Source organism: Marinobacter salexigens, from assembly GCF_018860765.1.
GTDB lineage: Bacteria > Pseudomonadota > Gammaproteobacteria > Pseudomonadales > Oleiphilaceae > Marinobacter > Marinobacter salexigens_A.
This window is the reverse complement of record NZ_JAHKPV010000017.1, coordinates 115,343-173,013: the sequence shown is the minus strand read 5'-3', so window position 1 is coordinate 173,013 and position 57,671 is coordinate 115,343. Positions and strand designations below refer to the sequence as shown.

Sequence of the window (57,671 nt, the reverse complement as noted above, 5' to 3'; positions counted from 1 at the left end):
AGCCGGGTGGCGGAAGGAGACGTTACCCTCAACGTACTATCCCTTAAGGAAACAGGACACCTGAACCTGCCGCAACTCTGGCAGGATCTGAATCTGAGTGGGGACTGGCAGCAGGGTAGTTCCCAGAGCCTTTTTGAAAGAGAACAGGCTGACTTGAGCAGTGCTAATGCCGATGAACGTTACCAACTTCTGCATCGCACTCTGGAGCGGTTTGAAGAAGCCAAAACCTTCGGCTCACTGATCGAAGTGCCGGAGGAAGATGCAGCACCTTTGAAAACACTGGTTGATGAACTGGAGCAGTTGGCTCGCACGGGTGACGTGATGCAGAAACCAGCGGCGGAAATATTACTGCCGTATATTCAACAGGCATGGATCCTGGCCCAGCGGTATGATGCAGTTATTGCGAACCCACCCTACATGGGCGGCAAAGGCATGAATGCGCCGCTGAAAAAGTTCGCAAAAGATGCCTACCCGAACAGCAAGTCAGATCTCTTCGCGATCTTTATGGAGCGAGCATTTTCACTGCTCAAGCCCAACGGATACAACGCGCAGATCAACATGCAGTCCTGGATGTTCCTGTCCAGCTACGAAAAGCTCCGGGAATGGCTACTTCACAACGCCACCATCATTACCATGGCGCACATGGGGAGTCGCGCATTCGACAGTATCAGCGGCGAAGTGGTCTCCACAACGGCGTTCGTGGTCGAAAACGCAGCCTTTCCCAATTATTCGGGCGCGTACATTCGTTTGGTGGATGCCAAATCTGAGGCGGAGAAGCGAAGGCTGTTACTGGAGGCAATTCAGTGAAAGTTGAATTAACAGACCTCAGCATCGCCTTCCGCAAAGCTAAGGTAGACCTCTACTACTCCACCAACCCTTCGTTGTTCGCAATTTCCGACTATGAGGCAAACCTGGAGGAAAATCTTCAGCGCCTGCGAGAGAAGATTAATGACAGGTCTACAACCTGGGTGAAAGAATCTGACTTTCTTGGTACCTGGACGCTCGCGCCAAAATCCATCAAATTTTCAGAAGAAAAAGATGCTGGTTTGATCCATGGCTCGCCAGAGGATGAGTGGGTGGGTATCTGCAAAGCCGGAGAAAAGGCCACGGCTGAATTTCGGCTCATGGCCAAATGCAGCATGGATTTCCATGTCCTGTCAGCGCTCTGGGTGCTGAAGGTCGGCCATCTCTTCGATGAGCGGCTCAGCACGAACGTTTATGGCAGCCGGCTCCGCCGAACAAATGAGAACAAGATTAACGAGCTTTCGCTGGGTTCTTTCAAACAGTATCTGAAGCCGTTTCGTGATTGGCGGGACGGTGCCATAAAGACCATGCGCACAGCACTGGATGAGAAGAAAAAGGTTCTGGCACTCACAGCGGATGTCAGCAGCTTTTACCATCGGCTCGCCCCTGGCTTTATGCTTAGCGAGGACTTTCATGAGGTCGCAGGGGTTGAGTTGGATGAGGCTCAACGAAAGCTGAACAAGCTCTTCATCAACGCACTGATTGCCTGGGCAAAGGAATCGCCTTTGAAAACGGGCTTGCCCGCCTCAGCGGTGGTCGCCAATGCCGCGTTAATCGGTCTTGATCAGTTCATCGAGCAACAGGTGGTGCCGCTTTATTACGGCCGTTACGTAGACGACATCCTGCTGGTTATGGAAAACACCAGTGACATCAAAACCACTGACCAATTCTGGGAATGGATATTCAGCCGAGACGGTGGTGCTGACATTCTGGGCTGGGACAAAGAAAAGAATCCAGAAGACAAGAGCATTCTTTTCAAACCGGACTACCTTACGAACAGCCATGTGGCCTTCGAAAACAGCAAGAACAAACTGTTTGTCTTGTCCGGTGGTCCCGGAAAAGCATTGGTCAACGCCATCACCGAACAGGTCAACCAGCGTGCCAGTGAGTGGCGATCACTCCCAAATCTTTCAGAAAACCCCGACACAATTGCAACGGATCTGCTAAAAGCGACAAACCATGCCGGTGAGCAAGCGGATAACCTGCGTAAGACTGACGCGCTGACGTTGCACAGAGCCGGCTTTGCTCTCAACCTGCGGGATTACGAGGCATACGAGCGTGACCTTCCTCCAAGTGCATGGCAGGCACAGCGTCATGCTTTCTTTTCGGCCGTTATCGACCACCTGATTACTCCGGTCACCTTCTTCGAGCTGGCGCAATACCTACCGCGTATCATCCGAATGGCCGTGGCATGTAAGGACTTCAAGATACTCGGCGATATCCTGCATAGCCTAAGAAAGTTGATGGATACGGTAGCAAAAGACTGCGAACCGAAAATCAAAGCAATGAGCGAGGATGTTGAGCTGGATGCCAAAGAAATCCTGGATCGTTGGCGATCGGCCTTGAATGACTCTATTGCCGAAAACATCGTTGCGGCGTTGCCTCCGAGATTAGCAGCGTCAAAAGTTCGGGAATGGGAACAGCACGTCATTTCACATTGGCGCAGAATCACCGAGGCCTTATGGGAGGCAGGAGGTGGACTGAGCATGTTCCCTGAAACCATTGAAGAGCTTGAGGGCTACCATCTTCAGCTCTTTAGTCATGATCTCGCTCATGTCCCGCTGCGTTTTATCGGTCTACCCAAGGAGATGGTCAGCCGTCGAGGGATTCCCGCGCGTACTAAATTAATTGAGGCTTTTGTAGATGATGTTCTGCCTGTTGATGTGAGATCCGGGGTCAAAGTTCTCTGTAGATGGGTTCGCCTGACAAATAACACACCGGGCGGCCTCTACTTCGCCACGCGCCCATTCAGTCTTCAAGAGCTTTATCTGGTGGCCGAGGAGCCATTCAAACAAAAGAGTCAGCGAGCACTTAACCAGGTTGTTCTCGCACTGCGAGGCTTTTCAACAAAAGAGCAGAAGATGCCGACATGGGGCAAGAATGGTCGTGTGCTGCGAGTTCCAGATGGGCAACCAGCCCCGAAGCAGACCGTTGCGGTCGCAAGCTGGAAAACGAGCGACAAAAGCTTCATTGCGGCAGTTATGGCTAAGCCAGATCCGGATAGCCGACGCCGGTATCAACGCCTCAATCGCCTGATTAACGAACTGATATCCCGCCCAGATGGTGCAGGCTACCTGGTATTTCCTGAGCTAGCTCTACCGACGCGGTGGTTCATGCGCATTGCCGAAAAGCTCAAAGGCCGAGGCATCTCATTAATCACTGGGGTAGAGTATCTCCACGCAAGAAAGAAAAAAGTCAGAAACCAGGTTTGGGCCTCTCTGACTCACGACGGTCTAGGTTTTCCGTCTCTCATGATTTACCAGCAGGACAAGCAGGTTCCGGCACCACACGAACGCGTTGAATTGGACAAGCTTGGCGGTTTCGAAATGATTCCCGATGTCTCGTGGGAGAGACCGCCAATCATCAAGCACGGTAATTTCCGATTTGCGCTGATGATATGCAGTGAGTTGACCAACATCCGGTACCGGGGAGATCTGAGAGGAAAGGTGGATGCACTGTTCGTTCCCGAGTGGAACCCGGACACTGATACTTTTAGCTCACTTATAGAGTCCTCGGCATTGGATATCCACGCTTACATTATTCAAAGCAACAACCGCACATACGGGGACAGCCGGATTCGTGCGCCCTATAAAGACCGCTGGAAACGTGATCTGCTGCGCGTAAAAGGCGGCAACCATGATTACTGCATCACCGGCGAAATCGACGTTCTGGCCCTGCGCCAATTCCAGTCCTGCCATCGGTCTCCAAGTGAAGGCTTCAAGCCAGTACCGGATGGCTTTGCAGCTGACATGTCGAAAGATCGGAAAGTATTACCCAAAGGGGGAGCGTAATGAGCCAGCAAGAAACACAGAACATGGCGAAGCATTTTTACCGGGCCTCTGCGGCGGATTTTATGAAGATTCCGGGGAGTCCGGTGGCGTATTGGATAAGCGCTGAGACTAAGCGTGCGTTTTCAGACAACCCGTCCCTCAATAGTGTAGGAAAGGCGTGTGCGGGGCATCAGACAGGTGATAATGATTTACTGCTAAAGCAATGGTTTGAGGTTTCTTTTGCAGACATTGGATTTGATATTGAGAGCAGAGATCAAGCAAAAAACTCCGGCTATAAATGGTTCCCACATCGTAAAGGGGGTAGTTTTCGTCGATGGTATGGGAATTATGACTATGTCATCAATTGGTTAAATGATGGAGATGCGGTAAGAAGACACCCGAGTTCTGCTCTTCGTAACCCTGACTTTATGTTTAAGCCGGGAGTTACATGGTCCCATACCAGCAGTGGTTCTTTTAGTGCCCGCCTGTCACAAACTGGTGATACATTTAATGTCGAGGGGCCAACATTTTTCTCTGAGGACACGGAGTTATCGCTGGGATATTTCTGTTCAAACGTCGCCTTACATTTCATGCAAATCATGAATCCAACTTTGCACTTTTTAGTTGGAAGTGTTTCTCAGTTGCCGTTTAAAAGTATCGACCGAGTGTTACTAGATGGCATCCGGACGGATGTCCGAGAACTTGTAGAGATTGGAAAATACGATTGGGATTCTTCTGAGATATCTTTTGACTTCAGAAAGCCACACTTACTAGACGGGGATTTTTTCTCATCCGAGTTGCGGGCTTCCTATAGTGCGATCTCTTCTAGGTGGTTGGAAATCACAACTCGAATGCAGAGTCTCGAAAAGGACAACAATCGGCTTTTTATTGAAGCCTACGGTCTCAACGGTGAGCTAAGTCCTGATGCTCCGCTGCATCAGGTTACGTTGAATTGCAATCCCTACTATCGTTATGGCGCGAATCGCAGCGATGAAGAGCTTGAGACCCTGTTGCAATGTGACACCCTACGCGAGTTGGTGTCCTATGCCATCGGCTGCATGATGGGCCGTTACTCGCTGGACAAGCAGGGTCTGATTCTCGCCAGCCAGGGTGAAACCCTTCAGGACTACCTCAATCAGGTTCCGGATCCGCGTTTTGCCCCAGACGATGACGCCATCCTGCCGCTGACCGATCAAGAATGGTTCCCCGACGATGCCACAAATCGTTTCTGCGAGTTTCTCCGCGTAGTTTGGGGGGGGAAGCCCTTACAGAAAAACCTGGATTTTGTAGCCGAAAGCCTCTGCCTGCACGCTATCAAACCCAAGCGTGGCGAATCTGCCCTCGACACGATCCGCCGCTATCTGAGTACCCAGTTCTTCAAGGATCATCTGCGCACCTACAAAAAGCGCCCGATTTACTGGCTGTTCAGCTCTGGCAAACACAAGGCGTTCGAGTGCCTTGTCTACCTGCAACGCTACAACGATGGCACACTGGCACGGATGCGTACCGAATACGTCATCCCCCTCAGCGCCAAGCTCAACGCCTACGCTGAAAAGCTCGAACAAGATAAAGATGCCAGCGCCTCAGCCGCTGAAACCAAGCGCCTGGAAAAAGAAATCGCCACTTTGCATAAACAGCAAACAGAACTCGCCGATTTTGACGAAAAACTCCGCCACTACGCCGACCAGCGCATCAGCCTGGACTTGGATGATGGGGTGAAGGTGAATTATGGAAAGTTTGGGGATTTGTTGGCTGAGGTGAAGGCGGTGACGGGGCAGAAGTGATGGAAACTGCATTGATTGTGTTCAATACCGTTCTTGTGGCTTTGCTTCCGGTGATTGTGTTCATAGCAAAGAGAGGGGTTCAGACTGGTTTTGACGTAAAGCTAGAGTCCGTGAGATCTGACCTCCAACGGAAGATCAGTGATAGGCAAAACCTGAACGCAATTTCGCGACCAACGTTTGAGCGCATATTCTCGAAGAAAGTTGAGGTCTACACCGAGCTATCGAAAATCAGCAACGAGTTTACCCATTACAAAAATGAAAGCCATGAAGTGGAGCATGGAGAATTGTTCGAGGAGGTTACGGAACGATTCTCTGGATTTTTTGCGCGATGTAGAGAGGTTATCGAAGCGAACAAGCTGTACATCTCAAGCGAATTGGCGGAAAGGTACGACACTTGGTACGGCGTGGCTCATCCGTTTTATAAGAAGTCTGTCCTTGACGGTTACAAGGCGCACCAAAACTCGTATGACGACGAGGAAGGTAGGATGAAAGTCTATTACTCGGAGCTGGGCGCAATATCGGAAATGGTTAACGAAACGATGCCTCAGATGGAAGCAATCTTCGCTCAAATTGATACTGACATTTCGCGAATTCGGGACTACGTAGAGTTGGCGGTTAGCATCAAGCCAGTCCCATAGACCACGGCAACCATTAGGGACCATGTTCAGTCCCGAAACATGGAACACGACTTGATAGAACCAAGCGAACACGCATTGGTAAGAGTCGAATGAAGAAAAAAGATAAAAACAGGGGTAATTATGTATCAAGCGGGCGGTACCATCGCTTCATTGATGGATCAGGTTAAGAAGCACGACCTGATTCTCCCAGCGATTCAGAGAGAGTTTGTATGGAAGCCCGACCAGATCTGCAACCTGTTCGATAGCCTTCTCCAGGGCTATCCATTTGGCACGTTCCTGTTCTGGCGAATACAACCCGAGAATCGTGGTAAGTATCAGTTTTATGACTTTGTTACGGACTATCATCAGCGAGATAATCCTCACTGCCCGCCGCTGAAAGATCTCCCCGAGCGCGAGTTGGTTGCTGTGCTTGATGGTCAGCAGCGAATTACGGCCCTAAATATTGGCTTGCATGGATCCTATAGCCAGAAGATTCATGGCAAGTGGTGGTCGAGTTCTGATGCCTTCCCTCTCAAGCGACTCTACATCAACCTCCTTGGGCAGCCAGAGGAAGAGACAGGAAGCAACTATCAGTTTGAATTTCTGACAGATAAGCAAGCCGGTGCGAGGGGCGATGGTGCGTACTGGTTCCGTATTGGACGTATTCTGGAAGAGGATCGGGACGAGTTAGTCGATGAACTAGATGAACTTAATGATGGAAGCGAGGATAGCAAAGCGACCCTAAAAGCTGCCCGCAACAATTTGAGACATCTGATAACCACAATTTTCGACAAAGATAAGATCGCTTACTACGAGGAAAAAGAGCAGGATCTTGAGCGTGTCCTGAATATTTTTATCCGCATGAACAGTGGCGGGACCATCCTTTCCTATTCGGATCTTCTCCTCTCTATAGCCGTTGCGCAGTGGGATAACCTGGATGCGCGAGAGGAAATCCATGCGCTCGTTGATGAAATGAACGAGACGGGAGATGGCTTTTCCTACAGCAAGGACCTGGTCTTGAAGGCGGGGCTGATGTTGTCAGACATTGGGAGCGTTGGCTTTAAGGTCGAAAACTTCAATAAGGCGAATATGGCGATCCTGGAGGAGAACTGGTCGGATATCCGAACGGCTCTTCTGTTAGCGACGGAACTGCTTGCCACGTTTGGCTTCAACTCTCAAAACCTCCGCGCTGACAGCGCGATCTTGCCAATTGCTTACTACCTCTATACCCGAAAGCTTGATGATGGCTATTTGTCTCGGTCAGAGTATGCAAAAGATCGGGAAGCTCTGCGCCAGTGGTTGATTAAGTCATTGCTCAAAGCTTCCGGCATTTGGGGGAGTGGCCTTGATACCTTGCTGACAAGCCTGCGCCGAGTGCTCAAGGAAGAGAGCGAAAAAGGTTTTCCGGCTGAAACCTTGAGTTCGGTGATGGCGTCTCGGGGTAAATCACTCCACTTTGTTGACGAGGAAACCGAAGAGTTAGCCGAGCTGGAATACGGTGGCAAAAGAACGTTTGCCCTTCTGTCCTTGTTGTTCCCTGGATTCGATTTCTCCCGACACTTTCATGTCGATCACATCTATCCGAAAGGGCTGTTCACCGCTAGCAAGCTGAGGAAAGCCGGCGTGCCAGAGGATCGGATAGAGATCTTCAAGGCATGGTCGAACCGATTGCCTAACCTGCAATTACTCGAAGGAACGATCAACAACGAGAAGCGGCAGAAGATGCCTTCGGAATGGTACGCGGCTTTTTGGCCAGACCCTGAGGCCCGTTTGCGTCATCTCCAATCACAGGGGATTGATGAGCTACCTGAGGATATTGTGCGTTTTGACGACTTTTATGAGCAACGGAGGTCGTTGTTGATGAGCAGGATTCAGCAAGTGGTGAACGATTAGGGGATAAGCTCTTCAGTGAACGCTTCGTCCCACATATCGTCGAAGATGGGACGTTACTGAAGCGCAGAAATAGCATGCAGGAGGCATGAGAATGATCACTGTAACGGTAGCGGGAATTGAGCAGGATCTTGCCGGGCTCTCTGATAGTTGGCTGCACGAACAAATCAGGCGGCGTCAGAATAGCGGAGAATCCGTATGCGTGCAGGTAAAGGTAAGAACCTCGGAAATGCATGTTGGTGTTTCTACGGGCTCATGTCCGGTTGGTGTGGCGAGTTCGAGACAGCCCAATGCCAACGAGCGCAAAATACTCGAGCTATGGAAGCACTTTGAGTTGGGTGGAAGCGATGTTAACAGCGGAAAGCTAGTCGCATTTCTCCAGCGTTTGAGAGCTTTCGTTTAGATCCAGAACTTTCAAGGAAGTACTATGGCTAAGTTGGTGTTCTCGTATTCTCATGTGGATGAAGCATTGAGAAATGAGCTGGAAAAGCATTTGAAGCCTTTGCAGAGGCTCGGTCTAATTTCCACTTGGCATGATCGCCGAATTCTGCCCGGTAGCGAATTGACTGGCGAGATAACTCAGAACTTCGAGGATGCTGATGTAATTCTCTTGCTGGTTAGTCCAGACTTCATCAATTCGGACTATTGCTATGACATCGAATTAAGTCATGCCTTGGAACGACACGCAAAAGGAGAGGCTCGAGTTGTTCCCGTCATTTTGAGAACGTGTGACTGGCATGATCTACCATTCGGAAGCCTAATGGCGGTACCTGAAGATGGATACCCCATCACAAAGTTTACCCACGTGGAGGACGGTTTCTATCAAGTCGCTAAGGCTATTAAGAAAATTTTGGGAGATCTCGGCGCTACCGCGCAAACCTCACCGCCTGTTAAACCAGTATCTTCGGTGAATACAGCATCAAGTCAAGGTTCAGTCGTTTCAGGCCCCCGCAGCAGCAATCTCGCGATCCGAAAGGAATTCAGTGATCGGGACAAAGATATCGCCCGCAGCGAAGGTTTTCAGTTCGTGTCACTTTTTTTCGAGAATTCCTTGAATGAGATATGTGCTCGAAACCCGGAGCTAGAACAGAACCTTCATCATAAAGACGCTGATAGTTTTGAGGCCTCCCTCTATCTGAACGGGCAAAGAGTCTGCCACTGTGGAATTTGGCGATCCGGCCGAGATATGTCGTTTGGGGATATTTGTTATAGCCAATCCGGGATTTCATCTAACAGTTGCAACGACTCAATGACGCTCGAGGATGATGGTGCGGTGCTAGGCTTTCGTTCGATGATGGGTAGTATGTATGGACCAGGTCGAGATGCATTACTGTCTAATGAGGGCATGGCCGAGTATTTTTGGGATTCGTTCATTGCTCCATTGAAGTAGGAAAATGTTAGCTATTCCGAAGCGGCCTGTCTGATGAATTAATGGCTTATGTGTGAGAAATTTTTTCTCTCACTGACCAAGCCTCAAATAGCGTGATTCGCTGCTCCCTTCAGATATTGTTTCCAGCTACACGAGAGGGCGCGATGAATAATGAAACCGGGACAAAGTAAATGGATTCAAAACAGCTCACTCAGGGGCTCCAACAGGCTTTCTTCTCAGAGAATAACCGTCTGGTTTTCTGGTACGATCCTGAGCAAAGCTTTGGCGATGAGCTAGCCAATCTCGACTTGCCTGACGTCCAGGTAATGGACATGTCCGCTAAGTCCTCTCTGGCTGTGAAGTTGAAACTTGAGCTGGAAGACCAGAACGGCAAGTATCTGCTTTATTTCCCCCACGCCGAGCCAGAGCCCGAAAATGACTGGCTGCTGGACATGAAGCTGTATTCCCGCGCCTTCCATGCGGACCGTATCTCCATCATCTTCAGTGAATTGGGCCTTCAGCAGCAGAGCCTTCGGGCACATCTTGCCCGGCGGGAGCGGTTTCTAAGTAAGGCCCGTTTGGCGGGCCTTAAGCGTTTTATCCAGCCAGACTTCGATGAGGTGGCGCTGGATCTGGCTATGATTGCTGTCGTTACTCGGGCCGAAGCGCCGGATATCGCTAATATTCTGTTCACGCTGGGCGATGAGTTGGTGAGGACTGACGATGGCTTGGAACAGGTGCCTGAGTCCATCACGGAACTGGAAAAATATGGCCTCGTTCCGTCACTGATTCGGGCGTTCCAAGAGGAGGTGGGTTATCCAGCCTCCGAAGAAGAGCTGCGCGGTGAGGCACATTTTAGCTTCGGCCATTTTCTGATTAGGCTGTTGGCAACAGGATTCTGCGAAAGTATTTCAGAAGTTCCAGACTGGGCCCGTTCGGTGGCCATTTCTTCGGCCAATGCCAGGGCCACCTCGCGGGCGCTTTTGTCCCGATGGCGAGACAGCTCCCGCTATTACCCGGCTTATGATGTGATCGCCGACTGGGTTTCTTCAGCCCTCAACATCAAGTCCCGCATTGAGAACTACTCAATCGAATCCCTGGCCAATGTGGCTACGTTCCGGGAGGCTGAAAACCGGATTATCGTGGATCTGGTCAACGCTATTCCGGAAGCCCGGACTGCGGATCTTAATCTATTCTCGCGTGTAATTTCGGATCGGCTGGATGGTTATTGGGCGTCTCGGCACAAGGATGATGACGCTCGTCGGAAGTTCCGGACCATCTATTCGGCGCTTTCTGCGGCGATCGACCTCTTTGCACTGCGCCAGGCTCATCCGGAAGGTTTTCATTTCGCGAGTGCTGAGGCGCTGTATAAGGCCTACGAAACTGATCTGTACCGATTTGACACAGAGTACCGCCATTACTGCGCAGCCTCCCGTCAGGCTCACGTGGAGATTCTGAAGGCGCTGGATGATGCTGTAGAGCAGTGTTACGCCTACTGGTATTTGGACCAGCTAGCCCGCAACTGGGGTGACTTGGTGGAAGGCGAGAAGCTACTGGAACATTGGGCCATTCGCGGTGTCCCCAATCAACACCATTTCTACGACACCCAGGTGAAGCCGAGGCTGGACTCGGCCCGCAACAAACGGCTGGTGGTGATTATCAGCGATGCCTTCCGCTATGAGGCGGCGGTGGAATTGCAAGACCGTATCAATGTAAAGCGCTACAGCGAGGCGAAGCTCGCCAGCCAGTTGGGCGTTTTGCCCAGCTACACCACTCTGGGTATGGCTTCTCTAATGCCCCATCAATCCCTGGAATACCGGGAAGGGGTGAGTGATGACGTGTTCGTAGACGGAAAGTCCACCAAGGGCAGCGATAACCGAAACCGGGTGTTGGCGAACTATAACGGCATGGCTGTGCAAGCTGAAACCGTAAAAGCCTGGAGCCGGGGGGAGGGGCGTGAAGCTCTGAGAGATCAGCACCTGGTGTATGTATACCACAACGTGGTGGATGCCAGGGGTGATAGCGCTTCAACGGAATCCGAAACTTTTAACGCTGTAGAGCATGCCATTGAAGAGCTGACGGAGCTGACCCGAAAGATCATGATGCATTTCAACACCAGTACGGTGTTGGTGACCGCAGACCATGGTTTTCTGTTCCAGCACAGCAAGCTGGAAGCCGCAGACAGAACCTCGCTCGCAGACAAGCCAAGCAATGCGCTCAAGAGTAAAAAGCGTTACGTCATTGGCCACGATTTACCGGATGCCAAAGATGCCTGGTGCGGTTCCACGCGGGATACCGCCGGTAGCGCTTCGGATACCCGATTCTGGATTCCCAAAGGGGCCAACCGGTTCCACTTCGTGGGTGGCGCACGTTTTGTACACGGCGGTGCCATGCCACAGGAAATCGTTGTGCCGGTGCTGACGGTGAAACAGCTTCGTGGCGAGAAGGCAGAAAGTCGCTCCAAGCGTAAGGTTGAGGTCATCTCGCCCAAGCCGACTCTGAAGATGGTTAATAGCATTCAGCGGTTTGATCTGATGCAGACCGAGGCGGTGAGCGATCAGGTGCTCCCAGTCACTCTGGCGGTCGCTATTTACGAAGGGCCTGAGAAGGTATCCAGCGAAGAGGTTGTGAGCTTTGATAGCGCTTCGGACTCCATGACGGAGCGGGTTAAGCAGGTACGATTGTCCCTGTCTGGCAAGGATTTTGATCGCAAACGGGATTATTTCCTGATACTCAAAGACAAAGACTTGAATACCGAAATTGAGCGCTATCGGGTGGTTATTGACCTAGCGTTTACCGATGACTTTTTCTAAGGCAGGGGACATGCAGGAAGATAAGGATCTCGACCAGTTACTGAACGAGCATTTTGCGGGCCGGGTGGTTCGAAAGGATCTGACCAAGCAGATCAAAGAAGGCGCGAACGTGCCTGTATACGTGCTCGAGTACCTTTTGGGCATGTATTGCGCATCGGATGACGCTGAGGTGATCGAGACTGGCCTGCGTAACGTCAAGACGGTGCTGTCTGAGAACTACGTGCGTCCGGATGAAGCCGAGAAAGTAAAGTCTCTGGTTCGGGAGCGCGGAAGCTTCAAGGTGATTGATCGGGTAACTGTGCGCCTTAACGAGAAGAAGGACTGCTACGAGGCCGCGTTCTCGAATCTGGGCATTAAGGATGCCGAAATTGGTGCCGGGATCGTTAAAGAGAACGAGAAGCTGTTGGTGGGCGGCATTTGGGTTATCGCAACTCTCAGCTATTACCACGAAGAAGGCCAGAAAGGGTCGCCGTTTGGCGTGAGCACTCTCAAGCCGATTCAGATGCCCAATATGAATATGGCCGAACTGTTCGCTGGGCGGGCCGCGTTGACGGTAGACCAGTGGCGGGAGACGCTGATTCGTTCCATCGGCATGGAGCCCGCCGAGCTGAACGAAACCGTGCAATGGCATTTGTTGGCGCGGATGATTCCCTTTGTTGAGAACAACTACAACGTGTGTGAGCTGGGCCCGAGGGGTACCGGTAAAAGCCATATCTACAAAGAGTGCTCGCCCAACAGCATATTGGTGTCGGGTGGTCAGACGACGGTGGCGAACCTTTTCTACAACATGAGCAGCCGCAAAATCGGTCTCGTGGGCATGTGGGACTTAGTGGCGTTTGACGAGGTTGCTGGCATCAACTTCAAGGAGAAGGATGGCGTCCAGATCATGAAGGACTACATGGCCTCCGGCTCCTTCGCCCGTGGTCGTGAGCAGATGGAAGCCAATGCCTCCATGGTGTTTGTCGGCAACATCAACCAGTCGGTTGAGTCGCTCGTCAAAACCAGCCACTTGCTAGCTCCGTTCCCGGAACAGATGATCGATTCCGCTTTCTTTGACCGTTTCCATGCCTATATCCCTGGCTGGGAAATTCCCAAGATGCGGCCTGAGTTCTTCACCAATCGATACGGGCTGATTGTGGACTATCTGGCTGAGTTCTACCGGGAGATGCGCAAGCGCAGCTTTGCAGACGCTCTGGATAAGTATTTCAAATTGGGCGGGGACCTGAATCAGCGAGATACCATCGCTGTGCGAAAGACGGTTTCCGGCCTGCTGAAGTTGCTGTACCCCCACGGCGAGTTTGACAAGGAGGCGGTACGCCAGTGCCTGGAATACGCCCTGGAAGTGCGTCGCAGGGTAAAGGAGCAGCTGAAGAAGATCGGTGGCATGGAGTTCTACGATGTGCATTTCAGCTATATCGACAACGAGGATCTGGAAGAGCACTTTGTCACAGTGAAAGAGCAGGGCGGTGGCAAGCTGATCCCTGAGGGGCCTTCAAAGCCGGGCGTAGTTCATACTATCGGCATCAGTGCCAAGGGCGTCCCAACCCTTTATAGAATCGAGCTTCAGGTCACCAAAGGTTCCGGCAAACTGGCCACATCTGGCCAAGTCACTAACCCTGTGGCTAAAGAGCAGGTGAAGATGGCCTTTGACTATTTTAAGGCCAATATCTCGCGTATTTCCGGCGCAACCAAAGTGATGGACCATGACTTCCATCTGCACGTTGTGGATTTGCAAAACGGTGGACCCATTCAGTCACTCTCCATTCCCGGCCTTGTCGCATTCGCATCTGGCATTATGGGACGCGCCACTCAGTCACAATCAGTGGTGCTTGGGGATATGAGTCTAGGAGGGAGCGTAAACGCAGTCCAAAGCCTTGCGGAGTGCCTGCAAGTGGCATTTGATGGGGGAGGAAAACGCGTGGCGCTGCCGATTACCAGTGCGGCGGATATCTCGACTGTGCCCGGTGAGCTGTTTACGAAGTTCCAAACGAGTTTCTATGCGGATCCTGTAGATGCTGTCTTTAAGGCATTAGGGGTGGACTGAGCCGTTCTATAGAAGGTGTCGTCAAACACCAGGTTTGGCGACACGCTACGCTGCCAGCAAACAGGAATTCACCGGACATCGCTCATTGGATAAAAACGTGAAACTGAGTTCTTTCTGCGTCAAAACAGAAAGATAGGGCGATTTCCTCTAAATTGAATCATTTCACCTCAAACTGTAATTACCATTTCACATGGTTCTTCATATAGGGATTTGGGAATTTAACATAATATACATTATGCGCAGTACAAGATAATCTCACGCCTCAACCCCGGCTTGATTTGGACGAGCCAGTCTTGTTGGCCAAAACATCGAAACTTCTAATCGGGAATTCGTACGATCAATTCCATTTCGACTTGAAGCTCGGGCGCTGCCAGGGCCTGAACTCCAATACCCGTCACACACGGCTGTGCGCCATCAAATGTTTCTAGAAATGCAGGCATAAGCTCCTCTAACCTTTCGCTTGTAAGATGAGTAACATAAACGCGCGCCAAGACCACATGCTCAGGTTTAGCATGGACGGCATTTAAGGCCGAGCGAGCATTTATCGAAACTAATTTCATTTGTTCCACCAGATCATCGGGAACAGGCTCGCCACTCGGTTGCCAAGCTACTTGACCGGAGATGAAAGCCATGCGGCCGGGCTCGACTATGGAAATTTGGGAGTAGCCCATCTCTCCGGCAATTGGCAATGTTGAGGGATTAAGGCGAACGATTGCGTCTGACATGATCTTTCCTCTTTCTTCAGTATTGATAATTTTCCGAAGCTCTTCGGGAAACTCCACGACTCACTCTTGAGTACTCGTATTCGACAACAGACAATGTACAGACAATTCTGTCGAAGCGGATTCGCCAATGAGACGACTGTCAATCGCTACACCCTGTAGTCCCAACTCAAACCTTGACTTGGGCACGCTTCGGATTTTCGTCGCAATCGTCGAGACAGGGAGTTTTGTTTCTGGGGGGAAAGCTCTGGGTTTGACGCGCTCCGCAGCGGGCAAAGCGATGGCAAGGCTTGAGGCTCACCTTGGTACCCGCCTGCTCCACAGAACCACAAGAATGGTGTCAATGACCGTGGATGGCGAGCGCTTTTTTCAACGGTGTGTTCAAATTTTACAAGACCTGGAAGAAGCTGAAGCCGACATTCGTCAGGATCTGCCTCAGCCTAAAGGCACTCTGCGCATATCAGTCACCGAGGCTTACGGTCGGATAGTGGTTCTGCCATTTCTCAAGAGCTTTCTGGAGACTTGGTCAGAGCTCGACGTGGAGGTAAACCTCAGTGACAGAGTCGTCGATCTGGTCGAGGAAGGGTTTGACTTGAGCATTCGCATCGGGGACATCCCGGCAGACTCCCAACTGATCGCACGTACCGTTGAACACGCCCAACCTTACTTATATGCGTCGGCATCGTACCTGAAACGTTTTGGGGAGCCGGCAGAACCGTCGGATCTGACCAATCACCAAAGGCTCGTTTACGGGCTGGGCGTTCATTCCACAGGTTGGAATCTGGTCACCTCGTCCGGATCAGAGGTCTGTATAGATGGAGGTAGAAAATTGCGCTTCGATAGCGGCGAGGCAATTCGAGAGAGTGCTCTTCACGGCATGGGGGTGGCTTATCTTCCTTCTTTTCTGGTCGACGATGATGTTGAATCAGGACGTCTAGTCAGACTTTTGCCGAATTACGGAGGTAAACGACTGCCCATCCAGATGGTCTATGCGAGTCGTAATCGTCTGGCACAAAAAGTGCGTTTATTCATTGATGGCCTCGTTAAGCACCGTCGAGAAAACTGACCCTCATTCTCATTGTTTCATTTCGAGCCGACCATGAGCATGACGACCCGCCCCTCGATACTCCCTTCTGTATGAATTAAACGTCGACGATCACGGAAAAACCACCGTATATCAATCTCTTGCCGTCAAACGGCATAGGGTTTACGTCGAACTGCAGTCGTGGGTCCTCCATGATTTTGGGCATCGCATTGTTCCGAACCTCGCGGGACGGCCAGATCAGCCAAGAGAACACGACGGTTTCATCCGGTTTGCATTGAACGGCCATGGGAAAAGACGTCAGGCTCCCCTCCGGCACGTCGTCACCCCAGCATTCCACCATGTTAAGCACGCCGTGCTCTTTAAACACTGTGGCCGCAGCAGTCGCATGCTTGATGTATTGCTCCTTATTTGCGGTTGGTACTGCGGCAACAAATCCATCGACATAACTCATAACAGCGCTCCTGTTAACTTTTGGGAGGTAATTCACGGGCCGGGCGAACTTCGATACTGCCAAAGCGCGCGGGTGGAATACGGCTGGCCAGCTGTAAAGCTTCATTAAGATCTCGGGCTTCTAGCAGGTAGAACCCGGCCAATTGTTCTTTGGTTTCGGCAAAAGGTCCGTCGGTAACCAGTACGTCATCGTCCCGGACTCGCACAGTTGTTGCCGTTTCGACGGACTCAAGCGGTAGGCCTGTCAGAAAATTGCCCCGCTCGGTTAGCTTCTCGACACCGGCGACGCACTCCTGATTGAGGTCATGCCACTCCTGCTCGCTCATGGCGTTGATGATGCTCTCCTGATAGTAAACCAGAGCCACATATTTCATTGGACGTCCTCCTTTGTTCTCGTTGTCTTCAGTGATAAGTCGGGCAGCCCGGTTCAGGATCGACAACGGGCGTGTTTGAATCAGGCATTTTCGTTCAGCGACTTCAATCGGCGCTCTAAAAACCGGCGTTGTGGCCCCTGTGTCACGAGCGCTAGCGCGCGCTGATATGCCTGCCTCGCATCCGCCAGATTACCCGCACGTCGATGCAAATCGGCCCGGGCAGCGTGATACAAGTAATAATTCACGAAATCTCGCTGATTGACGAGCGCCTCCAGTAATTGCAGTCCTTCCCTAGGACCGTTGCTCATGGCCACCGCCACCGCACGGTTCAGGGCAATGACCGGCGAGGGCTGTTGGCGATACAAGGCGTCATACAGCCGTACGATGCGTGCCCAGTCGGTTGCCTCGGCACTGGCTGCTTGGGCATGGACAGCGGCGATGGATGCCTGAAGTGTGTAGGGCCCGGCAGGTGTGCGAGCCAGAGCAGCTTCCAGCCACTGAAGGCCTACCTGAATCATGGCATCGTCCCATCGGTCGCGATCCTGATCTTCCAGAGTGATCAGTTCTCCGGCCTCATCTTCGCGGGCATATCGCCGGGAATGATGAAGAAGCATCAATGCCAAAAGACCGAATACTTCGCCCTCGGGCATCAGGTTCGCCAACCCTTCCGCCAAACGAATTGCTTCTGCCGACAGGCTGACATCCACTACCCGGTCGCCTTCACTGCAGGAGTAACCCTCGTTGAACACTAGGTAGATCACCCGCAGGACACCGGGCAGCCGCTCGGGCAAGTCTCCGGCTTCGGGCACCTCGTAGGGTATGCGCGCGTCGCGAATTTTCTTTTTCGCCCTGACAATTCGCTGAGCCAGAGTGGCCGGCTTTAGAAACAGGGCACTGGCCACTTGCTCTGAGGTCAAACCGCACATTTCACGAAGCGTCAGGGCTACGCGTGCACTCAGCGGCAAGGCAGGATGGCAGCAGGTGAATAAGAGGCGGAGCTGATCGTCTTCGATGTCCTGTTTGTCTGCCTCTTCGACGGCCGCGTCCAGCGGTACCAGAAGGTGAGAATACTTGTGCGCGGTCTGTTTGCGGCGAATCTGATCGATGCCTTTGCGGTGCCCGGCGCGAATCAACCAAGCTGTCGGGTTGTCTGGCACACCCTCAACCGGCCACTGCCGCACGGCACTGGCGAAAGCCTCCTGCATCGCTTCTTCACCGAGCGTAAAATCGCTAAGCAGACGGATCAATGTCGACAATACGCGGCGGGATTCCTGTCGGTAAAGCTCGCCAATCCATTGGTCATCGATCATTGCAACTGTAATCCTCCTTGCGAGTCCGGCGCATGCTTAAGGGGCGAAACGGGCAGCATTGATGGTGGCAATATCAATTTTGCCCATCTGCATCATGGCCTGAAAGGCTCGCCCGGCTGCTTCGCGGTCAGGATCGTTGATGGCCTCGGTCAGTGCCACTGGTGTGATCTGCCAGGACAGCCCCCATTTGTCCCTGCACCAGCCGCAGGCGCTCTCCTCACCGCCATGATCAATAATCGCATTCCAGTAGCGGTCTGTTTCCTCCTGGCTCCAGGTCGCCACCTGAAAGGAAAAAGCTTCGCTGTGTTTGAACGCCGGACCACCGTTTAGCCGTAGGCAGGGAACTCCCAGAACTGTGAACTCCACTGTGAGCACATCTCCCTGCGAACCGGAGGGATAATCCCCCGGTGCCCGCATTACGTTGCCCACAGACGAATCCGGAAAGGTCTTTGCGTAAAAACGTGCAGCCTCTTCGGCGTCGCCGTTGTACCAAAGGCATATCCTGTTCTTTGAATGTGCCATCATTCTGCTCCTCTCGGTTAAAGCTCACGGGCAATGCGCGATCCGGCTGCTGATCATCCACTGGATGCCAAAGCGGTCTGTCGTCATTCCGAAACGGTGCGCGTAAAAGGTCTCCGCAAAAGGCATAATCTCCGCCCCACCCTCGGACAATGCACGAAATACCCGTTCGGCCTGCTCCGTGTCTTCGTATTCAAGGTGAATCTGGGCGCCCTGAGGCTGTTGATAGCAATCGCCCGCCATATCCGCGCCCATCACTCTGCGTCCATTGAGGTTTAATGAAGCGTGAACAATACGATCCTGCATTTCTGCGGGCACCTCGGCCGCAGTTGGTGTGTCACTGTAGGTAACCAGCCCCTCCAATTCCCCACCGATTAACTCGGCATAGAACTCCATGGCTTCACGGCAGTTACCGGCAAAGCTCAAGTGAACGTTCATTTCTTTGGGCAGTTGGCCCAGAGCACGGTGCTGATCGATGGCAGAGCCAGGCTCGAAATCCTCCAGCTCGAAGTACCTTCGCACTTCAAGGGTAGCATTGCCGCCAGCGTCCGCCACCGGCCATTGTCTAGCCCAGTTCAGAGCCTCCTCAAGAGAGCTCACTTCAAGGATGCTATATCCAGCGAGTAACTCACTCTCCCCCTCAAAGGGGCCCTGAATGATGGTGGGTTTGCCGCTCCGGAACTGGATGCGGAATCCCTCACGGGTGGGGCGCAAACCCTGGCCATCGGCAAATACGCCAGCCTTGGCCATTCGCTCGTTGTAATCCGCCATTGCCTTCAAGAGGTCTTCAGAGGGCATGACGCCGCTCTCGGTGTCCGTGTCGGCCTTGCGCATCAACATGACTTTCATGGTGCATTCTCCTTTTTGCGTGTCTTCACCGATAGGTCGCGCAACTTGCGAATGAATCGACAAAGCACCTTCAAAAAGGTTTACCAGCCCTCGGATGTTCGCCTCCAATATTTAGGTTCCAGCGAGACCAATCCGAACCCTGAGCCGGACGATGAAATTAGCACTTTGCGTGGATTTTGGCGGGTAAGGCACTGATATACGATGGCGGGATATCGCGCTATACCAATGCTGATCCCAAGGCCAACGCTATGGCCGAAAACCTCGAAGGAGTGGCCAGATAATTACCTGACAACGTCCACGACTTTCAGCATCGATAACTTTTAACGAAGTTGCATGCTTGCGATTTTACACACTTGTTTCGGCGACATTTTTTTGGTGGTTCCCATCACGAAAGTACGAGCAACGTTTTGGCACTGGCTAGGAAGAGGCACCTTGCCAAGATTTGCTATGCAATTAGTCTCAAAACGCTCGGCAAGAGCTCTGCATTGCGAATCGCTAGCATCTTTCGAGTGCATGTTTCCGTCATTCGCCTCGCGCTCTTTGCTCAATTTTTCGACATAGACAGCACAAAACGAATTCGCGGTTTCTTGATTGGCTTCGCCGATATCGAATAGGTCGCCTCCGGCCTGTTTCATTGCTGTCTTGATTGCACCGAGATAGGTATTGCAGGAGACATTCAGGCCACGGCTGATCATGTCTGTACAAGCCGCCCTAGTTTCGGATACAAGAGTGTCGCAGTTCGCTTGCGACGCCGCATCTTCATCCGCGCCGAAGGCCGCGATAGGCAGCATCAAGCACGCCAAAAATACGGATCTCGCTTGGGTCATTAACCTTGGCGCAGTCTCCAATGAGACTCTGTTAATAGATCGCTTCATTTCAGACATACCCTACTCTCCTTGTTGTTATGCTCGCGGTGTAAGTGATGCTCAGCTTTCACCAGCAGTGCGATAAAGACACGCCAACGGTCAGTGTCTATCACTGCAGAGTTACATTCAGTAACGATAATCATTCTTTTCGTAACTCGTAAAAACTGATCATTATCATGAAATAAATATATAGTCCCGGTCTAAAAAATAATAGCCAAAAGGACGAGGACTAAACTAAATGAATAAGAAAACAACGGTGTTCGCGGGTTTTTTGATTTTTCTGTGCAGTTTTTCGGTACTAGCCGACACTATAAAACTTGGGTTTAACTATCCGCAATCTGGCCGTTACAAGGATTTGGGCCTTCAACAAAGACTGGCAGCCTTTCTGGCTGTTGAAGAAATAAACGAATCTGGCGGAATTCTCGGCAAAGAAGTTGAGCTGGTTATCCGAAATACCGCCGGATCGCCTGAGCGTGGTGCTTCTAATACTGAAGAGCTCATCAAACAGGATAAGGTAGACATGGTATTTGGGGGCGCATCCAGCGCGGTGACCATTGCCTCAGGCAAGGTCGCAAAAGAGCTGGGGCGCCTCTATTTTGGTACAACCACTTCCGCCAACGCGACCACAGGAAGTGAAGGTCACGACCACATGTTTCGCGAATATCCTAATGCATGGATGACGGCAAATGCCCTTGGCAGTTACTTAACCTCGACGTTCGGCGACGCAAAGTACTTTTACGTTACCGCCGACTACACTTGGGGCTGGTCTTCGGAATCCTCTATCCGCGAATTTACGAATACCTCCGATAAGCAAGCTCATCCCCACGCCCTCACCCCCTTCCCAAGAGCATTAATTAAAGACTTCAAAAAAGCTCTTGGGCAAGCTGAAGCAAGCGGAGCTGAAGTGCTTATTCTTGTCTTATACGGTGATGATTTGGTGAGGGCGCTTAAGGTTGTTTACCAAATGGGCCTTAAGGATAAGATGAAAATCATATTACCTAATATTACGCTCGGAATAGCCCAGAATGTTGGCGCGACCATTATGGAGGATGTGATATCCACAACGCCTTGGGAGTGGATGATTCCCTATCAGCTGGGCTTCGTTCGTGGTCAAGAGTTTTCGGAGGCATTTACTCAGAAATACGATATAAGACCCACGTCCACAGCAGCTACTGCCTATGGAATCGTGTATCAGTACAAGGATGCTGTAGAACGTGCTGGTACGACCGATACGCAGGATCTGATCAAGACGCTGGAGGGGCATAAATTCACATTGCTGAAAGATGTTCAGCAATGGCGCACCTTTGATCATCAGAATCTTCAGACAGTGTATGTGGTGCGCAGTAAAAAAAGAGAGCAAGTCATCAGTGATCCGCTACGGAGTGATTTTTTCGAAGTTGTAGGGTCACTTGAAGGAGAAAAAGCCGCACAGACTCTTACGCAATGGAAGGCCGAGCGCGCTGCCGCGAATAAGCCGCCGCATTTGTAAGATTGTTCTTCAGCATTGCCGGGGTGAGGTGGACTTACCGCCCCGGCGTATCGTTAAACAGTTCTCGCTAACGCCGTTATCATTCTTAGCCTACGCCAGGCAGCATGGCTTTTGGTGTTATCTCAACGTAAACCGTCATGATTTTGTTTTCAACAAGGTCATCAATGTGCTGCATCAGGGATGAAAGTTCTATCTCAACTGCAGCCTCTTCCGATTGCCCAAACTTGCAATCGAAGCCCCAATATTTCGCGCCAGCTGGCAGGGGCTTCTTACGCTCATTCTTCAGGAATTTGTTGATGTCGTGCTTCATCGAATCGACAAGGCGCGGCACTTTGATTTTAGGGTGGTCTAACTTAAACGTCTTCTTCATTGGAATCCTACTGAGGTGGGCAGCCATTGTGCGCTGGATAGAAGTCTATGGCGCGCAGTGTAGTTGCTACCGGAAAATACTTCCATCACTCGTAAAGATTGCGCCTGCTCGGCAAAGTGTGTGTCCGCGCAATTGCCGAATAACGGTTCTGAATTATGACGAGCAACTGTAATGAGATGCGCCGCCAACGCCGAAGAGCTCTAGGGGCTTTAACCGGTAGTATTTATCGGCAATGTCCTGTGACTGCTCTGCGTATGGCTGCGTCATAACATCCTGCAGTTCTCGCAGCAGCCCATAGTCTCCCGTTGCCGCTTGTTCATATGCGGGTACCAAATGCCATTCCCGAAGGCTGTATTTCGGGTTGACCCGCTTCATCTGGCTGGACAGTTTGTCACGATTGCGCACTGTGGCTGTGTTTTCCGAATTATTAATGCTTACCAACGCTTGCCACCGGGCAAGCCAGGCAGACCAGCGTTCGTTCAGGCCTTCAGGGTTGGCTTCATAGGCCGGACTTTTATAAAAGCTCTTTTTCAGCGGGCCTATATCATCCGGCACTGCGGAAAGCTCACGGAAAAATAGCGTGTAATCCACCGGCGCTTGCATCATCAGCTCTGCCAGATCACGAAACAATGGTGGGTCAAATTTATCCAGCCCAAGTTTCGCTGCCCACATTTTTTCCATCTCGGCCTGTATTGCTGCTGCAAAGCCTTCTCTAATCTCGTTGAGTTTTTGCAAGCAGTGCGGGTGTTCAGCCAATAACGGTCGCAATGCCACGCAAAACATGTGGAAATTTGCCTCGGCGGCCACGGGCTGGTTTAGAAATGAGTAGTGAACTCCCCCACCCGTCCAAGGCTGGAACCGCGGATCGAATGCATCGCAGAAGCCGAAGGGGCCATAGTCCAGCGTATAGCCGCCGGCGGCGCAATTATCGCTGTTGAAGTTGCCTTGGCAGTAGCCAACGCGGATCCAGTTGGCCACCAGCGATGTGAGCCGGCTGCGAAACTCCTGCGCCAGCGCCACTACCTTGTCTTGCATGGCAAGGGCGTGGTCGATCACTGCACTGTATTCGCGATCAATCAGGTGCAACACAATCTTTTCGAGTTCTTCCAGAGCTTGCGGGTGCTCATTTTTGCGAGCGCGACGACCAAACAACTCAAGCTGTCCGACCCGAATAAATGAAGGTGCCACCCGTGTTGTGATCGCTATAGGCTCGGTTATTAGAATATCGGGGTCCCTCGCTCGTGAACCTTCCGAATACCAGGGGCGCCTGACTTTCTCGGTTTTTGACACATACAGGCTTAGTGATCGTGACGTGGGCACACCCAGCGCATGCATGTGCTCCTGTGCCAGAAACTCCCGTACGCTGGAACGTAAAACCGCTCGGCCATCGCCACCGCGACAATAGGGTGTGCGGCCACCGCCTTTTAGCTGCATTTCCCAGCGGTGACCGTTGATTACCGCTTCCAGCACCGAAATCGCACGGCCGTCGCCATATCCGTTGCCGGTCTGAAACGGGCATTGTTGAACATATTCGGTGCCCATAATGGACAATGCGTAGCCACAGGCCCAACCCACCTTGCGCATAGGCGCGGGTGCAAACGAAAGGTCTCCGGAGAAGATGCGCATGAAGTCGTCAGACTGCGCGAAATCGTCAGCAAGACCCAGATCGCGAAACAGGTTGAGACTGTGAGCCACGTACTCGGGGTTTTCCATGGGCTCAGGCGCAACCGGTACATAGTGGCCTCTAAAGACTTGTCGCGGCGCATAGTCTTGCCCGTTTGCCTTCGCGTCCGGATCGCAGTTGAGCGAGTCCATGAACGAGTAGTTGGCCAGCTTGGCCAAATCGTCGAGGGTCTTGACCTGATTGCGGCTGGGTGCAGTCATAGCCTACACCAGCACTTGTCGTGTGGTGGCAATGTAGTGATGCACCTGACGCTCGGTTTCAGTGTCAACCATGTTTTCGGGGCGGCGACCTCTGGGGCACGGCATGCGCGGGGTCGTACCAAACAACCGGCAAATCAACGGGCGTTCTTCGTACACGGTGCATCCATCCGGGCCAAGGTGTACGCAGTTGAACTCATTCAACGCAGCTTCGTGCTCGGCATCTGTTTTCACAGGTAAACGTGAAATCTCTTCTGAAGAGGTTGTTACCGGGCCACAGCAATCGTGGCAACCGGGCACACACTCGAATGTAGGAATGTCCTCACGCAGTCGCGCGATTATGTCCCGGTTACGATACATTGATGATCACCGTTCAGCCCTCTTGTCGTATGTAAGTACGCCCTAAGATACAATGCCCGGCTGCTACTTTACCAATCTGGGAACTCTGTATTTCATGCCTGAACCCTCACCTGCCACGGCGAATTACTCACGCCAGAAAATCGTCCTGATCATATTGTCTCTTGCCATCGGTGGTTTCGGCATTGGCACCGGTGAATTTGCCATTATGGGGCTGATGCCAAATGTGGCACTGGATTTTGGTATTACTGAGCCTCAGGTTGGGCACTTGATCAGTGCTTATGCTCTCGGGGTTGTTGTAGGTGCACCGGTTCTGGCGATATTTGGTGCTCAGCTATTCCGCAAACATCTGCTCATTGCTCTCATGGCATTTTATGCGCTGGGTAATTTCGCCAGTGCGATGGCTGGCAGTTATGAAACCTTGATGGTTTCCAGATTCGTTGCCGGCCTGCCCCATGGTGCCTACTTCGGTGTTGCGGCCCTCGTCGCTGCATCACTTGTACCACTCAATCAAAGAGCTAAAGCGGTAAGCTTCATCATGATGGGGCTGGCACTGGCTTTGCTGTTTGGGAATCCACTGGCCACATTGCTTGGGCAGCATCTGGAGTGGCGGTATGCCTTTGGCTTTGTAGCCTTTATTGCCGCAGTAACCACAGTGCTTGTATTCGTTTTTCTGCCTTTAAACCGCGATGAAACGCGTCACAGTTCCCTGAGTGAGTTACGCGCGTTCAATAGCCCGAAAATCTGGTATCCACTGGCCATCGGTGCCGTCGGATTTGCCGGTATGTTCTGCGTGTTCAGTTATCTGGCACCGACGCTACTGAACATCACTCAGGTAGAGCCAATTTGGATCCCTGTTGGTTTATTTGTATTTGGTCTAGGTGGTTTTGTAGGCAATATACTGGGCGGTTGGCTTTTTGATCGCTTTCAGTTTAGAAGCGTGGGGCTGATTCTGCTTTGGGCTGCTGTAGTGCTGGCACTGTTTCCAGTGGCCACGGGCTCCCTCTGGAGCATTTTAATTGCCTGCTTTCTGGTTGCACTGATGGTGGCGATGGGCCCTGCCCTGCAAACTCACTTAATGGACGTTGCCCACGGTGCTCAAACCTTGGCTGCAGCTTCCCATCATGCGGCGTTTAATCTCGCCAATGCGATTGGCCCCTGGCTAGGTGGCATGGCTATAAGCGCAGGTATGGGTTGGCAAGTTACTGGTTACGTGGGTTCGGCGACGGCGGTTACCGGGTTGCTGATTTTCCTTGCGGCGCAGAAAAAACTGAAGAGCGAACCGGCTCATTCGTTAGCTGATTAACGGTTTTAAACAACCTGATAACGTCGTTCAGGTCGGCCAACACTGCCGTAAGCAACTTCTGCTGAAAGTTTGCCGGAACCAACCATGTATTCTAGGTAACGTCTTGCCGTTGTTCGAGATGCACCGATAGCACTGCCGACTTCCTCCGCACTCCAATGCTCACCGTTGGCGACAACGGCTTGTATCTTGTCGAGAGTCAGCGCGTCGATGCCTTTTGGTAAGCGACTGTTTGTTGCTTGGTTGCTCTCATGGGTGTTCTCATCTGAATGTCTCGGGATAAGTGCGTCTACTTCATTTTGCGCGAGTTGATCAATTCCGGATAGGTGCTCAAGGCGGTTACGAAAGCGATGAATGGCTTCTTCCAAACGCTCAAATACCAGCGGTTTTAGGATGTAATCACATACCCCGCCACGCAGGGCGCTACGCAAAGTACTAACCTCTTTGGCCGCGGTGATCAGAATGACATCGCTGCGGCTATCTTGGGCACGTAACTCTCGCAGCAACTCCAAACCACTACCGTCTGGAAAATACACGTCTAACAGAATTAAATCCGGATTCATTACGTCTACAAGGTCGCGGGCATCGGCGAGTGTGTGGGCAATGCCGCACAACTCAACGTATTCAAGCCGTTCTACGAACCTTTTTTGGATTTCCGCAATCTGGCGATCATCCTCGGCGATAAGCAAACGGATAGTGCTCAATGTGTGCTCCTCGTCCCATGAGATTGGCCGGAGGTTTTGGGTAAGTATAAAGTGAAACGGCTGCCGGTGGCGGACAGGTTTTCCACTGTGAGGGACCCTCCCCACCGGCTCAAAAACTGGCGCACCAGATACAAACCAAAACCATGGTCTTTACTGTCTTCTTTGCTGGACATCCCTTTCTCGAAAATACTTTCACGCGCGCCTTCATCAATACCGGGCCCCTGATCATCTACCTCAAAAATCAATTCATGGCCCAAGTCGGTCATTGAGAGTACAACATGGCCACCTTCGCCAGTGTGCTTGCGTGTAGCTTCAAGGGCGTTATCGATCAGGTTACCCAGTACACTTACTAATTGATCTCTGGGCAAATTGTGCGGGATGTCAATCATTTGGCTGTCAGGATCAATGTCTAAATGGAGCCCCATTTCTCTGGCGCGGTTGTATTTTCCAAGTAAGCAACCGGCGATGACGGGGTCTGGTACCGCTTCCAACAATAAATGAATCAACGTTTGATGGTCGACAACCTCCCGGCTAATTAGGCTGAGGGCATCAGAGTGGGCGCCAATTTGGATTAAGCCAGCGATAGTGTGTAGCTTATTTGAATGCTCGTGGGCCTGACTTCTCAGCGCATCGGCATATTGTTGTATACGGGTAAGTTGCTGGCTAACATGGTCTAATTCATCCGCTAGTCTAAAACTGGCGACTACGCCGATAATGTCATCGCCCTGCCAAACGGGTATTCGGTTAACTACCATCTGCCGGTCTCTGAGCCACACCTCACGATCGAAGTCCGGACTGCCGGATTGCAGCACCGATAGCAGATCACTCTCTGGTAGTACCTTCAAAATCGGTTGTCCAGCAACCTGATTGTCAGCACCTAGCCCAAGGGTTTCAAGGGCTGTGCGGTTAACGGTGGTGACAATGCCATCACGATCAATGGCAATGATACCTTCTCGCACGGATTGCAAGGTGGCGTTTCGTTCTTGGAATAAGCGGGCAATTTCTTCCGGCTCTAGCCCAAAAATTTCTTGCTTGAAACGACCCGCGATCACTACCGCAGCGAGAATACTAATCAACAGCATTACCCCGACGACACCATAAAGTACAAAGTTATAACGCTGAATGGTGGTGTTCACTTGCGACACGCTATAGCCGACCGACACAATTCCGATGATCTTGCCATTTTGGGGCGCAACCACAGGCGCTTTCCCGCGCATTGACTCTCCTAGATTACCAACAGCGCGAGCGATATAGCCTTGACCACCAATCAATGCCTGATGTCCATCATCACCGTCGTCATCGGCCATTGAGTGGCCGATTCGGTCAGGCGAAGGGTGTGCTAAACGAATGGCTTGATGATCGCCAATCACTATAAACAGTGCTTCGTTGGTAGCAGCCAGAGTCCGCGCAAGATGGTTAAGCGCCGAGGTGTCGCGCTGTTGGATGCCTGCAATAATCGAAGGAGTAGCGGCAACGGTTTTTGCCACCATCAAGGCCCGCTGGCCAATCTCACTGTATAGAGATTCGCTGAGGTAATAGCCAGCAAACCCGCCAATCAATGCAGTTTGGATGGCGCTAACGAGCCCCAGAGTGAGGATCATTCGAGTTTTGAGTTTGGTTTTTCTTGCCACAGTCTGATCAAGTGTTGTTGTAATTTGCCACCCAGAGTAAGTCACTGGCTTGGATTTTGCCCGTGAACTTTATGAACTTAATGAGGTTTAAGTTTTTTAAAGGCATTACGCTCAAAAACTGTTTAGCAAAATGGACGCCTTTTAATCTGTTGTTGAGCGCTCCTCCGGAGTGTACCCAACAATAAAATAAAGGATAACGATTCATGTTTATCAAACGAACCCTAACCTTTGCAGCCGCCGCAGCCTTCAGTATGACTGCGATGGCGTGGCAGCCATCAGGCAAGGTTGAGTGCCTTGCGCCAGCTGATCCCGGAGGCGGTTGGGACTTTACATGCCGCAGTGTCGGTAATGTCATGCAAACACTCCAACTGGTTGAAGGTACGGTACAAACCGTCAACATGGCCGGTGCTGGCGGCGGTGTTGCGTATGCGCATACTGTCAGTAAACGTAATAAAGACGACAAGCTTCTGGTTGCCGCGTCTACCGCCACAACCACGCGACTGGCGCAAAAACAGTTCCCTGGTCTGGATGCCGATATGGTGACCTGGGTGGGTGCACTGGGTGCAGATTACGGCATTATCGCCGTGGGTAAAGACTCCCGTTATAAGGACCTCAAAGAATTGTTTGAAGCGTCTAAGGCCAACCCCCGAGCCGTCAAATTTGCTGGAGGTAGTGCCCGTGGCGGCTGGGATCACCTTAAAGTTTTGATCGCTGCCAAAGCAGCGGGCCTAGATAAACTGCCTTCCATTCCTTACCTGTCGTACAACAATGGCGGCGAAGCCATGACTCAAGTAGTTGGAGGTCAGGTTGATGCCTTCACTGGAGATATTTCCGAAGCCACCGGTTTTATGGAATCTGGTGACTTGCGCGTGTTGGCGGTTCTTTCGGATGAGCGCCTGCCAGGAAAGTTCAGCAACATCCCAACTGCCAAAGAGCAAGGGATTGATGCCATGGGACCAAACTGGCGTGGATTTTACATGCCCAAAGGCGCCAGCGACGAAGCCAAGAAGTACTGGGTTGAGGCTATCGACACCTTGTATGCCAGCGACCAGTGGAAACAGGTGATGAAGAGCAATGGCTTGATCCCCTTCCATCCTGATGCCGACAAGTTCGAGAGTTTTGTCCAGCAGCAAGTGCAGGACATCGCTGAATTGTCTCGTGAAATCGGTTTGATGAAATGAGTGGATTGAGCGATCGAATCCTCGGCTTGGGCTTGTTAGTCCTTGCCGTTGCCTACGGTTGGGTTGCGCAGCAATGGCCCGAACCGTTTGGTGGCTCCGAAGGTGTCGGCCCCGAAACCTTTCCCACCATATTATCGGTGGTGTTAGTTATTGGCAGTCTCTACCTGATGGTGAAACCAGACCCCGAGGCCCAATGGCCTTGGGGTAAAACAACCATTGAATTGCTGGTAGCTGTGGTGGTGCTAGTGATTTACACCTTCTTGATGGAACCACTGGGCTTTGTGATATCCACTACTCTGGCTGTGGGTACACTGAGTTGGCGCATGGGGGCCCCGCCCCGCAAGGCGTTTATTACAGGGCTGCTGAGCGCCGTGGTTGTGTTTGTGCTATTTAACTACGGCCTGTCACTGAGTCTGCCTGCTGGCCTGCTGGAGATAAATTGATGGAAACCCTTGGTTATTTAATGGACGGGTTTGCGGTGGCTCTGACACCGTATAATTTGATGTTCGCCCTAGCTGGCGCCTTTCTCGGCACACTCATCGGCTGCCTCCCTGGTCTCGGCCCGGCTAACGGCGTGGCGATTCTGATACCTCTGGCTTTCACTCTCGGGCTACCACCTGAAACCGCAATGATTCTCCTCACGTCGGTTTATGCCGGTGCCATGTACGGTGGTCGTATTTCATCGATACTTCTGAATATTCCGGGTGATGAGCCAGCAATGATGACCTGCCTTGATGGTTATCCAATGGCGCAAAAAGGTCGTGCGGCGGACGCTTTGGCAATATCCGCTGTCGCGTCATTTGCTGGCGGGTTAATCGGCACGATTGGCTTGATCCTGTTAGCCCCGATACTGGCGCGGTTTGCCTTAACATTTGGGCCTGCCGAATATTTTGCGTTATTCATTCTTGCGTTTGCGACTTTGGGTGGCATCACGGGTAAAAACCCGATGAAAACGGTGATCGCTGCAACCATCGGCATCATGATCTCGACGGTTGGTATTGATATTTCTACCGGTACCCAGCGTTATACGTTTGGTGTTCTGGAGCTTTATGAAGGCATTGATTTTATTCTGGCTATCGTCGGATTGTTTGCCATTTCCGAGTTGTTGTTCTTTTTGGAATCGCGTATCAAAAGCGGTCACAAAAAGGTCAACGTGGGCAAGGTGACACTTACGCTCAAAGAACTGGTCAGCACCGTTCCAACGCAACTGCGTGGTGGTGTTCTGGGCTTCATTGCGGGTGTTTTACCTGGTGCGGGTGCATCGTTAGGCAGCTTCATAAGCTATACCCTTGAGAAACAGGTAATCGGCAAAAAGGGTTCATTTGGCGAGGGCGATATTCGTGGCGTAGTGGCTCCCGAGGCTGGTAACAACGGCGCTGCATCGGGTGCCTTAGTACCCATGCTAACTCTGGGTGTGCCTGGTAGTGGTACTACGGCGGTATTGTTGGCAATGCTGATTTCGTTGAATATTACGCCGGGCCCCTTAATGTTTACGCAAAACGCAGACATTGTTTGGGGTGTGATTGCCGCACTACTGATCGGTAACGTGCTACTGCTCTTGCTCAATATTCCCATGATTGGCGTATTCGTCAGATTGCTTTCGATACCACCTGCGTACCTACTGCCAATCGTAACCATGGTGGCTTTCGTAGGTATTTACTCTATCAGCCACAGCACCTTTGATCTGTACTTTATGGTGGCGTTTGGTGTTGCCGGTTACTTTATGCGCAAGCTGGAGATACCGCTAGTACCAATTATTCTCGGCTTACTATTAGGGCCGGAAATGGAGAAAAATCTCGGTCATGCCTTGATTCTATCCGATGGCGATTGGAGTACGCTCTGGGCAAGCCCACTGGCGCTAGGTCTGTGGTTAGTTGCAGGTCTCGGATTGGTGCTGCCTGTGATTGTCGGCCCAATCCTAAGGCGCCGTATGAGGTCCGCCATTGAGGAGGGACCGGTTAGCGATTAAGCGATATTGCGCTTTCTTTCTCAGCGATCACTTGTCAGTTTTGCACCGGGTTCTTACCCGGTGCTTTTTTGATAAATGTCACCCTAGGCTTCGCTCATCCACAGCTGGCGTTACCAGTAAGGGAATGCGCCTCTCCTATCTCCGCCCAGTGCGTAATACGCCGCTTGCCGCCATCCCAAAAGTATTTCAGATGAGGCCCCTGCATGGGTATGGACACTGCTTTTGGTTTAAACGCTGCTATACACTCACCGCCCGGGTGCCGAACGCTGTTATATAGCAGCCCGTTTGATCCTTTATTACGCCATCGGTTCGCAAACTTCTGGCTTAAGGCATAATCATCCACATCGGGATTATGCAGATCTTTGAACTCGGGACCACGGATGTCGTGCATCCTCATCACTACAGAACCAATGTAGGCTCTCATGGTGAGTTCTATGGAGTCTTCGTTGGCGGCAGATAGCTCGCGTTCTTTGTGAAACACGGTCTCGCGAATAGCAACTTCCAAAGAATTAGCAGCGTAATAAACTCCGAAATTCCGGTCGGCAAAGCGGCTTCCAAAGCCCAGATGCGTAAACGATGCCATCACCGGCGAGCTGCCAGGCCCGCTGATTCGGTCGCAGGGTTGCACCAGATGGATATCCCCTGCTTCGTCCCGTAACCGGGGGTTAGTCATGCTTTCAATTTCGAAGGCCAACTCAAATTCATCTGGCTCGTAGATGCGTTCGAAAAGGTCTATGGGAGGATAGTGGCTGGGGATGATTCGGTAGGTTTGCCACTCGGGGAGGTGCAGCGGTGGGGTGGAAAACATCACCACCCCCGCTTGGCATCAAAATACTGGCGGGTCATCATCAGGTTCATCATGGAACCTTGAGTCATGAACTCCATCGCAGACTTACCGCAGAAGGGGATTTCCGATGTTTTCAGGCGAATTCTGCGGTTTGCACGCTCATGAGTCGGGTAAAGTACCTGCAACGCTTTATAAATCCCAAGGATATAGCTGATGCGCTCCATGGTGTCGTTCGAAAGCTTAGTTGGGTTCAATTTGGAGTAGTTATACAGCGTTGTTCTCGATGGCCCACCTAGCAGCTTGCTTCGTTCCTCAGCACTACACCCCCACTCTTCCGTTATCCGAAAGAAGCCTTTCAGCGCAACGCGCCCCTTTTCGGCCTCGCGGTCACTCTCTGTGTTTTTTCGCTCAATTACAGCTGTCATGGCTCACCACCTGCAAAGATCACGTTCACATATGAACAATATACTGCGTTGTGATCAATTATAACAGAGAATGAGCTAGAGTGTTCTGAGTAGTGCGTTTCAGTATCGCGGCAGGTTTATAGGCGTCATACCGAAATGACCGCTCCTGCGTTAAAACAAGCCATGTGCAAAGGCCGTCATTCGTTGGATAGTGGTTGTATAGTTTGATCAGCACGTTCTGAATGAACCTCTGGAGCACAGCAAAATGGTATCGATCAAAACCTTGCATGGTTCAGTGCAACTACTTTTGGACCTTACCAGTGGCGTTACCGACATTACGGAAACGATGCACCGCACGGTTGCGAGAGACGCTAACCCACTGAACCGACTGCGTGATATTGCGGGTTTACCTCCTGAAGAGCGGCAAGGCCGAACCTACAGAATGATTCAATCAACTACCTCTGCACTTCAGCGAGGCTTGCACACGTCTCTCGACAGATTTTCCATGGGCGACGAGTCTTCGCACTTGCCACAAAACGTGAAAGTAGTCGCTGCGCTAAACGGGGTGTGCGGAGACCATTTGGAAGCCAGTAGTAATCCTCTTGCGATTACCATGAATTTCCGGAACAGCAACGGCGAAAGAGTGCTGCCTAAGTCCGCAAACCTGAGCTCTGTGGTTCCGGATGCTAGCCCACGAATCCTCGTGTTGATTCATGGCTTGTGCCTCTCACATGAGTATTGGAAAGGCCATAACGAGGCTGATCTGGGTACAGAATTACAGCGTGCTCAGGGTTACGCGCCCCTATATCTGAACTACAATACTGGAAGACATATTTCAAGCAATGGCAGGGAGTTAGCGAAACAACTTAAGGATTTAGTTGAGGCGTGGCCCGTAGAAGTTGAAGAACTTACTCTAATTGGTCATAGCATGGGTGGACTGGTTATCCGCAGCGCTTGCTGGTACGGCCGTGAGCTTGAACTGCCTTGGACTAGGCTATTAAAAAATGCGCTTTACCTTGGTTCACCCCACCACGGCGCGGCCTTGGCCAAAGCCGGAAACCTGTTGACCTTCGTTATGAAGAAGTTCCGATATGCAAGTCCATTTGCGCTAGCTCAGCACACCAGCGCTGGCATCAAGGATCTTCGGCATGGCAATTTGCTTGACGATGATTGGCAAGGCATAGATCAAGATGATTTCCACCCGGACTATCGTAAACCCGTTCCACTGCATGAAGGCACGCGACACTATTTTATAGCCGCAACCGTGGGTAAGCATGTATCCACCATACCCAGCACGATGGTGGGTGACCTTCTGGTTCGCTTGGACAGCGCCAAGGGGCACCATGCTGACGATCTGAGAAGGTTACACATTCGTCCGGAAGATTGTCGAGTGTTCGAAAAGCTGAATCATATGGAGTTGCTAGACAACAAGGTGGTGCACGACCAAATACTGGAATGGCTGGCCTGATAGCCTTGTTTTGAGTTAAACCGTTGCCCAGAGCTCTAGAAAAAGCTCCCGCGCTCTTTTCGACCTGCCGTATGTGCGTGTAATCGTGCAGATTTCTAATGAGTAGTGCTTGGTTTCTGGCATTAGGGCGCGTAAATCGCCTTCATCAACGTAACGTTGAACGTAGGTGTTTGGCATGAACCCGATGTATGCGCCAGACAGTATCATCGCAAGTCGCGCTTCATAGAAATAGGAAATCGCCGCTTTGTTCATATCGGCTAGTTGGGCTCCAACTTCCGGACTAGTGTGAATGCCTGCATGAACAACTTTGCTGGAGAGCACCTGATCTAGCAATTGAGACGATGATTTTGCATTGTAAAGCGGGTGTGTGCGGCTGCAGTAGAGGTGGCAGTCATCGACATAGAGAGGACGGTAATCCAGCCCGGAAAGCTGACGGTGCTGGGGAATAAGGCCAATATCCGCTTCATCGTTCAAGACCATTCGCTCGATGTCGCTGAGGGACTTTACATCCAGCAGCACATTAACGTCGGGGGCGGCTTGGGAAAATCGGGCAATCGCTTCCGGGAGCCCGGCTTGCGCATCCATACAAATGGTGTCGCTAGCGATAATACGCAGTTCACCGGTGAGACTTACATGCAGGGCGTTTACGCCTGAGCGAAAACCCTCAAGGGCCGAGAGCAGTGTCTTCATCAACTCGTAAACTTCGGCGCCCTCTTCTGTAAGAGAAAAACCGCTACGCCCGCGAAAACAAAGTTTGAGATTCAACCGGTCTTCAAGATTTGCAATGTGCGTGCTGATTGTTGAACGGCCAATATTCAACTCTCCCTCTGCTGCTGAAAACCCACCACTCTCAACCACAGCTTCAAACACTTTGAGCAGGCGTATCTCGTAATCTCCTACTTGCCCGAGCCTGACTTTCAGATCTTTTTTCATTGTTCGATCGCTCTCAACGTATGCGCCTGATCACTCATGTTTATCACACAAATACTTGGTCTTACTATCCTATTGCCATGATCACCCAGAAAGTTGCGTCAACTTTGGCTGCGGGTTTCACCGTAGTCATCAAACCGGGCGAAGATACGCCTCTTGGCGGCATTCACTGACGCGCCCCACAGTTAAGGAGAAAACAGTCATGAACCAGGAGACAACAGCCTTGACAAATGAATCTCTGCATAACCGTCGCGCCGCAGCCATGGCTCGAGGTCAGGGCGCATTGCACCCGATATACGTAGACAAAGCACTCAATGCTGAAATATGGGATCTAGAAGGCAACCGGTTTATCGATCTGGGCGCTGGCATTGCCGTTAACAATACGGGCCATAGCCACCCACGCATTCAGGCTGCTGTGCAAGCGCAGTTAGAGCGCTTTAGCCATACCTGCTTGATGGTCACACCCTATGAATCTGCAGTCGAGCTAGCCGAAAAACTCAATGCCATAGCGCCGGGCAATACACCAAAGAAAAGCATTTTCGTAACGACTGGCGCTGAAGCTGTTGAAAATTGTGTAAAAATTGCACGTTCTTACACAGGGCGCCCAGGCGTCATTGCCTTTAAGGGCGGTTTTCATGGCCGTACCAATCTGGCAATGGGGCTGACAGGTAAAGTTAAACCTTACAAAGTTGGGTTTGGGCCTTTCCCCGGCGAGATCTACCACGCGCCCTTCCCTAATATGTATCACGGTGTATCGGTTGAAGAGTCTTTGCGAGCTCTTGACGATTTGTTCGTGTGCGAAATCGAGCCGAACCGGGTCGCCGCGATTATTATCGAGCCTGTACAGGGTGAAGGTGGCTTCTACCACGCTCCCGCCGAATTCCTTCAAGCCTTGCGCCAGCGTTGTGATGAACACGGTATTTTGCTGATTGTCGATGAAATCCAAACCGGTTTTGGCCGCACTGGCAAGATGTTTGCCATCGAATACGCCAATGTTGAGCCGGATCTGATGACCATGGCCAAGGGCATTGCCGGTGGCTTCCCGATCGCTGCCGTAGTGGGCAAGGCTGAAATTATGGACCAGCCTGCGCCGGGCGGCCTTGGCGGTACTTACGGTGGTTCCCCAATCGGCTGCGCAGCTGCGCTTGTTGTGCTGGATATTATCGAGGAAGAACAACTCTGTGAGCGTGCTTTGCAGGTTGGCGAAAGGCTCACTGGGCGTCTCCGGCAGTTGCAATCACGCTACCCACAACGAATCGGAGATGTGCGCAATCTGGGTGCCATGATCGCTATGGAGCTGGTGGTTGACGGCGATGTTAATCGGCCCGACCCGGAACTGACCGCAGCCGTCGTTTCCGAGGCCGCCAAAGCAGGTGTAATTCTGCTGTCCTGTGGCATTCGTAGCAACGTGATTCGTTTTCTGCCCGCCCTAACGATCAGCGATGCATTGATTGATGAGAGTATGGACAGTCTCGATGCATGCTTTTCCGCCCTTAGCGGAAGCAGCTGTTAATCCAGCTGAGTGCACATTTGGCGCCCTAGGGCGCCTTTGCTTTTCTACTCTTCACTACAGAAAGTCTGCCCCAGAACAGCCCCACGTAAACTTTATGACTGTTATGTGTTGCTGACCTATCGATTGGGTATCATTCGCTCTCCGCCAGAATCAATGCCATCAAATCCGCCGCCGGTAACTCCCGCGCCAAAGGTGCGCCTTGTCCGGCCCAGTGCGCAGCGAATTCGTGATTTCCAAGCTTGGAGGCTGCCCCGTTTAGACGCTTGGCTGCATCGTACGCCACGGGATAGTCTGCAGGCGGTGGGCTACCTTTGGCTTCACCAAACGAAATAAGCCGATTAACGATTCCTCGCGCAGGCCTGCCAGAGAGCACTTTCGTTAATCGTGTTTCTGCGGCTCTCTCGCTTTTCAGCGCCACCCGATACCCTTCATTTGCCGCAGACTCTGGGCACAGTACAAATGCGGTACCGAGTTGTACGGCAGCCGCACCTGATGCCAACGCGGCTTTCACCTCGAAACCATTCATTATTCCACCAGCTGCGATAATCGGCAGGGTTGTTTGCTGAAATAACAGCCGCACAAGAGCCAAAGTGCTCAGGCCTTCATCTGTCGCGTCAGGGTTAAAAATTCCTCTGTGCCCACCCGCTTCAATACCCTGTGCCACAATCGCATCAATCCCAGCGGCCTCAATCTTCGCAGCTTCCGACGGGCTCGTAGCTGTTGTCATGGTATATATCCCCGCCCGTTTCAGCGCAGCAATGCATGCAGCCGATGGTAGACCAAAGTGAAAACTGACAACTGCAGGTTTCAGTTCAAGCAGTAGGTCGAGTGTTTCGTTATCCCCAACAAATGATGTGTAGATTTCACTGAGTGTGTCTGGTGGCTCTATACCCGCCTTGGCAAACAAAGGCGCCAGATACCGCACCCAGTTCTCCTCTATTTCTGCATCACGCTGCGCAGACTGATGGCAAAACACATTCACATTGAAGGACCCGGAGGTCAGAGCCCGAGTCTGCTCTATCATTGATCGAGCTTGAGCAGGTGTACTGGCACCTATTCCGAGAGAGCCCAGACCACCTGAGTTGGTAACGGACGCAGCGAGTTCAGGTGTGGATACGCCAGCCATTGGCGCTTGAATAATCGGGTAGGTAATACCTAATTGCTTCAATAATTTTTCGCGAGTATTCACAAAGGTCTCCTTGCCGGATGCAACCTATACACCACAGGCTGTCCGGAAAACAGGTCAGTTACACCTTGCTGTCCGGAAAAACAAACATGTATGTCTGGCTATCCGGACAACCTAATTGTAGAAAAAAAATAAAACCAAAATAAACAGTCAGTTAAAGGTCTGGTGCGTTTATTGCTGCTAGGCGCAGGGGCCGAATGCCCTCTCCATACTTAAACAAAAATAAGGAAATCATATGCGTCTGCTCATTCTAGTCTTACTACTCGTAAGTCCGTTGTGTTTTAGCAAGACCGTCGTCGTCATCGAAAGTTATCACAAAGAATATAAGTGGGATGCAGACTATCTGGTTGCTATCGAATCAGTACTGGGAGCAGAACATGATATCCATGTTTTGGCTCTCGACACCAAGCGCCTACCAAAATCGGAGTGGCCACAGAAGGCAGCAAGCATCCAAAATTCGGTAGCTGAAATCAAACCGGATGTTGCCATCCTTGGTGATGACAATGCCTTTTCACTGATGGCACAACATCTGGTTGATCAGAACATTCCGGTTGTGTTTTTTGGTGTAAATGGCACTCCTGATCAACATCCTACTCTGGAACACCCCTTGGTTACCGGGGTTCTGGAACGTCCGTTTTTCGAACAGAGCATCCGGCATTTACGCAAAGTTCTCCGGCAGAGGGAAAACTTTTTAATCCTGATGGATGATTCGATTACCATGCGCAATGCGGTCAATGACTACTTTGGGGACAAACGTCGGGCGGAGATCTACGGCTCTCGGGTTGATATTGTTCAGACCAACGATAAAGACACTTGGTTAAGCACTGCTGAAAATGCATATACCAAGTACGATGCCATAATCATAGGCACTCATCATACGATTCGAGACACTGGGAATAATTACGTTCAACCCAAAGAGCTCATAAATCAGGCCCATCTCAGTTCACCGGTTCCGATTTTTTCATTTTGGGACATCAGCATCGGGGCGAAGGAAGCTTTGGGCGGTTTTACGATTTCCGCGTATCAGGAAGGTTTTACCGGTGCCCGTTTGGCCTCACTGATACTTAACGGCATACAGCCAGACCGTATACCGCAGATTAAGTCTCTGAGTGGGCATTATGTATACAGCAAAAGCGGGATGGCGCATTGGAACATTGAACTCTCGCCGCTAGTTGCTAGCCAGGCAAACTTTATCGAGTAGCGCCTCAGCGATTTTTACAGGTGTCTTTGACAAACCGCTAATAACAGACAAAGGTTCAGAGGTATAGCATGTTCGAAAGCCAAGGAGCGTTTTGAGCGTGTTCCGTGCCTCTGGCCATAAAGAGGTCACTGTAAATACGTCAGGCTCCCTAATCGGATACACCCTGGGATTTTCGCGAATGACCTTTGCACGCATTGCCGGCACTGGCTCCTACTTGCCAGAGAACATTGTTACCAATAAAGACCTCGAAAAAATGGTTGATACCACGGACAAGTGGATCCGTGAACGCACCGGTATTGAGCAACGGCATATTGCTGTTGAAGGCCAAACAACGGTAGACCTAGCCGAACAGGCGGCCCTCAATGCAATTGAAGCAGCTGGAATCGACGCCAGCGATATTGATCTGATCATTTTTGCCACTTCGACCCCGGACAAGATTTTCCCGAGTTCTGCCTGTATTCTGCAAGCTAGGCTGGGCATACGTGGCTGCCCTGCTTTCGACATACAGGCCGTATGCAGTGGCTTTGTCTACGCTCTCTCGGTTGCCGACAAGTTCATAAAAACCGGAAGCAGCAAAAAAGCGCTGGTTATCGGAGCAGAAGTTTTCTCACGAATCTTAGACTGGTCAGACCGCGGTACCTGCGTGCTTTTCGGGGATGGCGCGGGCGCGGTGATTCTTGAGGCCCATGAAGAGACTGGTATTCTATCCACGCACATTCATGCAGACGGCCGGTACGAAAAACTTCTCCATGTTCCCTGCGGTATTGCCGATGGCTACGATCAGGTAAAAGCCGGGCTGGCCTTCGTCGAAATGAAAGGTAACGAAGTCTTTAAGGTTGCCGTGAATACTCTGGGTAAGATTGTGGACGAGACCCTTACTGCCAACCATATGAAAAAGTCTGATATTGACTGGCTGGTGCCCCACCAAGCCAACCTTCGGATTATTTCCGCCACAGCAAAAAAACTGAACATGTCCATGGATCAGGTGGTCGTTACGGTTAACCAGCACGGCAATACCTCGGCCGCTTCCATTCCTCTTGCGTTGGATGCTGCAGTAAGAGACGGGCGTATCCAACGCAATGAAGTTCTTCTGCTTGAAGCGTTTGGAGGTGGGTTTACTTGGGGTTCAGCGCTACTGCGTTATTGATCAGCGTTGTTAAATAGCTCCCTGTACGGACTGACTGCTTTTATTCCGAGTGGGTATATTTCTCAGGATGAGTCGGCTACACTGTATTTTTATACAGTAAAGCAGACATTCACTGCGAGGAATGACCATGGCGGTACAAGCAGTTTATTTTTCCGATAGGGACGGCCTGGATATGGCGTTAAAACATCCTGAGACCATGCTTTTTACATCGAAAGCAGATGCCGACGCCAGAGATAAGGTGTTGGAGTTGGCGGAAGAGATTCAGGTGTATCTGGCCCGAAAAGTTGAAGGCCTGAGCGATGAACTGGCGGAAAAATGCGCCATGGTCATTGCTGAGGACAAAGATCTTTTCCAAAAGGCCCTGAAAAAGCCGGACCTTTTGAACGCTGCTCAGGATTAACCTGAGCAGTTTTTCCATACACCTTTATCAAATCGCTCCTGACCACCTTCTGGCAGAATCCTGTGCAGCCATAGCCATTCGTTTTTCACCAATCGCGCAACGTCTGGCTGACGCTCGAAAATGGCTTGGATGCGCTCTCTGGGAGCATCAATCAGTACGGTGAGCCGGAGCGGCTCATGGCGCCAGTAGGTACCATCGTGCACGGATTGCAGGGGTAGACCAATTCTCAGATCTGTACCGTTCCCCTCGATAACACCAAGATTTCCCCCTACAACAGAATGCAGCAGTTTGTTACCTGCACCGTAGACCTCGGGAGCGGTGACCGAAGCAAAATATTGTAGGTTGATCCAGTTTGCGACCATCATAGGCGCAGACAATAAAGCCTCCAGTATCTCGCCTTCAGCATCCAGCTCTGAGTCGTAATCGTGCAGGAAGACTCTGCCCGCGAGATTCTTGCCTCTGGTTAGTTTCCGCTTGGCAAAAATAATCGCAGCGTTATTTGCAAGCCCCCACTCAGGCCGAACTTCCGACCAATCGATGGTTCTTCGGCGCATCGAGGTGAGCAACTCTTTGTCATCAAGGCCGTTCAGTTTGAGCGGCGTCGCCCTCTCCTTTCTTGACTCCCTGCCAGCCGTCACAAAGGAAGCTTCCAGCTCTGCCAGAAGAGACTGATGGGATTCAGGAACACTTTTTTGACCGAACACCGTGATTTCATCGGTTACCGTACAGTGCTCTGCGGCAATAGCGAAGGTTGATTCCGGCACTTGAATACCTGCGTCTCCAAGTCCTTCGCGCACCTGTGGGTCATTACATAATGAAGCTGCCAGCCGCGCATTAACCCCACCACTCTGGCCGCCACAAGCGCCGCAAGCCAAGCCTGCGTGATTAGGGTTGTTGTCGGTTTGCGTGCCATGGCCTACAAATACCAGCAGGGGCGCAAAATCACGGGTTAAAGACATGCCCTTAAGAAAGCCAGAGACTAACCCGACCTTCTCGGATATCGTCAAAGGATCGCCTCCTATGTGATGAACCAGCTTGTTATCTCTTGCGTTTGCAATGCTGCCCGGCTGCTCCGCCTTTTTCTGATGTAGGCTGTCTTTCAGTAGCTTCCAAGCCCAAGCGAGGCCTGTGGTTTCAACCAATGTGAATGTGGAAAGGCTGCTGTATTTGGAATGGCGAACGGATTCCCGTGTAATTTCTTTTTGATCAAGCTCGCGATTCAGCGTGCTATCACTTGCGGTGTTTCCCTCGGTGTCGATAAGCCGATAGGCTGGCGCCAAAAGCCCGGGCAGTCTTTGCACCTCAGAATAAGGGCCGTGGCTCTGGTGTGAAACCGGTAGCCCAAAAAATCCGGCAAAACCGAGTGTTTGCACGCGCGGGTTATCATTCTCCAAGTGCCGCCTCATAACTTCTGAGCGAACATCGATACAAAATATTGCCTGTATATCCGTTTTCACGTTGGCCGACTTTGGATCGACTTCTTGCCAACGGTCGGCCTGCCTGTCCTCACTTATGATATCAACGAACTTGCGTTGGTATCCGATTTCAAAAGCACGCTGCCAGACCCACAATAGCTTTGCTTTTTGAGCATTTGCTGCGCTTAGACTTAGCGTGCCGTCTGCTTGCAGAGCCTGACGAATTCTTGCCCAAGCCGCTGTTCTCGCCTTAATCTGCTTATTAGATGCACACTCAAGAGCAACAGCTTCCCAAACCAGCAAAGCAGAAAGTAGCGACTCAGTCGCTTCAGAGCCCTCTCCGGCGAGGCATGTACGCCAGTCTACACCGCTGCTCCACGAGGCCCAGCCAAGTACACGCATCAACAGGTTGTGGCAAAGCACTTCCAACTCGTCCGTATTCAGGTTAATAGCAGTCACGGCGTTTTTTACGGCGTGCAACTGTGTTTCATCTATTTCCTTTAGGCGCTTGCGAGCCCCAGTTATGCCTGTTCGATAGTCCAACGATAAATCTTGCTTGGCGGCCGCAAGCCAGAATTCAAAAAAACCACCCTTATCCTTCTTTTTTCCTGCGGAGGACCAGCGGCCCTGCCGAGCGTCAAAGTAGGCACCACAAAGACGTCCGATTTCACCGTTCACCGCATCAGCGGCATTGACACTCTCCGCATTGGCTGAAAATGCATCGAGCACTGAAAAACAAAGGGGTTCCTCTGGTGTGCGCTCATGCTTTAGTAGATCAAACAGCGGTTGAATACTGGATTGAATTCCGCTCTGAGCCAGACTTTCCTTTAAATCTTCCTCGGAAATTCTCCCGCCCTCCCACGCCTCGCGGTAAAACGCCGTGGGCATCAGAAAAGAGAAGCCGCCTCTTTGATCCAGAATACGCTCTGCACATTTAACAGGCTTATCCCGGAGGCCCCAAAACGGATTAACGGCAATCCATTTATCCAGTGGCCAGATGGGGGCTATTAAACCGCAGGCACGTGTTATAGCACCCTGAAAATTCACTTCATCCAAAACAGGTGCAGATACAACAGCATTAGAATCCATCATGATTTCTTCTCCATGGTGAATGGGTGATGGGGAATTCTCTTGAGCAGGTGCGGTGCGTTAAGTGCTTCAGACGCAAGCCGATGGGTAACCCTGTCAAACATCAGTTCAAGGTAAAGACCCTTGCTGAAGTGGTGCCACAGATTGTTAGTGAAGCGGCTGTCGCAGCCGTACACAATCAGCCCGGAAACTGTGGCGAGTACAACCACGAGTGCGACGGCGATGGTGTACGCCAACAATGGGATTTCGAAATTGGCGTGCTCCGGTACAGCGGGGCCAACTAAAGCATGTAGCACGCCGTAGGTGGGTACGAGAAGTAGTGCGAGTAAGGCAATTCGCGCTTTTGAGGCAAGGGTTGCGCCAGCGGGCACGGTAATCAGAGCACTAGTAATCGCTAGTACCAGCATGGCTCCAAACACTAGGTTTTCTTCTACCAGGCTGGGTAACTGAAGCAAAATGAACGCCGCAACGCCTCCAGTGATAAGGGCCCACAACAGCCCCCCTGAAGTGCGTTGCTGGGCAAAGAGACCCACTGCAGAGGCTTTAACCGTTCTGCCCGACGCCAAAAATGAATGCGCTTTGTAAACTGAGTGCGCCAACAGGTGTAAAAGAGCCAGCGTGTACGCTCCCATCCCTATTTCAAACAACATGAAGCCCATTTGCGCGCACGTAGACCAAGCCAATGCATGCTTCACGGAATACTGGGTCATCATGGCAAGCACAGCGATAACTGCGGTAAGACCGCCGATGGTGAGAAGAATCAGATGTCCAGCTGTAAAGCCGTCAAACACCGGGAAAAGTCGCAGCCAAAGAAATCCGCCTAGATTGATTACACCCGCATGCAACAAAGCTGATACCGGCGTTGGCGCTTCCATTACCCTAAGCAGCCAGCCGTGAAACGGAATCTGAGCGCATTTAAGAAGAGCGGCCAGGGCAAGCGTCACAGAGGCAAGAGTTAGTGTGAAGGACGATGACGGCGATGCAGTTTGTGCCTGCACCATATCCGGCAAGTAAAAGGTGCCGTGATGAAGGTAGAGCAAAGCCACGCCGGCCACCACCAGTATGTCTCCCACTCGGCTTACAATGAACTTTTGTACGGCCGCCATGCGAGCCTGAGGCCGTTCGGGATACAAAGTAAGAAGTTGGTGTAGTGAAATACTCACACCCACCCAAGCACCGGCGAGCACAAGTAGATTGTTGGTCATAACCAGAACCAGCACACAGGTGATAGTTAGCAAAAACCATGGCAAGAAACGCTCGCGCCCCGGGTCGTCCCTCAAGTAACGCTCCGAGAAGCGCAAAATCACCCAGCCAATGAAGCCCACCATTAAAGCCATCCAGACTGAAACACCAGCGGGATAAAGCCCCAGCCAGCGGCCCGGCAAAGCCAACGAACTCGTCACACCACTGTGCTGTGGGTCAACCAGCATGATGGCCGAAATCGACAGTATCGCGCCCATTGAAAGCACCAGCAGTTTTTCGGCTAAGCGCCAGCAATGGTTTTGCTTAAGTGGGTTACGCGTCCAGGCACTGAAGCCGGCGACGGCAAGCAGGGACGCCGGCACCGCCAACCAAGCTAGCAGTACAAAGGCGGACAAAAACAAGACGAGATCATTCATGGGGGCTTTCTCCTGAGACATCTTTGCTGACCCCGGTACTTTGCCCTCAATAGACTGATATAAAAAATAGTTTATACTTTAGTTTATGTTCTATTTAAGAGAACGATTAGAGGGTGGGTAAATGAAGCTTAACTATCACCACTTGTACTATTTCTGGATGGTGGCCCGCACCGGGCATCTAACCCGTGCCGCAAACTCCTTGCATATCTCCCAGTCCGCACTTTCCGGCCAAATACGAAAACTGGAAGAGAGTCTGGGGCATGATTTGTTTATCCGCGAGGGACGGCGCCTCAAGTTATCCGAAGCGGGAAGAATGGCGTTTTCCTACGCCGAGGAAATATTCCGCCAAGGCGAGGAGCTTGCTGCCGTGTTTGCTTCCGGTGCACAAGTTAACCGAGAGGTGCTACGCATCGGCGCAGTGGCAACATTGTCCAGAAACTTTCAGGAAGCCTTTCTGCACCCGCTACTCGGGCGAGAAAACCTCGAGTTTAGTCTGCAAAGTAGTGATATTGATGAGTTGTTAAGGCGCTTATCTGCGCACAGGTTAGACTTAATACTTTCCAACCGACCGGTACGGGGTGATGACGCCAACCCTTGGCGCTCCAAGCTGATATCGAAGCAACCTGTAAGTATTATCGGGCCGCCGGAGTCTGGCCAAACAGTGACCTTTCCAGACTTTCTTGAAGGGCGCAGCTTGATCGTGCCTGGCGCGGACAACAATATCCGGCAAGCCTTTGATCAACTGTGTGAATATCACAAAGTACGCCCCAGACTAGTCGCGCAAGTAGACGATATGGCCATGATGCGTTTGTTGGCCCGGGATTCCGGACACTTTGCGGTGCTGCCACCTGTTGTAGTGCGGGATGAACTTCGTAACGGTGATCTAATCGATTATGGCGCCCTCCCCGGTGTCTATGAGGAATTTTATGCCATCAGTATTCGGCGCCAATTCGAAACTCCAGCCTTACGAGAGCTGTTATCCCAGCCAGTTGAAAGCTTTATGATGTAACCTTGAGTTGATCAGTCTGACTAGAATATCTGGCGCAAATAGCCATAACTATACGAACGCTGAGAACGTATAGTGAACAAGGCGTCATTATTTTAATTGGTTGGATTTATAAACATGACTCAGCAAAATATCACTAAGCAGCCGTCAGTCATCATAATTGGAACCGGGTTTGGTGGCATCGGCATGGCCATCCAACTGAAAAAAGCCGGATTCACAAAGGTCACCTTATTGGAAAAAGCCGAACGTGTTGGTGGCACATGGCGCGACAACACCTACCCTGGCGCCGCTTGCGATGTGCAATCTCACTTTTACTCCTACTCGTTCGAGCCAAAACACGACTGGTCCCGAAAGTTTGGACTGCAGCATGAACTGCTCGGTTATATGGAGCATTGCGTTGAAAAATATGGATTGGCAGAGCAGATCCGCTTCAACAGTGAAGTCGCTGAGGCAGTGTTTGACACCGCCCGCAACCTCTGGACGCTTAGCCTAACCAATGGCCAAACGCTTGAAGCTCAGGTGGTTATAACGGCAACCGGCCAACTTAACCAGCCTGCCTGGCCCATCATCGAAGGTGTGGAGGATTTTAAAGGCGTTTGCTTTCATTCTGCACGCTGGAACCACGACTATGATCTCCAAAACAAACGCGTTGCAGTTATTGGTACAGGTGCCAGTGCCATCCAGTTTGTGCCGGAAATTGCTGGCAAGGTGGAATCACTTACGCTGTTTCAACGTTCGGCTGCGTGGGTTCTGCCAAAGCCGGATCGACGCTTTAAGCCTTGGGAACACTCATTGTTTAAAGCCGTTCCAGCTTGGGACCGGCTCTACCGATACCTAATCTATTGGAAGAACGAGAGTCGCGGCTTAGCTTTTACCGGGTTTAGTAGCCTGTTAAATGTGTTTGCACGTCAGGCGAAAAAGGAAGCCGGTAAACACATTACTGATCCCGAAAAGCTAAAGCACATCATTCCGGACTATCAGATCGGTTGTAAGCGGATTCTGATTTCCAACGACTGGTATCCGGCCATCAATCGATCCAATCTGAATCTGGTGACAGACCCTATCGTAAAAATAAATGCCAGTGGCGTTCAAACTGAATCGGGCAAACACTACCCTGTAGACGCTATAGTTTTCGGCACTGGCTTTCGTGCTTCAGAGTTTTTGTCTCCAATTCGTGTCACCGGGCGCGATGGCATAACGCTGAATCGGGCTTGGCAAGATGGCGCCACGGCCTTCAAGGGCATTACGGTTTCAGGCTTTCCCAACCTGTTTATGTTGTATGGCCCTAATACCAATCTTGCCCATAATTCGATTCTTTATATGCTCGAATCCCAGTTCAACTATGTTCTAAGCTGCCTGCAGGCTCTACAAAAGTACCCGGGTACCGCCATGGACGTTCGTGCAGACCGTTTAAAGCGCTATGCCAGGAGCGTTCAAGAAGACCTTGAAGGCAGTGTTTGGAGCTCCGGATGTTCATCTTGGTATCTTGATGCAAACGGCAAAAACACCTTGAACTGGCCCGGTTTTACGTTTACCTATCGCCTTGCTACCCGCAACGTAAATACAGCTGACTACCAGTTCCTTAGCCCGGCCGGGTAATCCCGGGCTTTCGATCAAGGCATTTGTATTCAACTCATATTCATAGGATGATTGGGTTATCAGCTAAGAGGATGATAGGCTCATGTTAAAAAAGATACAAAAAGGCTCATTGGTTGAAACTGCCATCGAGAGCTTGAGGCATGCCATAGAGACCGAACAATGGTCCGTTGGTGACAAGTTACCTGTTGAATCTGAGTTATCAGAGGCTCTCGGAGTTAGCCGTAACACGGTGCGTGAGGCCGTGCGGGTGCTGGCCCACGTAGGCATGCTAGAAACGCGGCAAGGTGACGGCACCTACGTGAGAGCAACCAGAGATGCAGGCGAAACCCTTAAGCGAATCGCCCGCACTCAGCTCACGGATCAGTTAGAAGTGCGGATTATGCTGGAAACCGAAGCGGCAAAGCTGGCGGCGCAACGACGAAGCGAACAAGACCTTCGGGCTATGACCGCAGCGCTCGACGCACGGGGAAAAGCCGATTCGAATCTCGCGGAACGCATTCATCATGATGAATGTTTTCATCATGCACTGGTGGCCGCATCCCACAACTCGGCGCTGGCAGAGCTGTACGATTACTTCTCCCACGCCATCACGCAAACCATTGAGCGCACAGAAAACGACACAGACTTGCCCGAGCCCTCTCAGGAAGATCATGAACTGCTTCTTGCCGCCGTTCGACGTCAGGATTCAGAGAAAGCTGAAAGACTTGCCCGGGACCTTCTTGCCCCCAGCCTCAAAGCTCTTCGAAAGAGAGGCTCATGACCATGAAGTTTAGACCAGATACATTTACCATCATGTTGCTCGGAGCCATCGGCTTGGCTTCGTTTTTACCTGCTACGGGGACCGCAGGAGAATTATTGGCGAAAGCGGGAACAGTGGCTGTCGCCCTACTCTTCTTCTTTCATGGTGCAGCTCTGTCCCGTGAGCAAATCGTTGCGGGCGCCTCCCATTGGAGGCTGCATATACTTATAACCGCTCTAACTTTTGGTTTTTTTCCTCTCGTAGTACTGCCTATTAACGGAGTGAGCAGCTTTGCACCTTCTTGGATGCCCTTCGATTTGGGGCTTGGCTTTCTGTATTTGGGCGTGCTGCCATCCGCCGTGTCTTCATCTATTGCCTATACCGCTATGGCGCGCGGGAACGTTCCGGCCGCTATTTGCAGCGCTGCCGCCTCTAACGTGTTTGGCATGATGCTCACCCCGTTCTTGCTGTTACTGCTCGTGAGCTCTGCCGGTAGTGGCGAATTTGCAGTGGGCGAGGCACTCAAAGATATTATGGTGCAACTACTGCTGCCATTCGCGGTAGGCCATGCTATGCGGCCCATTCTGGGGGGATTTCTTGGTCGCAACGAATCCCTTATGGCGCGCTACGATAAATGCGTGATCTGGTTGATCGTTTACTCCGCCTTCTCGCACTCTGTGGAAAGTGGCCTTTGGCAAAACCTTCCGGTAAAAGCCATTGTTCTAACGGTTCTGCTCTGCATTGGACTGCTGACGTTATTTATGTTTTTTGCGAGGTTTTTGGTGCAGCGATTCGGGTTTAGCTTGGAGGATGAAGCGGCGGTTGTTTTCTGTGGCTCCAAGAAGAGTCTGGCGTCTGGATTGCCTATGGCAAAAGTACTTTTTTCCGGCCACCCGGGGTTCGGCATGATTGTTTTGCCAATCATGTGCTACAACCAAGTGCAGGTAATTTTAGGGGCTATATTGGCTGAAAAATACCGGGAAAAGATTGCCGCAGCCAAAATCGAGTGACAAGCGGTGGCATCAGCCGCCGCCCATGCCACCAAAAAGCATGGCAAGTATCACAAGCCCGATAACCCAACCAATTACGGCTGGCCAAAAGTTAATCATTTGCGGGGCTTCGTCATCCCCAGGTTCTCTGTCTCGATCTGGGTCAGGCTCCGGGTATCTACGCTCGTCTTCCTGAGCCACGACTTCCTGCAAACTGTGCCAGTCAAACCACTCCGCTAGAAACCCTACAACAGGAGGCGGAAAGCTTCCGTTTTCGGCCATAGGCCGAAGCTGCGGTTCCAGTTGCCGACCGATTTCGAGCCGCAATGGCATCTGATCCGCTGGAGGTTCACAGAGTATAGCTCGCCAAATACCTGCATCCCCACTTCGGCCGGAGTCATTCAGTAGTGCCTTGACTTGAATCATCACCTCACGGACGACCTGCCCTTCTGAGGCGTCTAGCTCGCGATCAACCTCGCTCGAATTCATATCAGGCTCACTCCCACCCTATCAATTCAATATGTTTTTGAGAGACAAACAGCGTGTAGTCAAATACGATAATGGCAAAGCATAAAAACCAAGGCTTCGTCCTTTAACTCGGCAGATTATAGAACGACACCTATGTCCGTTACGAATTTCAATAAAAATACCCTAAAACCGTCAATGGTTTCGATCGCCCACGGTATGACAACAGCATTGTTGGCCTCCGTGTTCATAAGCCCAGTGATTGCTGTCGCCCAGCCACTTACTGATAGCACCGAACCCATGGGCTTTTATGGATTTAACGACGAGATCCCAGAAGTTCTGACAACAACCCGGCTTCGACAACCGAAAACTCGGGTTCCAGGGACAACCACGGTTATCGAAGGTGAGATGATCCGAGACCTAGGCATTATGAGCCTAGTTGAAGTGTTTCGGTTAGTTCCAGGGATGGTTGTGGGCGAGGTCGGCAGTAGTACACCCGTGACGACTTACCACGGCACCGTGCATTATGAGCAACGACGCATGCAGGTTCTGGTGGATGGCCGCACAGCGCACCGCGCTACTCTATCAGATATGGATTGGCAAACCATGCCAGTCCCTTTGGAGATCATTGAGCGAATAGAAGTAAGCCGAGGGCCGAACTCAGCTGCGTACGGTATAAATGCGTTTTTGGGCACGATCAATATAATCACCCGCAACCCGGCAGATACGTCTGGCGCTGAAGTTCGGGTAATTCGCGGTTCCAGAGACTACATCCGAACCTTTGCTTCGGTCGGCGATGTCAGTGATAGCTACGACTGGCGTCTGGCCTATGAAAAACGCAAATTTGGTGGATTTGACTATCAACTTGATAACAACGGGCGCCTACCCTTTCACGATGGTCACGACATAAATACCTTCAACTATGACTCGCGCTGGAAGGTCAATTCCGGTTTTAACGCGGATATCCGTGTTGGTGTTGTTGATGGGCTGAACGAACAAGATATTGATAAAAACGGTGAGCTTGAAGCAACTGGTCACCCAGACATAGATGTGCGGGATTACTATGTACAAACGCAGCTAAACTTTACAATCTCACAGAGCCATTTTTTTCACTTCCAAGCGAGCTTTGAGAATTACGACCGGCGGCAACGCTGGCCAGTATCTCTTCCAGCGTCCGCGGTAGCTTGTTTGGAGAACGGCGATCCTCTCTATTACAGGCCGAACCGGCCTCTATGCTTCCAGTCGGGCGGAATTCCGCTCACGGCAGAAACAAACGCAGACTCCGAGGATTCACGGCTAGAATTCGAGCTTCAGGACACACTGCTGATTAGCGATGACCTGAAACTGGTAACAGGCGCTGGGTTTCGCAAAGACACCTATCGCTCCGAAACTTTTTTTAATGGGCGCGGTAACAACTACCAATCCAGAGTATTCGGCAATATGGAATACACGCCTATTAATTGGCTGACATTGAATGCCGGAGGCAACTGGGAACGCACCACAACCACTGATGAGAGCTACTTCTCGCCCCGTGTTGCGGCTAACTTCACGCTTAACAACAACCACGCATTGAGGTTCGTATACTCCAAGGCCGTTCGAACCCCCGATGGTTTTGAGCAAGATCCGGATTATGGATATACACTGAGAGATGTCAGTCCAGACCAGTATGCTGGTTATGAGGGTTACAGGGTTAACAGCACAGCGGTTTGGGAGCATCCGTCTTACGTAACTCTAGGGAAAGAGCTTGAGGAAGAAACTATCATTTCCCGAGAAATCAGTTACTTCGGGCAGTTTCCTATGAAACAAGGTCAACTGTCTCTGGAGGTACGGGTATTTAAAGATAAGCTTAGGGACATGATCAGCGGTGTCATTCAGTTTGATGATTGGACTATTGATAACAATGTAGGTATCGATCAAAAAGGTTTTGAGGTTGAAGCCTCCCTTGAGTTCCCCGGGACCACCTTCAGAGCCAACTACGGTTACCTTGATCAGGACGATTGGTACACAGGTGCAGGTATTGTGGATGAGGACGGCAATATCGATATTGGTGAACAAGAGTATGCGGTCGACCTACTTGGTCGCCTTTCGTTAAGGCACTCTGGCAGCCTGGCACTTATCCAGAACCTGCCCTTCGGCCTAAAGGGTTCGACAGCCTATTATTGGGCGGATAGATTCCGTAATACTCGATTCGAGCGCATCGATTTCCGTCTAGTAAAGCGGATTTTTCAGCCGCGCTATTCGGCCGAGCTTGCATTGACCATGCAACATTACATTAATAAGGTGCCGGATATCAGCCGTGACAATAATATCGCGGATCAAAACCAGTTCTTCATTGAAGCGGGCTTACGCTTCTGACCGCTAATTAGGGAATATTTCAGACCCGGGATGGTATGGAAAAACCAGCATCGCTCTCATTGCACAGGATTGTCTCGGCGCTAAAGTCGCTGACTGCAGCGGCAGTTCTGTGTGCGGTGACGATGGCGGCTACATTGGTAGCTTCACCGGCTGCACATGCTCAAGGCAATGGTCGCGCCCCTGTCTACCTAGCTGGTTCGGGTAACGCCGCGCTGGATCAGCATATTCAAAAACTTCTTGAACAGAATTTGGAAAGCCAAAACGATCTGATTCTTATATCAGACGAACAAGCCGCACTAACCCAAGATGGCCCGATTGTTACCTTAGGCCCCAGTGCGTTTTCCCGTATTCGGCAGGTTAACCGAAAAGCGCCCGTGCTTGCCCTGCTGGTCGAGCACGACTTCCTGCAAAGCTTCGTTCGCCGCTCCCCGGGACAGGTTTCTGGCGTTTACCACGGAGCCCAACTCCTAAGGCAAGCACTTATCGGGAAAGCGATACTCCCTCAAGCCACACGCGTCGCCCTGATTTCTACCACGGACACTGCAGAACTCTACGACACACTGATTGATCAGCTCCCCGCTTACAAACTTGAAGCGCGGTTGTTCGTAGTGGATGACGACAAACAACTTATCCCGACGCTTATCAGGGCCTTAAGTTATGGTGACTTCCTATTGGCGGCACCAGACGACGCAATATACAACCCAAGAACCATAAAACACGTGTTGCTTACCGCCTATCGTAGAAACAGGATTGTCATAGGTCCGAGCCAAGCTTATGTAAAGGCGGGTTCACTTGCGTCGGGCTATGCACCTTTCCCTGCTATGGCCGAGATGGCTGCAGGTTACCTACAAACATTTTTCGAAACCGGTGCCTTCCCGGCACCGGGTTATCCGTCACAATCCCGGGTTGAGATTAATGAGCAGGTTGCCCGCTCCCTTAACATCCCGCTGGATACCCGCGAGCAGATTGCTCAAACCGTTGAGAAATGGTTACAAGAACAAAGAGGGCAAGGCGATGAGTGAAAACTCCATAGGTACGCCGCTATCCCGAAAACTCCTGTGGCTGGGCGCATTGCCTGCAGTGGTTATGTTTATAACGCTCATGGGATTTTTTACCTCTGCACGGCTTGAAGATGCAAGACGCGACCTAGCAGACAGCAATCAATTGCTAGCGGACAGTCTGGCTCCCTCCCTTGAGTATGCAGTGGTTTCTGGTAACACTTTGGCACTGCAGGAAATTCTTTCTCAATCGATTCGATACAGCAAAGCTGACTGGATTCGCATAACTGATGTGGTTGGCGAACAGATTGGGTTTGCACCTACGGAGAGCAAGCCTGACATAGAGAATACAGGTGAATTCCAAATTTATCAGGCAGAGATACTCCAACAGCCACTAGAGTTTGCAACCGATCGACAAACTTTATGGTTCGAGCCGGTACCCGGTAGTAACTCGAGCGCATTACGAGTTGGTACGGTGGAGGTGGGTGTGAGTGACAAAACGCTAGAGGCTCGACGCAACGATATTCTATGGTCCTCTCTCATAGTGGGGTTGACGTTACTCTTGTTCACCATTTTGGTCATCAACCACATACTAAACACAATTCTATCCCCTATTAACCAGCTATCCGGACGAATCGGCCGTCTTACTGCAGGCGATTATCGGGCTGCCAAGGTAAACGGGCGCCCAAATTCCCGAGAAATTATTGCCATCGAGCATCAGCTTAATGAGTTAAGCGAACATCTGGCATCGCTACAGACATCGCGAGATCAAACATTGGCATTGTCAGAGCATGCGCGGGAAAAAGCAGAGACTGCCAGCCATGCCAAATCAGAGTTTTTGGCCACCATGAGCCATGAACTGCGCACCCCGCTTAACGGTGTACTTGGCATGATTGATCTGGCTCAGGAAGAGCCACTGACTTCAAGGCAGAGGGATTATTTGCAAACGGCCCGTCAATCGACAGAAGACCTGCTTACAGTCATCAGCGATATTCTCGATTATTCCCGTATGGACAGCGGGGCTCTGGTGCTCGAACACCAGATTTTTAACCTCCACACGCTTGTTACCAACTGCGTTGCCTCTTACCGACATGTGGCAGAAGAGCAAGGTTTGGCGCTGACACTGAATTTCTACGGAGACTGGCCTGAAACACCGTTGGTAAACGGTGATGCACCGCGGATTCGCCAGATTGTTGCATGTCTGCTTGATAACGCCATTAAGTTTACCACTGACGGCTTTGTGAACGTTCAGTTGGGCTGCTTCGGTGTTGAGGATGGCTGCATCATCATCAACTGCTCAGTTAGTGATTCAGGCAGTGGCATTCCTCACGGCCGGGTTCCAGACATCTTCAATTCGTTTGAACAGCTTGATGCTGGCGACAACCGCGGTTTCGGTGGTACGGGTTTAGGACTATCTCTGGTTCAGCGTCTGGTTGAGCTTCTCGGCGGGCATATTCAGGTTGAAACGAATCCCGGAAAGGGTTCGTCCTTCCGGTTTGAGCTGCCTTTGGAGCTTGCACCGCAAGCTAAAAACCCGATAATCCCTGAAGTACCAGCATTGCAGGCAGAGCTACCGCTTTCCAAGCGCGCTTTGGTCGTAGAGGATAACCTGGTAAACCAACGTGTTGCCGTAGCACTCCTTAATCGTCTTGGTTTTCAAACAGATGCAGTGGTAAACGGCAAGGAGGCATTGGAACAGATACAAACAAGCCACTCAGGATTTGATGTCATTCTTATGGATTGCCAAATGCCTGTTATGGATGGCTATGAAACATCACGTCATATCAGAGATTGGGAGGCGGCCAGCGGCCTCGGCAGAACACCTATTGTTGCTCTTACCGCCGATGTATTGCCAGAGACAAAGAAAAGCTGCCTTGAAAGTGGTATGGATGACTACCTGTCTAAGCCTGTTAGGAAGGACGGGCTGCAGGAAGTTATAAGTCGATGGATAGAGCTATCTTGAATGAGCCCTTCCTTGGGCTCAGGAGCCTCTTAGGCCACGGGCTCACGCATGGTGACAAATTCTTCTGCGGATGTTGGATGTATGCCCATGGTGGAATCGAACTGGGCTTTGGTCGCGCCAGCCTTGATAGCCACAGCAAGCCCTTGAGTGATTTCACCAGCATCTGGCCCAACCATATGTGCGCCAAGAACCTTGTCTGTTGGGTCATCAACCACAAGCTTCATTAGGCAGCGCTCATCGCGGCCACTAAGCACGTATTTCATGGGCCGGAACTCCGAACGATAGATTCTCAAAGTGTGCCCTGCTTCCCGAGCCTCTTCTTCCGTTAGACCCACGGTACCGATGTTCGGTTGGCAAAAAACCGCAGTTGGAATCGCGGTGTAGTCCATCTCGCCCTCGCCATCTCCGAACATTCTGCGAGACAACACCATAGCCTGTGCCAGTGCCACTGGCGTCAATTGTGGCGTCCCGATCACATCACCAAGGGCGGTCACCGAAGGCACTGAGGTCTGGAAATAGTCATCCACCACCACATGGCCGGAAGCATTCAGCTCTATACCCAACTCGGTCAAACCAAGGCCGTCGACCAAGGCTCTTCTGCCTGTAGCAGCCATCACTAGCCCGGTATCCATAGTATCGCCATTGCTAAGCTTGACCCGATAGTGAGAGTTTTCGGGCTCCACAGATTCAATCGTTACGCCAAATTCAAGCCGAACGCCTTTCTTGCGCATTTCTTGTTCGGTAAAGCGACGCACATCCTCGTCGAAGCCGCGAAGGAATAGGTCACCCCGGTACAACAAGGTGGTCTCCACCCCAAGACCCGCCAAGATCCCGGCAAATTCCACAGCAATATAGCCGCCGCCCCAGACTACTGCCTGCTTGGGCAGTTGAGGTAAATAGAACATCTCGTTCGATGTGAGAATACATTCCTTGCCCGGAATGTCTGGTATAACTGGCCAGCTACCCGTCGCCACTGTTATGTGTTCTGTTGTGTATTCTTTGTCGCCCACAACAACCGTATTCGGGTTTTTTATGGAGGCGGTACCTTCAATAATGGTAACGTCTGCGTTCTCAAGTAAACGGCCATAAATGCCATTTAGCCGCTCTATTTCCGTATTTTTGTTGGCGACGAGCGTAGGCCAGTCAAAGCTCACACTGTCCATCGGAAGGTTCCAACCGTAACCTGCGGCATCTTCTAGCTCGTCTCGAACATGCGCTCCGTAAACAAACAGCTTTTTGGGTACGCAACCCACATTAACGCAGGTGCCGCCAAGATAGCGGGACTCAACTACCGCTACCCGAGCGCCGCGCCCGGCAGACATACGCGCGAGGCGCACACCACCGGAACCGGCACCAATAACGATGAGATCATAATCTAGGCTGTCAGACACAGTGTCTCCTGTTGCTTGTTACAACGTTAATTTTGATTGGCCGCGGCTTTTGCTTCGGGCTGGATCTCACGAAATAGAATGTGATCCTCAAAGCCGCCGACTTTAATTTTCCCGAGGCTCCGAAAGCCCTCCGACTCGTAAAATGGTAAATAACGGCTATTTCCAGTATCCAGAACCAACCCTGTTCCACGGGGGTTTTCCGCACATAAGCGCTGAACGGCTTGTAATAATAGCCGACCGTACCCGCGGTTCTGGTACTTTGGGTTAACACCCATCAAGGGCAGTTGGTGCGCCAATGGTTGGGGTAAAATCGCGCGTAATCTCTCGTGATAATGCAGGTAGCGTCGGGTAGAAGCAAAACCCGCCGTTAATACCATGCGAATTCTCCAACTAAGCTGATTTGCCAGATTCAACCGCAGATCCGGGTCGCCAATAAACGCCACCGCGACCAGAGTATCGTTGACCATTACGCCAACCGCCTCCTGATCCAGATCAAAATAAAGATCAACCAACTCGCGCACGGTTGCCCGAACGCGTTGGTTGTAACCGGGCTTACGATGGTTGAATAGGTGCTGAAAGGTGGGCTCGTTGCGGTAGGCATCGTACAGAATCGATCTGGCTTCGTTTAGCGCAGTGACATCTAGCCGAACAATGACCGGTTCGGGCTTGCTGCTCGTGTCGTTACTCATTATTTCGCTCCTGCCTTTGTCCGGAGCGACGACCCCGGAACCCCGTTACTCACAATCAGATTGTCAATGTTAGGCGAACGGATACTCTGCCGGGCCCACCAGAACGATCCAATGACGCCTGATCAATCACAACGCCATGCTTACCATTGAGCATTTCAAGCCAAGCTGCAACCTCGGCATAGGGAACCGCTTCCAACCAAACTCGAATAGCCGCATCACCGCTGGGCTCAAAACGCTGCAACGTAAGGCCAGATTCCCTTGCTGAGCGGGTTATTAACCCCATCAATGCACGACCGTCGGCGGGTATATCAGCTGATCCATTAGTGGGCCCTGCCCCGCTACTACCCAAGCTGCGGATAACCTGCTCATTGGATTGCATCCAGGCAACCAATTCCGAAGCATTTTCTTTGCTTGCAACTGCCTCATCGTGAAAGCTAGAAACCGGACTCCAGATCATGAAGTAGACAATTCCAAGAAATAAAGCAATGGCCAGAACTGCTAGGGCCTGCTGGTCCCTTCTGGGAAGCTGGTCATACTGCGCAGTTAGTTTCCCAACTATAGGCTGCTCTTTCAGTTTTGTTAACATGATTTCAGCCTCCTGATACCGTCAGGCGGCCGCGGGCACCGCTGGATTCGTTCACAACCGAGCCTATTTTGGCATCAAGCCCTTGGCCAGACAGGCCGTTACGTAGCGTGCTCAGTCGATCGTAACTCTCCGCTCTCACATCAACCACCAACTCCCCTCGGGACTGGCTGTAATTGATTGAGTTAAACGTTACCGAACCGGACCCCGCCACCTTCGAATACTGTTGTCCTGTGTACTTCATAAGCGTTACAAAATCCACATCAGGGCCATTTGACCCAGCTATGCGCAACTGGCCTTCAATAACGCGCCTTACATTACCCGCATGAGTTCGGCGATCCTCGGGAAAAGCCTTTCGGTAAACTGACATGGCCTCATCGCGTAGTTCTTCAGTTTGTTGCTGG

The 57,671-nt window shown here is 51.4% G+C and carries 51 protein-coding genes (2 of these 51 running past the window's edge); 28 read left to right on the top strand and 23 right to left on the bottom strand.

Features of this window, described 5'->3' with window-relative positions:
• From pglX (KO508_RS09760) to brxL, 9 genes are all read left to right on the top strand, one after another.
• Positions 1-807: the end of a BREX-1 system adenine-specific DNA-methyltransferase PglX gene (gene pglX, locus KO508_RS09760; RefSeq protein ID WP_216008132.1), read on the top strand. Its footprint begins 1,119 nt before the window's first position; the window shows 807 of its 1,926 coding nt (coding positions 1,120-1,926); its start codon lies beyond the left edge, outside the window; its stop codon occupies positions 805-807.
• Positions 804-3,815, top strand: a complete 3,012-nt coding sequence (locus KO508_RS09755; protein ID WP_216008131.1) for a hypothetical protein — start codon at positions 804-806, stop codon at positions 3,813-3,815. Before pglX (KO508_RS09760) ends, KO508_RS09755 begins: the two co-directional genes overlap by 4 nt.
• Positions 3,815-5,578, top strand: coding sequence for a BREX-1 system adenine-specific DNA-methyltransferase PglX (gene pglX / locus KO508_RS09750; protein WP_216008130.1), 1,764 nt, complete (start codon positions 3,815-3,817; stop codon positions 5,576-5,578). The genes KO508_RS09755 and pglX (KO508_RS09750) overlap by 1 nt, the downstream gene beginning before the upstream one ends.
• Positions 5,578-6,216, top strand: coding sequence for a hypothetical protein (locus tag KO508_RS09745; RefSeq protein WP_216008129.1), 639 nt, complete (start codon positions 5,578-5,580; stop codon positions 6,214-6,216). Before pglX (KO508_RS09750) ends, KO508_RS09745 begins: the two co-directional genes overlap by 1 nt.
• Positions 6,217-6,336: 120 nt before the next feature.
• On the top strand, positions 6,337-8,088 hold the full coding sequence (locus KO508_RS09740) for a DUF262 domain-containing protein (protein WP_216008128.1): 1,752 nt from the start codon (positions 6,337-6,339) through the stop codon (positions 8,086-8,088).
• Between the two features lie 91 nt (positions 8,089-8,179).
• A complete protein-coding gene (locus KO508_RS09735) occupies positions 8,180-8,488 on the top strand; it encodes a hypothetical protein (protein WP_216008127.1) in 309 nt (102 codons plus the stop codon).
• Positions 8,489-8,512: 24 nt separating this feature from the next.
• Complete coding sequence (locus KO508_RS09730; RefSeq protein ID WP_216008126.1) at positions 8,513-9,475, top strand: toll/interleukin-1 receptor domain-containing protein; 963 nt, start codon at positions 8,513-8,515, stop codon at positions 9,473-9,475.
• 170 nt (positions 9,476-9,645) lie between these two features.
• Positions 9,646-12,267 carry a BREX-1 system phosphatase PglZ type A gene (gene pglZ / locus KO508_RS09725; RefSeq protein WP_216008125.1) on the top strand — a complete coding sequence of 874 codons (2,622 nt, stop codon included), beginning with the start codon at positions 9,646-9,648 and terminating at the stop codon, positions 12,265-12,267.
• Between the two features lie 10 nt (positions 12,268-12,277).
• Complete coding sequence (gene brxL, locus KO508_RS09720) at positions 12,278-14,311, top strand: protease Lon-related BREX system protein BrxL (RefSeq protein ID WP_252738037.1); 2,034 nt, start codon at positions 12,278-12,280, stop codon at positions 14,309-14,311.
• Positions 14,312-14,628: 317 nt separating this feature from the next.
• Here brxL and KO508_RS09715 read toward each other — a convergent pair whose 3' ends face one another.
• A complete protein-coding gene (locus tag KO508_RS09715; RefSeq protein ID WP_216008123.1) occupies positions 14,629-15,093 on the bottom strand; it encodes a RidA family protein in 465 nt (154 codons plus the stop codon).
• A 70-nt stretch (positions 15,094-15,163) separates the two neighbouring features.
• Here KO508_RS09715 and KO508_RS09710 point away from each other — a divergent pair, with 70 nt between their 5' ends.
• A complete protein-coding gene (locus KO508_RS09710; RefSeq protein WP_216008122.1) occupies positions 15,164-16,099 on the top strand; it encodes a LysR family transcriptional regulator in 936 nt (311 codons plus the stop codon).
• A gap of 76 nt (positions 16,100-16,175) precedes the next feature.
• On the opposite strand, the gene KO508_RS09705 is transcribed toward KO508_RS09710, so the two are convergent.
• From KO508_RS09705 to KO508_RS09680, 6 genes are all read right to left on the bottom strand, one after another.
• On the bottom strand, positions 16,176-16,529 hold the full coding sequence (locus KO508_RS09705; protein WP_216008121.1) for a DUF1428 domain-containing protein: 354 nt from the start codon (positions 16,527-16,529) through the stop codon (positions 16,176-16,178).
• A gap of 13 nt (positions 16,530-16,542) precedes the next feature.
• Positions 16,543-16,902 (bottom strand): YciI family protein, encoded by a 360-nt coding sequence (locus tag KO508_RS09700; RefSeq protein ID WP_216008120.1) that lies wholly within the window; start codon positions 16,900-16,902, stop codon positions 16,543-16,545.
• An 80-nt stretch (positions 16,903-16,982) separates the two neighbouring features.
• Positions 16,983-18,212, bottom strand: coding sequence for an RNA polymerase sigma factor (locus KO508_RS09695; protein ID WP_216008119.1), 1,230 nt, complete (start codon positions 18,210-18,212; stop codon positions 16,983-16,985).
• Positions 18,213-18,248: 36 nt separating this feature from the next.
• Positions 18,249-18,734 (bottom strand): VOC family protein, encoded by a 486-nt coding sequence (locus KO508_RS09690; RefSeq protein WP_252738036.1) that lies wholly within the window; start codon positions 18,732-18,734, stop codon positions 18,249-18,251.
• 24 nt (positions 18,735-18,758) lie between these two features.
• Positions 18,759-19,580, bottom strand: a complete 822-nt coding sequence (locus KO508_RS09685) for a YciI family protein (protein WP_216008117.1) — start codon at positions 19,578-19,580, stop codon at positions 18,759-18,761.
• 320 nt (positions 19,581-19,900) lie between these two features.
• Positions 19,901-20,464: a hypothetical protein gene (locus tag KO508_RS09680; RefSeq protein ID WP_216008116.1), complete on the bottom strand. Its 564-nt coding sequence runs from the start codon at positions 20,462-20,464 to the stop codon at positions 19,901-19,903.
• Positions 20,465-20,684: 220 nt separating this feature from the next.
• Between KO508_RS09680 and KO508_RS09675 the strand changes: the two genes are divergently transcribed.
• Positions 20,685-21,935, top strand: coding sequence for an ABC transporter substrate-binding protein (locus KO508_RS09675; protein ID WP_216008115.1), 1,251 nt, complete (start codon positions 20,685-20,687; stop codon positions 21,933-21,935).
• An 85-nt stretch (positions 21,936-22,020) separates the two neighbouring features.
• Here KO508_RS09675 and KO508_RS09670 read toward each other — a convergent pair whose 3' ends face one another.
• From KO508_RS09670 to KO508_RS09660, 3 genes are all read right to left on the bottom strand, one after another.
• Entirely contained in the window at positions 22,021-22,305 is a 285-nt protein-coding gene (locus KO508_RS09670) for a DUF6172 family protein (RefSeq protein ID WP_216008114.1), read from the bottom strand.
• A gap of 153 nt (positions 22,306-22,458) precedes the next feature.
• Positions 22,459-24,189 (bottom strand): protein adenylyltransferase SelO, encoded by a 1,731-nt coding sequence (locus tag KO508_RS09665; RefSeq protein WP_216008113.1) that lies wholly within the window; start codon positions 24,187-24,189, stop codon positions 22,459-22,461.
• 3 nt (positions 24,190-24,192) lie between these two features.
• Complete coding sequence (locus tag KO508_RS09660) at positions 24,193-24,546, bottom strand: YkgJ family cysteine cluster protein (protein ID WP_200364501.1); 354 nt, start codon at positions 24,544-24,546, stop codon at positions 24,193-24,195.
• Positions 24,547-24,640: 94 nt separating this feature from the next.
• Between KO508_RS09660 and KO508_RS09655 the strand changes: the two genes are divergently transcribed.
• Positions 24,641-25,849, top strand: coding sequence for an MFS transporter (locus tag KO508_RS09655; protein ID WP_216008112.1), 1,209 nt, complete (start codon positions 24,641-24,643; stop codon positions 25,847-25,849).
• 5 nt (positions 25,850-25,854) lie between these two features.
• Here the strand turns inward: KO508_RS09655 and KO508_RS09650 are convergent, their stop codons facing one another.
• Positions 25,855-26,550 (bottom strand): response regulator, encoded by a 696-nt coding sequence (locus KO508_RS09650; protein WP_216008111.1) that lies wholly within the window; start codon positions 26,548-26,550, stop codon positions 25,855-25,857.
• The gene (locus KO508_RS09645) at positions 26,547-28,181 is read right to left on the bottom strand and encodes an ATP-binding protein (RefSeq protein ID WP_436836616.1); all 1,635 of its coding nucleotides are present in this window, start codon (positions 28,179-28,181) and stop codon (positions 26,547-26,549) included. Before KO508_RS09645 ends, KO508_RS09650 begins: the two co-directional genes overlap by 4 nt.
• A gap of 203 nt (positions 28,182-28,384) precedes the next feature.
• Between KO508_RS09645 and KO508_RS09640 the strand changes: the two genes are divergently transcribed.
• From KO508_RS09640 to KO508_RS09630, 3 genes are read left to right on the top strand one after another with little or no spacing between them, the layout of a single operon-like run.
• Positions 28,385-29,362: a Bug family tripartite tricarboxylate transporter substrate binding protein gene (locus tag KO508_RS09640; protein ID WP_216008110.1), complete on the top strand. Its 978-nt coding sequence runs from the start codon at positions 28,385-28,387 to the stop codon at positions 29,360-29,362.
• The gene (locus KO508_RS09635; RefSeq protein WP_216008109.1) at positions 29,359-29,805 is read left to right on the top strand and encodes a tripartite tricarboxylate transporter TctB family protein; all 447 of its coding nucleotides are present in this window, start codon (positions 29,359-29,361) and stop codon (positions 29,803-29,805) included. Before KO508_RS09640 ends, KO508_RS09635 begins: the two co-directional genes overlap by 4 nt.
• Positions 29,805-31,331 carry a tripartite tricarboxylate transporter permease gene (locus tag KO508_RS09630; RefSeq protein ID WP_216008108.1) on the top strand — a complete coding sequence of 509 codons (1,527 nt, stop codon included), beginning with the start codon at positions 29,805-29,807 and terminating at the stop codon, positions 31,329-31,331. Before KO508_RS09635 ends, KO508_RS09630 begins: the two co-directional genes overlap by 1 nt.
• Positions 31,332-31,425: 94 nt before the next feature.
• On the opposite strand, the gene KO508_RS09625 is transcribed toward KO508_RS09630, so the two are convergent.
• Together KO508_RS09625 and KO508_RS09620 are read right to left on the bottom strand one after the other, a co-directional pair.
• Positions 31,426-32,139 carry an RES family NAD+ phosphorylase gene (locus KO508_RS09625; RefSeq protein WP_216008107.1) on the bottom strand — a complete coding sequence of 238 codons (714 nt, stop codon included), beginning with the start codon at positions 32,137-32,139 and terminating at the stop codon, positions 31,426-31,428.
• Entirely contained in the window at positions 32,139-32,543 is a 405-nt protein-coding gene (locus KO508_RS09620; RefSeq protein WP_216008106.1) for an antitoxin Xre-like helix-turn-helix domain-containing protein, read from the bottom strand. The genes KO508_RS09625 and KO508_RS09620 overlap by 1 nt, the downstream gene beginning before the upstream one ends.
• A 244-nt stretch (positions 32,544-32,787) precedes the next feature.
• Between KO508_RS09620 and KO508_RS09615 the strand changes: the two genes are divergently transcribed.
• Positions 32,788-33,990, top strand: coding sequence for an esterase/lipase family protein (locus KO508_RS09615; RefSeq protein WP_216008105.1), 1,203 nt, complete (start codon positions 32,788-32,790; stop codon positions 33,988-33,990).
• A gap of 15 nt (positions 33,991-34,005) precedes the next feature.
• On the opposite strand, the gene KO508_RS09610 is transcribed toward KO508_RS09615, so the two are convergent.
• A complete protein-coding gene (locus KO508_RS09610) occupies positions 34,006-34,923 on the bottom strand; it encodes a LysR family transcriptional regulator (protein ID WP_216008104.1) in 918 nt (305 codons plus the stop codon).
• Here KO508_RS09610 and KO508_RS19120 point away from each other — a divergent pair.
• Positions 34,923-35,093, top strand: a complete 171-nt coding sequence (locus KO508_RS19120; protein ID WP_436836615.1) for an aldehyde dehydrogenase family protein — start codon at positions 34,923-34,925, stop codon at positions 35,091-35,093. The genes KO508_RS09610 and KO508_RS19120 overlap by 1 nt on opposite strands.
• Positions 35,094-35,122: 29 nt before the next feature.
• Positions 35,123-36,433, top strand: a complete 1,311-nt coding sequence (gene gabT / locus KO508_RS09600; RefSeq protein ID WP_252738035.1) for a 4-aminobutyrate--2-oxoglutarate transaminase — start codon at positions 35,123-35,125, stop codon at positions 36,431-36,433.
• 130 nt (positions 36,434-36,563) lie between these two features.
• Here gabT and KO508_RS09595 read toward each other — a convergent pair whose 3' ends face one another.
• Complete coding sequence (locus KO508_RS09595) at positions 36,564-37,622, bottom strand: NAD(P)H-dependent flavin oxidoreductase (RefSeq protein ID WP_216008103.1); 1,059 nt, start codon at positions 37,620-37,622, stop codon at positions 36,564-36,566.
• 232 nt (positions 37,623-37,854) lie between these two features.
• Here KO508_RS09595 and KO508_RS09590 point away from each other — a divergent pair, with 232 nt between their 5' ends.
• The 3 genes from KO508_RS09590 (at position 37,855) to KO508_RS09580 (ending at position 40,367) form a co-directional block, all read left to right on the top strand.
• Positions 37,855-38,820 (top strand): ABC transporter substrate-binding protein, encoded by a 966-nt coding sequence (locus tag KO508_RS09590; RefSeq protein WP_216008102.1) that lies wholly within the window; start codon positions 37,855-37,857, stop codon positions 38,818-38,820.
• A gap of 178 nt (positions 38,821-38,998) precedes the next feature.
• Positions 38,999-39,967 (top strand): beta-ketoacyl-ACP synthase III, encoded by a 969-nt coding sequence (locus KO508_RS09585; protein ID WP_216008101.1) that lies wholly within the window; start codon positions 38,999-39,001, stop codon positions 39,965-39,967.
• A gap of 127 nt (positions 39,968-40,094) precedes the next feature.
• The gene (locus KO508_RS09580) at positions 40,095-40,367 is read left to right on the top strand and encodes a YebG family protein (protein WP_216008100.1); all 273 of its coding nucleotides are present in this window, start codon (positions 40,095-40,097) and stop codon (positions 40,365-40,367) included.
• Here the strand turns inward: KO508_RS09580 and KO508_RS09575 are convergent.
• Together KO508_RS09575 and KO508_RS09570 are read right to left on the bottom strand one after the other, a co-directional pair.
• The gene (locus KO508_RS09575) at positions 40,364-42,874 is read right to left on the bottom strand and encodes a YbcC family protein (RefSeq protein ID WP_216008099.1); all 2,511 of its coding nucleotides are present in this window, start codon (positions 42,872-42,874) and stop codon (positions 40,364-40,366) included. The genes KO508_RS09580 and KO508_RS09575 overlap by 4 nt on opposite strands.
• The gene (locus KO508_RS09570) at positions 42,871-44,490 is read right to left on the bottom strand and encodes an NADH-quinone oxidoreductase subunit L (RefSeq protein WP_216008098.1); all 1,620 of its coding nucleotides are present in this window, start codon (positions 44,488-44,490) and stop codon (positions 42,871-42,873) included. Before KO508_RS09570 ends, KO508_RS09575 begins: the two co-directional genes overlap by 4 nt.
• A gap of 121 nt (positions 44,491-44,611) precedes the next feature.
• Between KO508_RS09570 and KO508_RS09565 the strand changes: the two genes are divergently transcribed.
• The 4 genes from KO508_RS09565 to KO508_RS09550 all read left to right on the top strand — a co-directional run bounded on the left by KO508_RS09565 (position 44,612) and on the right by KO508_RS09550 (position 48,844).
• A complete protein-coding gene (locus KO508_RS09565) occupies positions 44,612-45,499 on the top strand; it encodes a LysR family transcriptional regulator (RefSeq protein ID WP_216008097.1) in 888 nt (295 codons plus the stop codon).
• Between the two features lie 114 nt (positions 45,500-45,613).
• Positions 45,614-47,095, top strand: coding sequence for a flavin-containing monooxygenase (locus tag KO508_RS09560; RefSeq protein ID WP_216008096.1), 1,482 nt, complete (start codon positions 45,614-45,616; stop codon positions 47,093-47,095).
• 82 nt (positions 47,096-47,177) lie between these two features.
• Positions 47,178-47,855, top strand: coding sequence for a FadR/GntR family transcriptional regulator (locus KO508_RS09555; protein WP_216008095.1), 678 nt, complete (start codon positions 47,178-47,180; stop codon positions 47,853-47,855).
• A gap of 2 nt (positions 47,856-47,857) precedes the next feature.
• Positions 47,858-48,844 (top strand): bile acid:sodium symporter family protein, encoded by a 987-nt coding sequence (locus KO508_RS09550; RefSeq protein ID WP_216008156.1) that lies wholly within the window; start codon positions 47,858-47,860, stop codon positions 48,842-48,844.
• A gap of 12 nt (positions 48,845-48,856) precedes the next feature.
• Here KO508_RS09550 and KO508_RS09545 read toward each other — a convergent pair whose 3' ends face one another.
• Positions 48,857-49,312, bottom strand: a complete 456-nt coding sequence (locus KO508_RS09545; protein WP_216008094.1) for a hypothetical protein — start codon at positions 49,310-49,312, stop codon at positions 48,857-48,859.
• A 132-nt stretch (positions 49,313-49,444) separates the two neighbouring features.
• Here KO508_RS09545 and KO508_RS09540 point away from each other — a divergent pair, with 132 nt between their 5' ends.
• From KO508_RS09540 to KO508_RS09530, 3 genes are read left to right on the top strand one after another with little or no spacing between them, the layout of a single operon-like run.
• Positions 49,445-51,643, top strand: coding sequence for a TonB-dependent receptor plug domain-containing protein (locus KO508_RS09540; protein WP_289851844.1), 2,199 nt, complete (start codon positions 49,445-49,447; stop codon positions 51,641-51,643).
• Positions 51,644-51,678: 35 nt separating this feature from the next.
• Positions 51,679-52,665, top strand: coding sequence for an ABC transporter substrate-binding protein (locus KO508_RS09535; RefSeq protein WP_252738033.1), 987 nt, complete (start codon positions 51,679-51,681; stop codon positions 52,663-52,665).
• Positions 52,658-54,604: an ATP-binding protein gene (locus KO508_RS09530; protein WP_216008093.1), complete on the top strand. Its 1,947-nt coding sequence runs from the start codon at positions 52,658-52,660 to the stop codon at positions 54,602-54,604. Before KO508_RS09535 ends, KO508_RS09530 begins: the two co-directional genes overlap by 8 nt.
• A gap of 29 nt (positions 54,605-54,633) precedes the next feature.
• On the opposite strand, the gene gorA is transcribed toward KO508_RS09530, so the two are convergent.
• The 4 genes in view from gorA to gspL are tightly spaced (at most 55 nt apart) and all read right to left on the bottom strand, a layout consistent with a single transcriptional unit that may run on beyond the window.
• The gene (gorA, locus tag KO508_RS09525; RefSeq protein WP_216008092.1) at positions 54,634-55,995 is read right to left on the bottom strand and encodes a glutathione-disulfide reductase; all 1,362 of its coding nucleotides are present in this window, start codon (positions 55,993-55,995) and stop codon (positions 54,634-54,636) included.
• Positions 55,996-56,021: 26 nt separating this feature from the next.
• On the bottom strand, positions 56,022-56,684 hold the full coding sequence (locus tag KO508_RS09520; RefSeq protein ID WP_216008091.1) for a GNAT family N-acetyltransferase: 663 nt from the start codon (positions 56,682-56,684) through the stop codon (positions 56,022-56,024).
• Between the two features lie 55 nt (positions 56,685-56,739).
• The gene (gene gspM, locus KO508_RS09515) at positions 56,740-57,270 is read right to left on the bottom strand and encodes a type II secretion system protein GspM (protein ID WP_216008090.1); all 531 of its coding nucleotides are present in this window, start codon (positions 57,268-57,270) and stop codon (positions 56,740-56,742) included.
• A gap of 4 nt (positions 57,271-57,274) precedes the next feature.
• Positions 57,275-57,671 carry the 3' end of a type II secretion system protein GspL gene (gene gspL / locus KO508_RS09510; protein ID WP_216008089.1) on the bottom strand. Its footprint extends 908 nt past the window's final position, so 397 of the gene's 1,305 nt are visible here — the last part of the coding sequence; its start codon lies off the right edge, out of view; the stop codon is at positions 57,275-57,277.

What these genes read in the sequence shown, in the direction of transcription:
- pglX (WP_216008130.1), top strand. Translation starts at nt 3,815, where the DNA reads ATGAGCCAGCAAGAAACACAGAACATGGCGAAGCATTTTTACCGGGCC.
- KO508_RS09745 (WP_216008129.1), top strand. Translation starts at nt 5,578, where the DNA reads ATGGAAACTGCATTGATTGTGTTCAATACCGTTCTTGTGGCTTTGCTT.
- KO508_RS09740 (WP_216008128.1), top strand. Translation starts at nt 6,337, where the DNA reads ATGTATCAAGCGGGCGGTACCATCGCTTCATTGATGGATCAGGTTAAG.
- KO508_RS09735 (WP_216008127.1), top strand. Translation starts at nt 8,180, where the DNA reads ATGATCACTGTAACGGTAGCGGGAATTGAGCAGGATCTTGCCGGGCTC.
- KO508_RS09730 (WP_216008126.1), top strand. Translation starts at nt 8,513, where the DNA reads ATGGCTAAGTTGGTGTTCTCGTATTCTCATGTGGATGAAGCATTGAGA.
- pglZ (WP_216008125.1), top strand. Translation starts at nt 9,646, where the DNA reads ATGGATTCAAAACAGCTCACTCAGGGGCTCCAACAGGCTTTCTTCTCA.
- brxL (WP_252738037.1), top strand. Translation starts at nt 12,278, where the DNA reads ATGCAGGAAGATAAGGATCTCGACCAGTTACTGAACGAGCATTTTGCG.
- KO508_RS09710 (WP_216008122.1), top strand. Translation starts at nt 15,164, where the DNA reads ATGAGACGACTGTCAATCGCTACACCCTGTAGTCCCAACTCAAACCTT.
- KO508_RS09705 (WP_216008121.1), bottom strand. Translation starts at nt 16,529, where the DNA reads ATGAGTTATGTCGATGGATTTGTTGCCGCAGTACCAACCGCAAATAAG.
- KO508_RS09700 (WP_216008120.1), bottom strand. Translation starts at nt 16,902, where the DNA reads ATGAAATATGTGGCTCTGGTTTACTATCAGGAGAGCATCATCAACGCC.
- KO508_RS09695 (WP_216008119.1), bottom strand. Translation starts at nt 18,212, where the DNA reads ATGATCGATGACCAATGGATTGGCGAGCTTTACCGACAGGAATCCCGC.
- KO508_RS09690 (WP_252738036.1), bottom strand. Translation starts at nt 18,734, where the DNA reads ATGGCACATTCAAAGAACAGGATATGCCTTTGGTACAACGGCGACGCC.
- KO508_RS09685 (WP_216008117.1), bottom strand. Translation starts at nt 19,580, where the DNA reads ATGAAAGTCATGTTGATGCGCAAGGCCGACACGGACACCGAGAGCGGC.
- KO508_RS09680 (WP_216008116.1), bottom strand. Translation starts at nt 20,464, where the DNA reads ATGTCTGAAATGAAGCGATCTATTAACAGAGTCTCATTGGAGACTGCG.
- KO508_RS09675 (WP_216008115.1), top strand. Translation starts at nt 20,685, where the DNA reads ATGAATAAGAAAACAACGGTGTTCGCGGGTTTTTTGATTTTTCTGTGC.
- KO508_RS09670 (WP_216008114.1), bottom strand. Translation starts at nt 22,305, where the DNA reads ATGAAGAAGACGTTTAAGTTAGACCACCCTAAAATCAAAGTGCCGCGC.
- KO508_RS09665 (WP_216008113.1), bottom strand. Translation starts at nt 24,189, where the DNA reads ATGACTGCACCCAGCCGCAATCAGGTCAAGACCCTCGACGATTTGGCC.
- KO508_RS09660 (WP_200364501.1), bottom strand. Translation starts at nt 24,546, where the DNA reads ATGTATCGTAACCGGGACATAATCGCGCGACTGCGTGAGGACATTCCT.
- KO508_RS09655 (WP_216008112.1), top strand. Translation starts at nt 24,641, where the DNA reads ATGCCTGAACCCTCACCTGCCACGGCGAATTACTCACGCCAGAAAATC.
- KO508_RS09640 (WP_216008110.1), top strand. Translation starts at nt 28,385, where the DNA reads ATGTTTATCAAACGAACCCTAACCTTTGCAGCCGCCGCAGCCTTCAGT.
- KO508_RS09635 (WP_216008109.1), top strand. Translation starts at nt 29,359, where the DNA reads ATGAGTGGATTGAGCGATCGAATCCTCGGCTTGGGCTTGTTAGTCCTT.
- KO508_RS09630 (WP_216008108.1), top strand. Translation starts at nt 29,805, where the DNA reads ATGGAAACCCTTGGTTATTTAATGGACGGGTTTGCGGTGGCTCTGACA.
- KO508_RS09625 (WP_216008107.1), bottom strand. Translation starts at nt 32,139, where the DNA reads ATGTTTTCCACCCCACCGCTGCACCTCCCCGAGTGGCAAACCTACCGA.
- KO508_RS09620 (WP_216008106.1), bottom strand. Translation starts at nt 32,543, where the DNA reads ATGACAGCTGTAATTGAGCGAAAAAACACAGAGAGTGACCGCGAGGCC.
- KO508_RS09615 (WP_216008105.1), top strand. Translation starts at nt 32,788, where the DNA reads ATGGTATCGATCAAAACCTTGCATGGTTCAGTGCAACTACTTTTGGAC.
- KO508_RS09610 (WP_216008104.1), bottom strand. Translation starts at nt 34,923, where the DNA reads ATGAAAAAAGATCTGAAAGTCAGGCTCGGGCAAGTAGGAGATTACGAG.
- gabT (WP_252738035.1), top strand. Translation starts at nt 35,123, where the DNA reads ATGAACCAGGAGACAACAGCCTTGACAAATGAATCTCTGCATAACCGT.
- KO508_RS09590 (WP_216008102.1), top strand. Translation starts at nt 37,855, where the DNA reads ATGCGTCTGCTCATTCTAGTCTTACTACTCGTAAGTCCGTTGTGTTTT.
- KO508_RS09585 (WP_216008101.1), top strand. Translation starts at nt 38,999, where the DNA reads ATGACCTTTGCACGCATTGCCGGCACTGGCTCCTACTTGCCAGAGAAC.
- KO508_RS09580 (WP_216008100.1), top strand. Translation starts at nt 40,095, where the DNA reads ATGGCGGTACAAGCAGTTTATTTTTCCGATAGGGACGGCCTGGATATG.
- KO508_RS09575 (WP_216008099.1), bottom strand. Translation starts at nt 42,874, where the DNA reads ATGATGGATTCTAATGCTGTTGTATCTGCACCTGTTTTGGATGAAGTG.
- KO508_RS09570 (WP_216008098.1), bottom strand. Translation starts at nt 44,490, where the DNA reads ATGAATGATCTCGTCTTGTTTTTGTCCGCCTTTGTACTGCTAGCTTGG.
- KO508_RS09565 (WP_216008097.1), top strand. Translation starts at nt 44,612, where the DNA reads ATGAAGCTTAACTATCACCACTTGTACTATTTCTGGATGGTGGCCCGC.
- KO508_RS09560 (WP_216008096.1), top strand. Translation starts at nt 45,614, where the DNA reads ATGACTCAGCAAAATATCACTAAGCAGCCGTCAGTCATCATAATTGGA.
- KO508_RS09555 (WP_216008095.1), top strand. Translation starts at nt 47,178, where the DNA reads ATGTTAAAAAAGATACAAAAAGGCTCATTGGTTGAAACTGCCATCGAG.
- KO508_RS09550 (WP_216008156.1), top strand. Translation starts at nt 47,858, where the DNA reads ATGAAGTTTAGACCAGATACATTTACCATCATGTTGCTCGGAGCCATC.
- KO508_RS09545 (WP_216008094.1), bottom strand. Translation starts at nt 49,312, where the DNA reads ATGAATTCGAGCGAGGTTGATCGCGAGCTAGACGCCTCAGAAGGGCAG.
- KO508_RS09540 (WP_289851844.1), top strand. Translation starts at nt 49,445, where the DNA reads ATGTCCGTTACGAATTTCAATAAAAATACCCTAAAACCGTCAATGGTT.
- KO508_RS09535 (WP_252738033.1), top strand. Translation starts at nt 51,679, where the DNA reads ATGGAAAAACCAGCATCGCTCTCATTGCACAGGATTGTCTCGGCGCTA.
- KO508_RS09530 (WP_216008093.1), top strand. Translation starts at nt 52,658, where the DNA reads ATGAGTGAAAACTCCATAGGTACGCCGCTATCCCGAAAACTCCTGTGG.
- KO508_RS09520 (WP_216008091.1), bottom strand. Translation starts at nt 56,684, where the DNA reads ATGAGTAACGACACGAGCAGCAAGCCCGAACCGGTCATTGTTCGGCTA.
- gspM (WP_216008090.1), bottom strand. Translation starts at nt 57,270, where the DNA reads ATGTTAACAAAACTGAAAGAGCAGCCTATAGTTGGGAAACTAACTGCG.